General features: G+C 39.1%; 55 protein-coding genes (2 of these 55 only partly in view). 23 read left to right on the top strand and 32 right to left on the bottom strand.

From position 1 onward, the window contains the following. From lpdA to sdhC, 8 genes are all read right to left on the bottom strand, one after another. Positions 1-479, bottom strand: the 5' end (the start) of a protein-coding gene (lpdA, locus tag ACTJJG_RS08165; protein WP_002116053.1) for a dihydrolipoyl dehydrogenase. It extends 955 nt beyond the left edge of the window; the window shows 479 of its 1,434 coding nt (coding positions 1-479); the start codon lies at positions 477-479; its stop codon lies off the left edge, out of view. Between the two features lie 61 nt (positions 480-540). Then, positions 541-1,734, bottom strand: coding sequence for a 2-oxoglutarate dehydrogenase complex dihydrolipoyllysine-residue succinyltransferase (odhB, locus tag ACTJJG_RS08160; RefSeq protein WP_032056625.1), 1,194 nt, complete (start codon positions 1,732-1,734; stop codon positions 541-543). Then, complete coding sequence (locus ACTJJG_RS08155; protein ID WP_032056626.1) at positions 1,734-4,574, bottom strand: 2-oxoglutarate dehydrogenase E1 component; 2,841 nt, start codon at positions 4,572-4,574, stop codon at positions 1,734-1,736. The genes odhB and ACTJJG_RS08155 overlap by 1 nt, the downstream gene beginning before the upstream one ends. 157 nt (positions 4,575-4,731) lie before the next feature. Then, entirely contained in the window at positions 4,732-4,860 is a 129-nt protein-coding gene (locus ACTJJG_RS08150; protein WP_002116082.1) for a hypothetical protein, read from the bottom strand. 283 nt (positions 4,861-5,143) lie between these two features. Next, a complete protein-coding gene (locus ACTJJG_RS08145) occupies positions 5,144-5,854 on the bottom strand; it encodes a succinate dehydrogenase iron-sulfur subunit (RefSeq protein WP_002116292.1) in 711 nt (236 codons plus the stop codon). A gap of 14 nt (positions 5,855-5,868) precedes the next feature. Further along, positions 5,869-7,704, bottom strand: coding sequence for a succinate dehydrogenase flavoprotein subunit (sdhA, locus tag ACTJJG_RS08140; protein ID WP_002116225.1), 1,836 nt, complete (start codon positions 7,702-7,704; stop codon positions 5,869-5,871). 12 nt (positions 7,705-7,716) lie between these two features. Beyond that, a complete protein-coding gene (sdhD, locus tag ACTJJG_RS08135) occupies positions 7,717-8,082 on the bottom strand; it encodes a succinate dehydrogenase, hydrophobic membrane anchor protein (protein WP_000833672.1) in 366 nt (121 codons plus the stop codon). After that, a complete protein-coding gene (gene sdhC / locus ACTJJG_RS08130; RefSeq protein WP_075384165.1) occupies positions 8,082-8,483 on the bottom strand; it encodes a succinate dehydrogenase, cytochrome b556 subunit in 402 nt (133 codons plus the stop codon). Before sdhC ends, sdhD begins: the two co-directional genes overlap by 1 nt. Positions 8,484-8,957: 474 nt before the next feature. On the opposite strand from sdhC, the gene ACTJJG_RS08125 reads away from it, so the two are divergent. Beyond that, on the top strand, positions 8,958-9,083 hold the full coding sequence (locus ACTJJG_RS08125) for a hypothetical protein (protein ID WP_014207478.1): 126 nt from the start codon (positions 8,958-8,960) through the stop codon (positions 9,081-9,083). A 343-nt stretch (positions 9,084-9,426) separates the two neighbouring features. Then, the gene (gene gltA, locus ACTJJG_RS08120; RefSeq protein WP_002116327.1) at positions 9,427-10,701 is read left to right on the top strand and encodes a citrate synthase; all 1,275 of its coding nucleotides are present in this window, start codon (positions 9,427-9,429) and stop codon (positions 10,699-10,701) included. Between the two features lie 74 nt (positions 10,702-10,775). Here gltA and ACTJJG_RS08115 read toward each other — a convergent pair whose 3' ends face one another. Beyond that, positions 10,776-11,261: a DUF1289 domain-containing protein gene (locus tag ACTJJG_RS08115; RefSeq protein WP_005064555.1), complete on the bottom strand. Its 486-nt coding sequence runs from the start codon at positions 11,259-11,261 to the stop codon at positions 10,776-10,778. Positions 11,262-11,372: 111 nt separating this feature from the next. On the opposite strand from ACTJJG_RS08115, the gene trhO reads away from it, so the two are divergent. Next, positions 11,373-12,305, top strand: coding sequence for an oxygen-dependent tRNA uridine(34) hydroxylase TrhO (gene trhO / locus ACTJJG_RS08110; protein ID WP_057062687.1), 933 nt, complete (start codon positions 11,373-11,375; stop codon positions 12,303-12,305). A gap of 123 nt (positions 12,306-12,428) precedes the next feature. On the opposite strand, the gene ACTJJG_RS08105 is transcribed toward trhO, so the two are convergent. Together ACTJJG_RS08105 and ACTJJG_RS08100 are read right to left on the bottom strand one after the other, a co-directional pair. Further along, a complete protein-coding gene (locus ACTJJG_RS08105) occupies positions 12,429-12,953 on the bottom strand; it encodes a YecA/YgfB family protein (protein ID WP_002116105.1) in 525 nt (174 codons plus the stop codon). A gap of 74 nt (positions 12,954-13,027) precedes the next feature. After that, positions 13,028-13,234: a PA3496 family putative envelope integrity protein gene (locus tag ACTJJG_RS08100; RefSeq protein WP_002116495.1), complete on the bottom strand. Its 207-nt coding sequence runs from the start codon at positions 13,232-13,234 to the stop codon at positions 13,028-13,030. 358 nt (positions 13,235-13,592) lie between these two features. On the opposite strand from ACTJJG_RS08100, the gene rpoD reads away from it, so the two are divergent. The 6 genes from rpoD (at position 13,593) to ACTJJG_RS08070 (ending at position 20,173) form a co-directional block, all read left to right on the top strand. Continuing rightward, positions 13,593-15,479: an RNA polymerase sigma factor RpoD gene (gene rpoD, locus ACTJJG_RS08095; RefSeq protein ID WP_002116414.1), complete on the top strand. Its 1,887-nt coding sequence runs from the start codon at positions 13,593-13,595 to the stop codon at positions 15,477-15,479. 97 nt (positions 15,480-15,576) lie between these two features. Further along, positions 15,577-15,864, top strand: a complete 288-nt coding sequence (locus tag ACTJJG_RS08090) for a YbeD family protein (RefSeq protein ID WP_002116017.1) — start codon at positions 15,577-15,579, stop codon at positions 15,862-15,864. Between the two features lie 203 nt (positions 15,865-16,067). Further along, entirely contained in the window at positions 16,068-16,721 is a 654-nt protein-coding gene (gene lipB / locus ACTJJG_RS08085; RefSeq protein WP_005064548.1) for a lipoyl(octanoyl) transferase LipB, read from the top strand. An 81-nt stretch (positions 16,722-16,802) separates the two neighbouring features. Continuing rightward, a complete protein-coding gene (locus tag ACTJJG_RS08080; protein ID WP_005072911.1) occupies positions 16,803-17,336 on the top strand; it encodes a hypothetical protein in 534 nt (177 codons plus the stop codon). A gap of 1 nt (position 17,337) precedes the next feature. Beyond that, on the top strand, positions 17,338-18,522 hold the full coding sequence (locus ACTJJG_RS08075; RefSeq protein WP_069119176.1) for an iron-containing alcohol dehydrogenase: 1,185 nt from the start codon (positions 17,338-17,340) through the stop codon (positions 18,520-18,522). A 265-nt stretch (positions 18,523-18,787) separates the two neighbouring features. Beyond that, positions 18,788-20,173, top strand: a complete 1,386-nt coding sequence (locus ACTJJG_RS08070) for an APC family permease (RefSeq protein ID WP_014207482.1) — start codon at positions 18,788-18,790, stop codon at positions 20,171-20,173. Positions 20,174-20,218: 45 nt separating this feature from the next. Here ACTJJG_RS08070 and ACTJJG_RS08065 read toward each other — a convergent pair whose 3' ends face one another. Continuing rightward, a complete protein-coding gene (locus ACTJJG_RS08065; protein ID WP_032056629.1) occupies positions 20,219-20,779 on the bottom strand; it encodes a flavodoxin family protein in 561 nt (186 codons plus the stop codon). A 117-nt stretch (positions 20,780-20,896) separates the two neighbouring features. On the opposite strand from ACTJJG_RS08065, the gene ACTJJG_RS08060 reads away from it, so the two are divergent. Continuing rightward, positions 20,897-21,277: a winged helix-turn-helix transcriptional regulator gene (locus ACTJJG_RS08060; protein ID WP_002116344.1), complete on the top strand. Its 381-nt coding sequence runs from the start codon at positions 20,897-20,899 to the stop codon at positions 21,275-21,277. Between the two features lie 43 nt (positions 21,278-21,320). Here ACTJJG_RS08060 and ACTJJG_RS08055 read toward each other — a convergent pair whose 3' ends face one another. The 3 genes from ACTJJG_RS08055 to ACTJJG_RS08045 all read right to left on the bottom strand — a co-directional run bounded on the left by ACTJJG_RS08055 (position 21,321) and on the right by ACTJJG_RS08045 (position 24,054). Next, a complete protein-coding gene (locus tag ACTJJG_RS08055; protein ID WP_080777160.1) occupies positions 21,321-21,953 on the bottom strand; it encodes a hypothetical protein in 633 nt (210 codons plus the stop codon). A 16-nt stretch (positions 21,954-21,969) separates the two neighbouring features. Further along, complete coding sequence (locus tag ACTJJG_RS08050) at positions 21,970-22,779, bottom strand: DUF6502 family protein (RefSeq protein WP_032056631.1); 810 nt, start codon at positions 22,777-22,779, stop codon at positions 21,970-21,972. 84 nt (positions 22,780-22,863) lie between these two features. Next, entirely contained in the window at positions 22,864-24,054 is a 1,191-nt protein-coding gene (locus tag ACTJJG_RS08045; RefSeq protein WP_069119178.1) for a cupin-like domain-containing protein, read from the bottom strand. 101 nt (positions 24,055-24,155) lie between these two features. Here ACTJJG_RS08045 and ACTJJG_RS08040 point away from each other — a divergent pair, with 101 nt between their 5' ends. After that, positions 24,156-25,667 (top strand): PT dipeptide repeat lipoprotein, encoded by a 1,512-nt coding sequence (locus ACTJJG_RS08040; RefSeq protein ID WP_394899810.1) that lies wholly within the window; start codon positions 24,156-24,158, stop codon positions 25,665-25,667. A gap of 61 nt (positions 25,668-25,728) precedes the next feature. On the opposite strand, the gene ACTJJG_RS08035 is transcribed toward ACTJJG_RS08040, so the two are convergent. From ACTJJG_RS08035 to rplU, 7 genes are all read right to left on the bottom strand, one after another. After that, on the bottom strand, positions 25,729-26,202 hold the full coding sequence (locus ACTJJG_RS08035; RefSeq protein WP_069119180.1) for a tRNA (cytidine(34)-2'-O)-methyltransferase: 474 nt from the start codon (positions 26,200-26,202) through the stop codon (positions 25,729-25,731). A gap of 43 nt (positions 26,203-26,245) precedes the next feature. Next, positions 26,246-27,619, bottom strand: coding sequence for a siroheme synthase CysG (gene cysG, locus ACTJJG_RS08030; protein ID WP_206224171.1), 1,374 nt, complete (start codon positions 27,617-27,619; stop codon positions 26,246-26,248). 67 nt (positions 27,620-27,686) lie between these two features. Further along, positions 27,687-28,958, bottom strand: a complete 1,272-nt coding sequence (gene serS, locus ACTJJG_RS08025) for a serine--tRNA ligase (RefSeq protein WP_005072887.1) — start codon at positions 28,956-28,958, stop codon at positions 27,687-27,689. A gap of 118 nt (positions 28,959-29,076) precedes the next feature. Further along, the gene (locus ACTJJG_RS08020; RefSeq protein ID WP_032056634.1) at positions 29,077-29,877 is read right to left on the bottom strand and encodes an RsiV family protein; all 801 of its coding nucleotides are present in this window, start codon (positions 29,875-29,877) and stop codon (positions 29,077-29,079) included. A gap of 116 nt (positions 29,878-29,993) precedes the next feature. After that, on the bottom strand, positions 29,994-30,689 hold the full coding sequence (lolA, locus tag ACTJJG_RS08015; RefSeq protein ID WP_004789378.1) for an outer membrane lipoprotein chaperone LolA: 696 nt from the start codon (positions 30,687-30,689) through the stop codon (positions 29,994-29,996). Between the two features lie 239 nt (positions 30,690-30,928). Next, a complete protein-coding gene (gene rpmA, locus ACTJJG_RS08010; RefSeq protein ID WP_002116037.1) occupies positions 30,929-31,186 on the bottom strand; it encodes a 50S ribosomal protein L27 in 258 nt (85 codons plus the stop codon). Between the two features lie 18 nt (positions 31,187-31,204). After that, complete coding sequence (gene rplU, locus ACTJJG_RS08005) at positions 31,205-31,516, bottom strand: 50S ribosomal protein L21 (protein ID WP_000271409.1); 312 nt, start codon at positions 31,514-31,516, stop codon at positions 31,205-31,207. Between the two features lie 441 nt (positions 31,517-31,957). Between rplU and sdsA the strand changes: the two genes are divergently transcribed. From sdsA to ACTJJG_RS07965, 8 genes are all read left to right on the top strand, one after another. After that, positions 31,958-32,935: an All-trans-nonaprenyl-diphosphate synthase gene (gene sdsA, locus ACTJJG_RS08000; protein ID WP_002116233.1), complete on the top strand. Its 978-nt coding sequence runs from the start codon at positions 31,958-31,960 to the stop codon at positions 32,933-32,935. Positions 32,936-32,949: 14 nt separating this feature from the next. Continuing rightward, positions 32,950-35,010 carry a site-specific recombinase gene (locus ACTJJG_RS07995; protein ID WP_069119184.1) on the top strand — a complete coding sequence of 687 codons (2,061 nt, stop codon included), beginning with the start codon at positions 32,950-32,952 and terminating at the stop codon, positions 35,008-35,010. A gap of 183 nt (positions 35,011-35,193) precedes the next feature. Beyond that, positions 35,194-35,820 (top strand): phosphatase PAP2 family protein, encoded by a 627-nt coding sequence (locus tag ACTJJG_RS07990; protein WP_005064516.1) that lies wholly within the window; start codon positions 35,194-35,196, stop codon positions 35,818-35,820. 24 nt (positions 35,821-35,844) lie between these two features. After that, a complete protein-coding gene (gene adeI / locus ACTJJG_RS07985; protein ID WP_002116482.1) occupies positions 35,845-37,092 on the top strand; it encodes a multidrug efflux RND transporter periplasmic adaptor subunit AdeI in 1,248 nt (415 codons plus the stop codon). 12 nt (positions 37,093-37,104) lie between these two features. Then, complete coding sequence (gene adeJ, locus ACTJJG_RS07980; protein WP_032037323.1) at positions 37,105-40,281, top strand: multidrug efflux RND transporter permease subunit AdeJ; 3,177 nt, start codon at positions 37,105-37,107, stop codon at positions 40,279-40,281. Further along, positions 40,281-41,732: a multidrug efflux RND transporter outer membrane channel subunit AdeK gene (adeK, locus tag ACTJJG_RS07975; protein ID WP_032056635.1), complete on the top strand. Its 1,452-nt coding sequence runs from the start codon at positions 40,281-40,283 to the stop codon at positions 41,730-41,732. The genes adeJ and adeK overlap by 1 nt, the downstream gene beginning before the upstream one ends. A 108-nt stretch (positions 41,733-41,840) precedes the next feature. After that, positions 41,841-42,191 (top strand): YbjQ family protein, encoded by a 351-nt coding sequence (locus ACTJJG_RS07970; protein ID WP_002116377.1) that lies wholly within the window; start codon positions 41,841-41,843, stop codon positions 42,189-42,191. A gap of 7 nt (positions 42,192-42,198) precedes the next feature. Next, positions 42,199-42,633, top strand: a complete 435-nt coding sequence (locus ACTJJG_RS07965; RefSeq protein WP_032056636.1) for a YbjQ family protein — start codon at positions 42,199-42,201, stop codon at positions 42,631-42,633. Here ACTJJG_RS07965 and ACTJJG_RS07960 read toward each other — a convergent pair. From ACTJJG_RS07960 to ACTJJG_RS07950, 3 genes are read right to left on the bottom strand one after another with little or no spacing between them, the layout of a single operon-like run. After that, positions 42,630-43,064 (bottom strand): nuclear transport factor 2 family protein, encoded by a 435-nt coding sequence (locus ACTJJG_RS07960; RefSeq protein ID WP_002116099.1) that lies wholly within the window; start codon positions 43,062-43,064, stop codon positions 42,630-42,632. The two genes, ACTJJG_RS07965 and ACTJJG_RS07960, sit on opposite strands and share 4 nt — an antisense overlap. Positions 43,065-43,117: 53 nt before the next feature. Beyond that, positions 43,118-43,924 carry an SDR family NAD(P)-dependent oxidoreductase gene (locus ACTJJG_RS07955; protein WP_032056637.1) on the bottom strand — a complete coding sequence of 269 codons (807 nt, stop codon included), beginning with the start codon at positions 43,922-43,924 and terminating at the stop codon, positions 43,118-43,120. Between the two features lie 25 nt (positions 43,925-43,949). Beyond that, positions 43,950-44,621, bottom strand: coding sequence for a hypothetical protein (locus ACTJJG_RS07950; protein ID WP_002116504.1), 672 nt, complete (start codon positions 44,619-44,621; stop codon positions 43,950-43,952). Positions 44,622-44,817: 196 nt separating this feature from the next. On the opposite strand from ACTJJG_RS07950, the gene ACTJJG_RS07945 reads away from it, so the two are divergent. Beyond that, positions 44,818-47,715, top strand: a complete 2,898-nt coding sequence (locus ACTJJG_RS07945; RefSeq protein ID WP_032056638.1) for a valine--tRNA ligase — start codon at positions 44,818-44,820, stop codon at positions 47,713-47,715. A gap of 47 nt (positions 47,716-47,762) precedes the next feature. Here ACTJJG_RS07945 and ACTJJG_RS07940 read toward each other — a convergent pair whose 3' ends face one another. The 4 genes from ACTJJG_RS07940 to ACTJJG_RS07925 form a co-directional block, all read right to left on the bottom strand. Then, positions 47,763-47,939 (bottom strand): hypothetical protein, encoded by a 177-nt coding sequence (locus ACTJJG_RS07940; RefSeq protein ID WP_153884502.1) that lies wholly within the window; start codon positions 47,937-47,939, stop codon positions 47,763-47,765. A gap of 102 nt (positions 47,940-48,041) precedes the next feature. Continuing rightward, positions 48,042-48,425: a hypothetical protein gene (locus ACTJJG_RS07935; protein ID WP_032056639.1), complete on the bottom strand. Its 384-nt coding sequence runs from the start codon at positions 48,423-48,425 to the stop codon at positions 48,042-48,044. A gap of 201 nt (positions 48,426-48,626) precedes the next feature. Then, the gene (locus ACTJJG_RS07930) at positions 48,627-49,643 is read right to left on the bottom strand and encodes a molecular chaperone DnaJ (protein WP_032056640.1); all 1,017 of its coding nucleotides are present in this window, start codon (positions 49,641-49,643) and stop codon (positions 48,627-48,629) included. Between the two features lie 94 nt (positions 49,644-49,737). Further along, positions 49,738-50,643 carry an AEC family transporter gene (locus tag ACTJJG_RS07925; RefSeq protein WP_032056641.1) on the bottom strand — a complete coding sequence of 302 codons (906 nt, stop codon included), beginning with the start codon at positions 50,641-50,643 and terminating at the stop codon, positions 49,738-49,740. Positions 50,644-50,759: 116 nt separating this feature from the next. Here ACTJJG_RS07925 and ACTJJG_RS07920 point away from each other — a divergent pair, with 116 nt between their 5' ends. From ACTJJG_RS07920 to ACTJJG_RS07910, 3 genes are all read left to right on the top strand, one after another. Next, positions 50,760-51,644 (top strand): LysR family transcriptional regulator, encoded by an 885-nt coding sequence (locus ACTJJG_RS07920; RefSeq protein WP_032056642.1) that lies wholly within the window; start codon positions 50,760-50,762, stop codon positions 51,642-51,644. Positions 51,645-51,947: 303 nt separating this feature from the next. Further along, the gene (locus ACTJJG_RS07915; RefSeq protein WP_032056643.1) at positions 51,948-53,135 is read left to right on the top strand and encodes an ammonium transporter; all 1,188 of its coding nucleotides are present in this window, start codon (positions 51,948-51,950) and stop codon (positions 53,133-53,135) included. Between the two features lie 138 nt (positions 53,136-53,273). Then, complete coding sequence (locus tag ACTJJG_RS07910) at positions 53,274-53,984, top strand: phosphatase PAP2 family protein (RefSeq protein ID WP_080776804.1); 711 nt, start codon at positions 53,274-53,276, stop codon at positions 53,982-53,984. Between the two features lies 1 nt (position 53,985). On the opposite strand, the gene ACTJJG_RS07905 is transcribed toward ACTJJG_RS07910, so the two are convergent. The 3 genes in view from ACTJJG_RS07905 to ACTJJG_RS07895 are tightly spaced (at most 23 nt apart) and all read right to left on the bottom strand, a layout consistent with a single transcriptional unit that may run on beyond the window. Beyond that, positions 53,986-55,320, bottom strand: a complete 1,335-nt coding sequence (locus tag ACTJJG_RS07905) for a two-component system sensor histidine kinase PmrB (protein WP_002116013.1) — start codon at positions 55,318-55,320, stop codon at positions 53,986-53,988. A gap of 23 nt (positions 55,321-55,343) precedes the next feature. Then, complete coding sequence (locus ACTJJG_RS07900; protein ID WP_002116411.1) at positions 55,344-56,018, bottom strand: DNA-binding response regulator PmrA; 675 nt, start codon at positions 56,016-56,018, stop codon at positions 55,344-55,346. Positions 56,019-56,032: 14 nt separating this feature from the next. Then, positions 56,033-57,671 carry the 3' portion of a phosphoethanolamine transferase gene (locus tag ACTJJG_RS07895; RefSeq protein ID WP_057077440.1) on the bottom strand. Its footprint extends 11 nt past the window's final position, so 1,639 of the gene's 1,650 nt are visible here — the last part of the coding sequence; its start codon lies beyond the right edge, outside the window; the stop codon is at positions 56,033-56,035.

Raw genomic sequence — 57,671 nt, 5'->3', positions numbered from 1 at the left:
GCTACTGGAATATTTACAGGCACAGAACCAGACGCAAGAATAACGTATTTAGGTTCTAAAACTTGAGTTTCACCTTCATGAGAAACGAACTCAACTTTTTTACCAGCAAGTAATTTACCAGTACCTTTTAACCATTCAATGCCATTGCCTTTAAGCAATTGATCGATACCACCAGTTAATTGGTCAACAATTTTGTCTTTACGAGCAAGAAGCTTAGCAAGATCAAAATTCACTTCACCTGTAGTGATACCGTGATCAGCTAAGTGATGTACTGTATCTTCGTAACGGTGAGAAGAGTCAAGTAATGCTTTAGAAGGAATACAACCTACGTTTAAGCATGTACCACCCAAAGATGGCTTACCGTTGTGAATACGTTTTTCGATACAAGCGACTTTAAAACCTAGTTGAGCAGCGCGAATTGCAGCTTCATAACCACCAGGACCACCACCAATAACAACAAGATCAAATTGTTGAGACATTGTTTATCTCCATGGTCCGAGATAGAGGATCACTCTACCTCGGTAATATTATTCGAAGAAATTAAAGATCAAGGATGAGTTTAGCTGGCTCTTCTAACAATTCTTTGATTGCTACCAAGAAACCTACAGCTTCTTTACCATCGATCATACGGTGGTCATAAGAAAGTGCTAAATACATCATTGGCAAGATTTCAACTTGACCATTTACAGCCATAGGACGCTCTTGGATTTTGTGCATACCCAAGATACCAGTTTGTGGCTGATTCAAAATTGGAGTTGAAAGTAATGAACCGAAAGTACCACCGTTAGTGATTGTGAAAGTACCACCAGTCATTTCTTCGATAGATAATTTACCATCACGTGCTTTAGCAGCATATGCACCAATACCAGATTCAACTTCTGCATAGCTCATACGATCAGTATCACGTAATACTGGTACAACAAGACCACGATCAGAAGATACTGCAACACCGATGTCGTAGTAACCGTGATAAACGATATCGTCGCCATCAATTGAAGCGTTTACAGCTGGGTAGCGTTTAAGCGCTTCAGTTGCTGCTTTAACGAAGAATGACATGAAGCCTAAACGAGCGCCATGACGTTTTTCAAAAGCATCTTTATATTGCTTACGCAATTCCATGATTGGCTTCATGTTAACTTCGTTGAATGTAGTTAACATTGCAGTTTCTTGAGTTGCAGCAAGAAGACGCTCAGCTACACGTTTACGTAAACGAGTCATTGGAACACGTTTTTCGATACGCTCACCAACAGCTACACTTAACGGAGTAACGTTAGCAGCTGGTTTAGCTTGATGGTTTGCAACATCTTCTTTAGTGATACGACCACCACGACCAGTACCTTGTACGTCAGCAGCAGCAATACCAGATTCAGTTAATGCTTTACGAACTGCAGGAGCTTGATCAGATACAGTTTCTGTACGCTCAACAACAGGCGCTGCACCAGCTTGAGTTTGAGCAACTGCTTGCTCTACTGCAGGAGCAGCCGCTGCTGCACCAGCACCAGCTTCAAACTGAGCAATTACTTCGTCAGAAAGAACTGTATCGCCTTCATCTTTAATGATTGCAACTAAGCTACCATCAGCAGGAGCAACAACTTCTAAAACAACTTTGTCGGTTTCAATATCACAGATTACTTCATCACGTGATACAGGTTCACCCACCTTTTTATGCCAAGTTGCGATGGTGCCATCTGCAACAGACTCTGGGAATACCGGTGCTTTAATTTCGGTTGCCATTATTGAGAATCTCCTGATTGTTCAGCTTCGATTGCCAATGCATCATTAATTAGCTGAGCTTGTTGTTTTGCATGCAAGTACGGTGAGCCACAAGCTGGTGCAGCAGAAGCTTCACGACCTGCAAAACTGATACGGATTTGTTTGCCAGATTTTAAGATATCGTCATATAAACGCGGTGCAATAAATAACCATGCGCCTTGGTTCTTCGGCTCTTCTTGTGCCCAAACAAGTTCTTTGACGTTTGGATATGCAGCCAAGATTTCCGCAAGACGTTGCTCTGGGTATGGATACAACTGTTCAATACGTACGATTGCAACATTAGTTAAGTTTTGTTCACGACGTTTTTCAAGTAAGTCGTAATAAACTTTACCGCCACAAAGTACAAGACGAGTTACATCTGACTTGTTAATTTGATCGATTTCATCAATTACAGTTTGGAATGAACCATTTGCAAGCTCTTCTAAAGTAGAAGTCGCAAGCTTATGACGAAGTAAAGATTTCGGTGACATTACAATCAATGGCTTACGAATTGGGCGTACAGCTTGACGACGTAATGCATGGAAAATCTGTGCAGGTGTCGTTGGAGTGATCACTTGCATGTTGTCTTCAGCACATAACTGTAAGAAACGTTCTAAACGAGCTGATGAGTGTTCTGGGCCTTGACCTTCGAAACCGTGTGGTAACAACATTGTTAAACCACAAACACGTTCCCATTTAGTCTCACCAGAAGCAATAAACTGGTCAATCACAACTTGAGCACAGTTTACGAAGTCACCAAATTGTGCTTCCCAAATAATCAAGCTCTTAGGAATTGTAGTTGCGTAACCATATTCGAATGCAAGAACTGCTTCTTCAGATAAAAGAGAGTCATAAATCGCAAAACGTGGTTGGTTCTCTTTCACATGACAAAGTGGAATGTACGTTGAACCATCAGCTTGGTTATGCAATTTCGCATGACGGTGTGAGAAGGTACCACGACCCACGTCTTCACCAGTAATACGAACTAGATAATCTTCATCTAATAAAGTTGCATAAGCTAAAGTTTCTGCTGCACCCCAGTTTAATGGAGTTTCACCAGTTTGCATTTTTACGCGGTCTTCAATTACTTTTTGAACCTGACGCTGCATTACAAACCCTTCAGGAAGTTTGCTCATGCCCTCGCCTAATTCTTTTAAGCGATTTAAGTCAAATGAAGTATCCCAATCGTCTGTGTAGTCATGGCCCAAATATGGAGTCCAATCAACAAACATTTTGGTATTTGGTTCAAGAATCAATGCATTTGCTACATGATTACCCGCTTCTAGATCAGAACGGTAATCTTCAACCATTTGGTCTGCTTCAGCACGATCAAGTACTTTCTCTTGAACAAGTTGATCAGCATAAAGTGTACGAGTAGTCGCTTTCTTCGCAATTACTTGATACATCAATGGCTGTGTACCAGATGGCTCATCTGCTTCGTTATGGCCACGACGACGATAACAGAACAAATCGATAACAACATCTTTACGGAATTCGTGACGGAAATCATGTGCTAATTGAGTAGCAAAGATAACAGCTTCAGGATCATCGCCATTTACATGGAAAATTGGCGCCTGAATCATTTTAGCAACGTCTGTACAGTATTCTGTAGAACGTGCGTCACGAGGATCAGAAGTTGTGAAACCTACTTGGTTGTTCACAATAATATGAACTGTACCACCAACCGTATAGCCACGAGTTTGTGACATCTGGAAAGTTTCCATGTTCACGCCCTGACCTGCAAATGCCGCATCACCATGAACAATAACTGGTAAAACGTCATCACCGCCAATGTCTCTACGACGTACTTGACGTGCACGTACAGAACCTTCAACTACAGGACCAACAATTTCCAAGTGAGATGGGTTAAATGCCAATGCCAAGTGAACTTCGCCGCCTGGAGTCATTACATTACTTGAGAAACCTTGGTGGTATTTAACGTCGCCAGAACCTTTTTTATGAATTGATTTACCTTCGAACTCACCAAATAAGTCCGCAGGGTTTTTACCCATAATATTCACAAGAAGGTTTAAACGGCCACGGTGTGGCATACCGATAACAACTTCTTTACAACCTACAGCACCAGCACGCTGGATAATCTCGTTTACCATAGGAATAAAAGATTCGCCGCCTTCAACACCAAAGCGTTTAGCACCGACGTATTTATTACCAAGATATTTTTCAAGACCTTCTGCAGCAGTTAAACGCTCTAAGAAGCCTTTCTTTTGGTCATTTGAGTAATTGAATTTACCACGGGCACTTTCAAGACGTTGTTGAATCCAACGTTTTTCTTTTGTGTCCACGATATGCATGTATTCAACACCGATCGAACCACAATAGATTGCTTCCATTGCTTCAATCATTTCAGCAAGCGTTGCTTCGCTTTTGCCGATTTCAAGATTGCCGGTATTGAATACAGTGTCTAAATCTGATTTGGTTAAACCGTGAGCTGAAAGATCTAAATCTGGAATCTCTTCACGCTTAGCAAGACCTAATGGATCTAATTTAGCTTTTTGATGTCCGCGATTACGATAAGCAGCAATAAGTTGTAAAACGCCAATTTGACGACGCTCATGCTCAGTACTTACAGTACTTTGTACAACAGGTTGAACACGATTAGCATTACGTCCTAGTAATAGGAATTGCTCACGCACAGCGCTGTGTGGTTGGTCACCCTTTGGATATTTATCGAAATATTGGCGCCAGTCCTCAGCTACAGAGGTTGGGGAAGTCAGGTACTGCTCGTAAAGTTCTTCAATATACGCTGCACTATCAGCGGAAAGTTCAGTGTCAAGACGCAATGCGTCAGCAACTTCTTGCATTTGTGGACCCATTTCCTATTGCAAAAAATATTACAGGCTGCCTTTTAAGCACACCCATGATGCATAATGCCAAATTGGTAAAAAAGGCATTACTTACCCAACAGGTCTCTAAGACCATGGGGCGTCATACTACCTAGAGAGAAAACTCCATAGGTAATTAATGAATCACAACGCCCTCAATGGCATCATCACTCACCTTATACTCGATTAAAACCGAGCAATTTTTTGCAAATCTTTTTAGAAAAATTAACTTTAAAATTAACTTTTCTAAAATGACTTTAACCATAAAAATTAAGCACAGATCTAAGATCGTGCTACTTAAATTAATTTCACTAGTATACGCTTTTTTCACCTATAACTTTGTGGCAAATCGTATCATGTTCTTAAACAACGATTGATTTTTTTGACACATACCACCTATAAATTGGCGAAATACATAAGCGATTTTATCTTTTAATATATGGTGCAATATATAAAATCCTCGCTCATTTCGACCAAAGTCTAAAGTTTACATTATAAAATTAAAAAAAAACGCACATCAAGGATGCGCGTTTTCTATTTGTGCAGAATTAACCCGCTTGATCTAATAGCATGTTACGGATATGACCGATTGCTTTAGTAGGGTTTAGACCTTTAGGACATACTGACACACAGTTCATAATACCTTTACAACGGAACAAACTGAATGGATCGTCAAGACGAGCCAAACGGTCTGCCGTAGCAGTATCACGAGAGTCGATGATAAAACGGTATGCATTCAACAATGCTGAAGGACCCAAGAATTTATCAGGGTTCCACCAGAATGATGGGCATGAAGTTGAACAACATGCACAAAGAATACATTCATACAAACCATTTAAGTGTTCACGCTCTTCAGGAGACTGTAAACGCTCTTTAGGTGGAGCTGGTTGGTTATTGATCAAGAATGGCTGAATTTTGTCATATTGATCATAGAATTGGTTCATATCAACAACCAAATCTTTAACAACCGGCAAACCTGGTAATGGACGAATTACAATTTTCTCAGGCAGGTCGTTTAAATTCCATAAACAAGCCAAACCATTTTTACCATTAATGTTTACACCATCCGAACCACAAATACCTTCACGGCATGAACGACGGAACGTTAATGATTCATCTTGAACCTTCAAAGCAAGTAATGCATCAAGCAACATACGGTGCTTATCAGTCAATTCAAGCTTGAAAGTTTGCATGTACGGCGCTTTATCCTTATCAGGATCATAGCGGTAGATTTCGAATGTACGAGTACCTCTACTCATCTTTATACTCCCGATTAGAATGTACGTGGTGCTGGTGGAATTGCATCAACAGTCAACGGCTTGAAGCGCACAGGCTTATATTCCAAACGATTGTCTGATGAATACCATAAAGTATGCTTCATCCACTCATCATCACGGCGACCGTATGAATAAGTTGGGTGATCAGCTGGCAATTCATAATCAACTACAGTATGCGCACCACGACACTCTTTACGCGCAGCAGCTGAAATTAATGTAGCTTTTGCAACTTCATATAAGTTTTCAACTTCAAGCGCTTCAACACGTGCAGTGTTAAATACTTTAGATTTATCTTTCAAGTGAATGTTGCGCACACGTGGTTCAAGAGCAAGAATCTCTTTAACACCTTTATCAAGCAAAGCTTGAGTACGGAATACACCAGCGTGGTCTTGAACGATATCACGAATCGCATCAGCAACTTCTTGTGCATTTTCACCAGAAGTTGATTCATCCAACTTACGTACGCGATCTAAAGTTTGCTCTAATACGTTTGTTGGAAGTGGCGCATATTCATCACCATGATGCTTAGTTACGTAGTCGATAATGTGCTCACCAGCAGCTTTACCAAATACAACCAAGTCAAGAAGTGAGTTAGTACCTAAACGGTTTGCACCATGTACTGATACACAAGAACATTCACCAATTGCATAGAAACCTTTTACAGGTTTAGTGTAGTTATCTGTACCTGCTTCAGGTAAGCACACTTGACCATGCATATTTGTAGGAATACCGCCCATTTGATAATGGATTGTTGGTACTACAGGAATTGGTTCTTTAGTAATGTCAACGTTCGCGAATTTTTTACCAATCTCAAATACAGATGGTAAACGCTTCATGATTGTGTCAGCGCCCAAGTGAGTCATATCTAGTAAGATATAATCACCTTTTGGACCACAACCACGACCCTCTTTAATTTCTTGGTCCATAGAACGTGATACGAAGTCACGTGGAGCCAAGTCTTTTAAAGTTGGTGCGTAACGTTCCATGAACGGTTCGCCGTCTTTGTTACGAAGGATTGCACCTTCACCACGACAACCTTCAGTTAACAATACGCCTGCGCCCGCAACACCCGTAGGGTGGAATTGCCAGAATTCCATATCTTGTAATGGAATACCAGCACGAGCAGCCATACCAAGACCGTCACCAGTATTGATATAAGCATTTGTTGATGCACGGTAAACACGACCAGCACCACCGGTCGCAAACAATGTCGCTTTTGCTTGGAATACTGCGATATTACCAGTTTCTTGGTCAATCGCTGTTACACCAAGAACATCACCTGCTTCGTTACGGATCAAATCAAGCGCGATCCATTCAACGAAGAACTGAGTACCCATTTTCACGTTGCTTTGATAAAGCGTGTGCAATAATGCGTGACCAGTACGGTCAGCAGCAGCACAAGCACGTGGAACTGGTTTATCACCATAGTTCGCAGAGTGACCACCGAACGGACGCTGGTAAATTGTACCATCAGCGTTACGGTCAAACGGCATACCCATGTGTTCAAGTTCATACACAACTTTTGGTGCTTCACGACACATAAATTCAATTGCGTCTTGGTCACCTAACCAGTCAGAACCTTTTACCGTATCGTAAAAGTGGAAATGCCAGTTATCTTCTTGCATGTTACCTAACGACGCACCGATACCGCCCTGAGCAGCAACTGTATGTGAACGTGTTGGGAAAACTTTAGTAAGTACTGCAACTTTCAAACCTGCTTGAGCAAGTTGGTAAGAAGCACGCATACCAGAACCACCACCACCAACGATAACTGCATCGAAAGTGAGGTTTTGAATATTTGAATAATCTTCTTTAGGGGTTATCGCGCCCATGATATCTTCCTATCAATTCGCCCAGAAAATCTGGATACCCCAGATTGCGTACACAAACACTGCAATAATGACAGCCGTCGTCAGTACAAGGCGTAAACCTTTCGCTGAAGGACCCATTTGACGAGTAGTGACATAGTCAGTGAAAACTTGCCACATACCAATCCATGCGTGTGCGATAAGCGATAAAATTGCCAATAAAGAAAAAATCTTCATTGGTAATGTCATCATGAAGCCAGCCCACTGTTGATAGTCAAATCCACCTTTGCAGAGAATCCAACCAAAAAGAACAACAGTATAAGCTGCTAATACAACCGCACTTACACGCTGGATAAACCAATCACGAGAACCTGAACCAGTTAAACCTGTAGCACTTTTCATTAGAACATAATCCATACAAAGGCTGCGATAATGGCTACCACAGATAAGATCAATGAAATTGTCGCTGCAATACGACCACTTTGCAGTTCTTCAGCAAAACCTAAATCTGCAAGTAAGTGCTTAACTCCAGCAATAAAGTGGAATATTAAGCCGGCTGCAAATACCCAAACAACAAAACGTACAAGGATATTTCCAAAAACGACATTTTTAACGTAGTCAAATCCTTCTGGTGAAGATAATGATTTATCTAGAATCCATAAGAGAACTGGTACTAATAAGAAAACGATGACACCTGATAAACGGTGTAAAATTGATGCAATAGCCACGGGTGAGCGTAAATTTACCGCTAACACCTGACCCATGGACAAATTGACAGGTCTGTTGCTTTTCACAGCGGGCATCCTGTAGGTAGAAACTCCGACCGGAGTTTGTTGAATTAATTCCAAGGAAAGCTGGCATTGTTAGGCAAGCACAGCTCATGCCTAACCTATAAACGACACTGAATTATAAAACGCGAAGTATCAAAATACAAACAATCCACTTTGCCATTTCAGCAAAAAACCATTAAATAAGAATCATTCAAAACAATATTACATTATTAGGTCAATAAAAAAACTATACCTACATACATCATATCCTTGTTTAAAATAACTTTTTATTTAATTTCATTTTTTCTGAAATTTCTTTTAAATAAGCCGATTTTAGACTAAAGATAAAGTTATAAATTCCTCATATCAATAGAAAAATGATCGCAATACTCTCCTATTTTCAATGTAAGCCACATTTCAAATAAGTGAACAGACTTATATTTCAGATAGATATTAAGCGATCTATACTAATTTTTCGAAAGTGAATTTCATTAAAAAACAGTTCTTATGATTTTAAAGTCGTCTGATGAGCTATTTTTTATACAATTAAACTTAAAAAAAGAACAATATTCTTTGTTACAACTAAATAAAAATACCATTTTTTTTGAGTATAAATTTGAAATTACACCATGAGTTTTATGATTTTTTTAAGCAGATTGGCATTTTCTACCGCCTTATTATTCTAAATTGCAATTTATAAATTTGCTTACAATTGTACTCATCCTTCATTTTTTTTCTGCACGTTCTTGTTGAATTGACTTATTATACCATCCCGATGCAGTGATTTTACTGACTTTTTTGCTCGGGTCTTGATGACTAACTCTCTGTGGGAACGTCATTTTTTATCCATAAGTATAATTGACAAAATTTCAGTACTCACTAATCTTATAGCAAATTTTGACACCGTCTGATTCGCACATGAGAACATTAGGATTTCGAGTCAGATCAACATTCACCAGGACAGGAGATCTATTGAATGTCTGAAGCAAATGGCAAAAAAGCCGTATTACATCTTGATGGCAAAGAAATTGGATTACCAATCTACAGTGGCACTTTAGGTCCAGATGTAATTGATGTCAGCAGCATACTGAAAGAAGGTCATTTTACTTTCGATCCTGGTTTTATGGCGACAGCCGCATGCGAATCTAAAATTACTTTCATTGATGGTGACAAAGGTATTTTATTACACCGCGGCTACCCAATTGATCAGTTAGCAACTCAAGCAGACTACCTTGAAACTTGTTATTTATTATTAAATGGCGAGCTCCCAACTGCTGAACAGAAAGTTGAGTTTGATACGAAAGTACGTGCTCACACTATGGTTCACGATCAAGTTAGCCGTTTCTTCAATGGTTTCCGTCGTGATGCTCACCCAATGGCAATCATGGTTGGTGTTGTAGGTGCATTATCTGCGTTTTATCACAACAACCTAGATATTGAAGACATCAACCACCGTGAAATCACTGCAATTCGCTTAATTGCAAAAATTCCAACGCTTGCTGCTTGGAGTTACAAATACACAGTAGGCCAACCATTCATCTATCCACGTAACGATTTAAGTTATGCGGAAAACTTCTTACACATGATGTTTGCTACTCCTGCTGACCGTGATTACAAAGTTAATCCTGTTCTTGCTCGCGCAATGGATCGTATTTTCACGCTTCATGCTGACCATGAGCAAAATGCTTCTACATCTACAGTACGTCTTGCTGGTTCTACTGGTGCAAACCCGTATGCATGTATCTCTGCTGGTATCTCTGCACTTTGGGGACCTGCTCACGGTGGTGCAAACGAAGCAGTTCTTAAGATGCTTGATGAAATCGGTAGCGTTGAAAACGTTGCAGAGTTCATGGAAAAAGTTAAACGCAAAGAAGTTAAGCTTATGGGCTTCGGTCACCGCGTTTACAAAAACTTCGACCCACGCGCTAAAGTAATGAAGCAAACTTGTGACGAAGTTCTTGAAGCTTTAGGTATCAACGATCCTCAATTAGCACTTGCTATGGAACTTGAGCGTATCGCATTGAACGACCCGTACTTCGTTGAGCGTAAACTTTACCCTAACGTAGACTTCTACTCAGGTATCATCCTTAAAGCGATTGGTATCCCAACAGAAATGTTTACTGTAATCTTCGCTCTTGCTCGTACAGTTGGTTGGATCAGCCACTGGTTAGAAATGCACAGCGGCCCTTACAAAATCGGTCGTCCTCGTCAGCTTTATACTGGTGAAACTCAACGCGACATCAAACGTTAATATTCGAAAGAAAATTAATGAAAAAAAGCTGCCAAAAGGCAGCTTTTTTATTTACGTCTTTTTCTACTCTAGACTTATTCTTCTTCATACATAGTTAACAAGTGATGGCTAATTCCATCTGCTCGCAACCAAGCCAACTCATAGCTCGCTTTAGCCAACGCTAAAACACGTCGTTCAAACTCAACCCATATCGTTTTGACTTGAGACTCCGAAATACCCAAACCACTCTCATGTGCTAGATGTTTATTCTTTTCACATATTTTTAAGGCATGGTAAAGCTTACGGCCCTGGCTCGCCCCTTCCATTAACCGAACACGCTTACTTAAAATAAAGCCCTCAACATGCTGTAAGTCTGCATGAGGCAGCATCGGTACTAAGATTTGATTCAATTGATCATCTAAACGCTTCCATACAGCTAAACGCTGCTCTGCCGTATAAGTGTTCCATTGAATCACCTCGTGGTTAAAACGGCGACAACCACGACAAACCTGATCACCAAAAACTGTTGAACAACGCCCTGCACATGGGGTGAGAGAGAGCGTTCGATGATCATTACTCAAAACAAACTCCTTAAATAAACCATATACTTTTTATGGTTTTCTCGCTTATTACAAATTTTCGCGCTAAAATATGCGCCTTAAATTTCTATCTTAATACATTTGGAGTTTTCCATGAACGCTACTGTAGAACAGCTTGCACCTGTAGAACAGCAAGCGACCGCAGGTTGGGTTGTTGCAGCACTATATCAATTTAAAGAAGTTCAAGATCCTGCCGATCTTCAACAACGTTTATTAGACCTAGTGAAAACAATTAACCTCTGTGGAACTCTGATTGTAGCAGGTGAAGGAATTAATGGTACTGTTGCTGGTGATCGCGTAGCAATTGATACACTACATCAGTTTTTGCTCAATGAAGGCTTTGGTGCTATGGAATACAAAGAATCCCATAGTTCTGATAAACCTTTCCGCAAAATGAAAATTAAACTTAAAGAAGAAATTGTGACTTTAGGTGTTGAGGTTAAACCTCGTGACTTAGTCGGTCACTACCTTGATCCTAAAGAGTGGAATGATTTAATCGCACGTGATGATGTAATTTTAATCGACACACGTAATGATTACGAATATAAAGCGGGTACATTTAAGGGTGCAATTGATCCTAAAACAGAAACATTCCGTGAGTTTCCAGAATACGTTAAGAAAGAATTAGAGCAATATAAAGACAAAAAAATTGCGATGTTCTGTACTGGTGGTATTCGCTGTGAAAAATCAACTTCTTTACTTCTTCAAGAAGGATTTAAAGAGGTTTACCATCTTAAAGGCGGTATCCTTAAGTACCTAGAAGAAACCCCTGCTGATGAAAGCTTATGGGAAGGCGAATGCTTCGTATTTGACGGACGTACTGCCGTAACTCATGGTGTAGAGGAAGGCGTGAATATTAAATGTCATGCTTGCGGTTGGCCTTTAACTCCTGAAGAGTCTGCTCTACCAAGTTACGAACACGGTGTTTCTTGCGTTTATTGCATCGACAAAACCACTGAAAAGCAAAAAGCTGGTTTCCGTATGCGCCAGTCACAAATTGCTGCTGCAAAGCGTAAACGCCTATAAAACTATAATATAGTTTTTAAAGGGCATTTAGATTTCTAACTGCCCTTTTTTATTTATACCACTAATTTTTTTACAATAAAAAACGCCCTAGAAAGGACGTTATTTATTATTTCTTCTAATAAGTTAATTTGGCGTATGATACATCAAGTATAATTCATTCAAATTATCTGGGATTTCTTCTGCCAGTTCATCCATTAACTGTCCATTACGACGGAAAGATTCCATCTGTGGATCTTCTTCATCAATTCCACTAAATACCATCATTGGTAAAGTTAAATCAATTAATTGTTCCTCATATTCAGGTGCAAACCATGCATCTTCATTTAAGAACATCGCATCAACAAATCCAACACTCCAGTCGCCTAAGCTAGACTCAACATCAGCTTCTTCAATTTCAAACGGAAATTCAATTCCATTTTCATTTGCTAAGTCTTGTCGAATTGATTCTAACCACGCTTTGATCTGCTGAATAATTTCGGCAGGAACTTTCTTATGGTTATTATCGAATAATTCATCTAACCAACGATCAAACTGAGGGCCTACTGCAATTGCACACAGAAAACCATGAGTTGCAGCGAAATCCAGACCATACTCATTGTGGTCTCCATCTAGATATTCACTTAATTGGTCTAAATCTAACGCACTCATTGTGTTACCTGACTATAAAAAAGAAATCTACGATAGCATAGCATCTAAGCTGACGATGCCCTATTCAGATTTGATTAGTCTTCATCATCAAGATCATCATCGTCTAAATCGTAATCAAAATCTTTTAACTCACGCTCTAAACGGCGTTGAGCCAATAGATCATCAATTAATCTACGTTTTTCTAATGATTCTTTCGCAGTGATTTTGCCTGATGACTCATCAAAACCGACATCATCATCATCACCGTAGTTATCATCTAATTCAAAATCTGTAGAAGACACTAAAACTACCTCTAATGAAAAAATGTGAATGGGTCTAGCCGCTATTTATCTTGGTTATTAAATCGTGTCAAGTTTTATTTATATTTTTTTCATTAAACCGCATATTTGTACTTTTTTTCGCCCAAAAAATTGTGTATTTATAAAGCTGAACTATTTTTTTGATCAAAAAAAAATTCTATGATTTTTTCGATGATTTAAGCTTGAAAAAAATGATTTTATCCCAATATTCAAAAAACAGACGTGAATTCAAAGATATTTTTTATTTAACGGTTACTGATCAAAGCCAAAACATTTCAAGCAAATTGTGCTATCATGCACGGTTTTTCACTGCCACAGATTCAACAAAGAGTAAGCAAAGATGAGCGATATGCATTCCCCTACTTCTCAAGTAGCGGCTCTGATTAGCCGAGGCAAAGAACAAGGTTACTTAACTTACGCTGAGGTTAACGATCATCTGCCGGACTCGATTACTGAAAGCGAACAGATTGAAGACATTATTCAAATGCTTCAAGACGTTGGTATTCCTGTACACGAGCGTGCACCTGAATCTGACGATACCATGTTCGGTGAGTCGGCTGACGCAACTGATGAGGTTGCTGAAGAAGAAGCTGCTGCCGTACTTGCATCGGTTGAAAATGAACCTGGACGTACGACAGACCCTGTACGTATGTACATGCGTGAAATGGGTACAGTTGAACTGTTAACCCGTGAAGGTGAAATCAGCATTGCCAAACGTATTGAAGAAGGTATCCGTGATGTCCTTAATTCAATTGCTTACTGGCCAAATGCTGTTGAAGTTGTATTAAAAGAATATAATGATTTTTTAACTGGCGAACGCCGTCTTGCCGATATTTTATCAGGCTACCTCGATCCTGAAACTGATGAAGATATTCCAGAAGTTTTAGAAGAAGTTGAAGAGCTTGAAGAAGAAGATGAATCATCTTCAAAATCAACGAAAGAAGTTAAGCTTGATGATGACGATGAAGAAGAAGAGTCTGAAGGTGATGATGACTCTGAAGGCGATTCAGGTCCAGACCCTGAGGTTGCAAAAGTTCGTTTTACTGAACTAGAAGCTGCTTGGGCTAAAACAAAAGCTGTTGTTGAAAAACATGGTCGTAACAGTCCAGAGGCTGAAGAAGCTTTAGAAGCTTTAGCTACTGTGTTCATGATGTTTAAATTTACACCACGTTTATTTGACATCATCTCTGAAATGATTCGTGGTACACATGAGCAAATTCGTGCCAATGAACGTGAAATCATGCGTTATGCAGTACGTCGTGGCCGTATGGACCGTACTCAATTCCGTACATCTTTCCCTAAACAAGAATCTAATCCAGCTTGGTTAGATGAACAAATTGCTAAAGCACCTGCTGAAATCAAGGCGCATTTAGAAAAAGTTCGTCCAGATGTTTTAGCATTCCAACAAAAGATTGCAGATATTGAGAAAGAGCTTAGTTTAAGCGTTGCTGAAATTAAAGATATCTCGAAACGTATGGCGATTGGCGAAGCGAAAGCACGTCGCGCTAAGAAAGAAATGGTGGAAGCCAACCTCCGTTTGGTAATTTCAATTGCGAAAAAATATACCAACCGTGGTTTACAGTTCCTTGACTTGATTCAAGAAGGGAACATTGGTTTGATGAAAGCCGTAGACAAGTTTGAATACCGTCGTGGTTATAAATTCTCGACTTATGCAACTTGGTGGATTCGTCAGGCGATTACTCGTTCGATTGCCGATCAGGCTCGTACAATCCGTATTCCAGTACACATGATTGAAACGATTAACAAGATCAACCGTGTATCTCGTCAATTGTTACAAGAAATGGGCCGTGAACCAACACCTGAAGAATTAGGTGAACGTTTAGAAATGGATGAAGTTAAGGTTCGTAAAGTACTTAAAATTGCTAAAGAACCGATTTCGATGGAAACACCTATTGGTGATGATGAAGATTCACATCTTGGGGATTTCATTGAAGATCAAAACATCACTTCTCCAATTGATGCTGCGACTTCAGAAGGCTTAAAAGAAGCAACTCGTGAAGTATTGGAAAACTTAACTGAACGTGAAGCAAAAGTATTGAAGATGCGTTTTGGTATTGATATGCCAACCGATCACACACTTGAAGAAGTAGGTAAACAATTTGACGTAACACGTGAACGTATCCGTCAGATTGAAGCGAAAGCATTGCGTAAATTACGTCACCCTTCTCGTTCTGAACATTTACGTTCTTTCTTGGAAAATGACTAAGTTTTGAAAGCTTGAAATTTCAAAACCAAGCCCCATTTAATAGAAAGAGCTATAAACGCCTGCGATAATGCAGGCGTTTCAAATCATGAGGTAACTTATGTTAGACCGCACTCCATCTCGCGAACTACAAGAACATCTTTGGGTATTTCCGATGGATTATCCAATTAAGCTTATTGGCGATGCGGGTGAAGAATTACGTGTTGCTGTAGTCGATATTTTGGTAAAACATTTTCCAGACTTCGACCACTCAACATTAAAAGTTCAAGAATCTCGCACCGGCAAGTATCATTCTTTAACAGCACAATTGCGCTTTGAAGAATTAGAACAAGTTCATGCACTCTATGCTGACTTGGCTGCTTGTCCGCAGATTAGAACTGCGCTTTAATTTTAAGTTCTTCAATCAATACCACAGTCAGGCATTCTTACTGTGGTATTTTTTTGGAAATTTTAAAAACCTCCCTACCACGAAAAACCTTACAAATATTTAGAATTCCTTTTATAAAATCCTTTAAAATTACAAGGTTTTCGGCTTTTATCTAGTAGATATTAACTGGGCGCCGCATAAACTAATTATAGGAAGAGATTGTGATGAGCCTTGATAAACCTAACTTAATCATTCGGCAATGGAACGATTTACAAGATTATCAAAGCAAGTTTGAAACCATGAAACTCTTAACAAATGAGCGAGATCAAGATACGCCTGATGAGTTATGGTTACTTCAACATCATAATGTTTTAACTCAAGGTCAAGCTGGTAAACCTGAACACATCCTAATTTCATCAGATATTCCTGTAGTGCAAACTGACCGTGGTGGACAAGTGACTTGGCATGGACCCGGTCAACTTGTGGCTTACTTCATGTTTGATCTTAATCGTCTAAAATGGAACGTACGAACATTGGTCAGTTTTGCTGAACAATTCATGATAGATGTTTTAAAAAAATACGGAATTGAAGCGTATGCTAAGCCTGATGCTCCAGGAGTATATGTCGATGGCCGTAAGATTGGTTCCTTAGGCTTTAAAATTCGTCGTGGCCGTAGCTATCATGGATTAGCATTAAACTTGGACTGTGCTTTAGATGGGTTCCAAACTATTAATCCTTGCGGTTACGCAGGCTTAGAAATGGTGCGTATACAAGATTTGGTGACTCCTTATCCATCATTCACTCAACTTTGCCAAGACTTTATTGAGTATATTAAGAACACGGGGTACTTTAATGACCCAGAAGTCAAAACCGAATAAATCGCTTTGCGATGAAATAAAAATAGATTAGAGTAATTACTCTAAATTTGCTTTTGCATAATTTTAACAAGGGATACGCGAGTGATTTCGACAAAAGCTGTAAAGCCTACTCTGCAACTTGCCTACGTTAAGCTCATGATGGATGTTGTTGGTCGTGGCTTAGTCATGGCAAGTCAAGTGGACACTGAAATACAAGAGGAAGTATCTAAATTTCCTGTTCACTTTGTACTTTCAATGAATGTTTTCCCAAATGGACCAGCATTTTTTGCTCGAGTCACAGAAGACAAACAGTTAGAGCTACTCAAAAGAGCTGAAAGAAAGCCAGACTTAACTATTACATTCAAACATGTAACTCATGCCTTTTTAGTATTTTCTTTTCAAGAAAGTACTGCCCAAGCATTTGCTAATGACCGAATGATTGCTGATGGTGATGTATCTGCTGCCATTCGCTTAGTACGCTGTCTAAATAAAATGGAATCTCTCATTTTACCTAAATTGGTTGCGTCTCTTGCAGTCAAAGAATACCCAACCGAACTCACCCTAAAAGAAAAATTCAACGAAGCTGCAAATATTTACTTAAAAGTAGCTAAGTCCTATTTCAAGCGGAGCGCATAACATGGCTAAACCATATTACGAATTCTTTTGTCCTGTAAAAGTCATTGCCGGTAATGCTGCGTTAGAACATATTCCGTTTGAACTTTCGACTCTAGGTGCAAAACGTCCGCTCATCATTACAGATAAAGGTGTGCGCGCAAATGCCCTACTCAACCCGATTGAAGCTGCGTTCAGTACGACTGATGCTGTCATTGGTCATGTGTTTGATGATGTTCCACCAGACTCAAGTTTAGAAGTCGTTCGTCTTGCCGCAGAAGCTTATCGCAAGAATAAATGCGATGCGATTATTGCTGTAGGTGGTGGTTCAGTTATCGATACTTCTAAAGCAACTAACATTTTAGTATCTGAAGGTGGAGATGACTTACTTCAATATTCTGGTGCACACAACCTACCAAAACCATTAAAACCATTTTTCGTAATTCCGACTACATCAGGTACGGGATCTGAAGTGACTATGGTTGCCGTGGTTTCAGATACGCAAAAGAATGTTAAATTGGCATTTGCCTCTTATTACTTAATGCCACATGCAGCGATTTTAGATCCGCGCATGACACTTACATTGCCACCTCATTTAACTGCAATGACAGGTATGGATGCCTTAACACATTGTGTTGAAGCCTATACATGTATGGCTGCCAATCCACTTAGCGATGCTTATGCAAGTGCTGGAATTAAAAAGATTAGTGAAAACCTATTTAATGTCCTAGAAAACCCAAATGACTCACAAGGTCGTTTAGAACTAGCACAAGCCTCTACAATGGCAGGTATTGCATTCTCAAACTCAATGGTAGGCCTTGTACATTCCTTAGGTCATGCTTTAGGTGCTGTTGCTCACCTGCCCCACGGTTTATGCATGAATTTATTCTTACCGTATGTGCTTGAATATAATAAGCAGGTAAATGGCCAGAAAATTGGTGAATTACTATTGCCGTTAGCTGGTGCTGATATCTATGCACAAACTCCAGCAACTCAACGTGCAGACAGAGCGATTGCAACAATTTTAGCAATGCGTGATCGTTTATTTACTTTAACCAAGTTACCACGTACTTTACGTGAAACTGGCAAAGTAACGGAAGCACAGCTCGATGAAGTTGCAGAAAAAGCACTAAATGACGGCTCAATTATTTACAACCCTAAAGAAGCAAGCCTAAAAGATATCCGAGAGATCTTACAAAAGGCATGGTAATTCGATAGGTTAAACTCGAGACTTAAATATAAAGACCTGATTTTTATATAAAATCAGGTCTTTTTTATCACTGTGAATTTTTATTCATCTTTTTATTTGGAAATATGGCAAAAAATTTGCTAAAAAATCGATGAAAGTACTGACAATTTGCATCAATTTAGGATAGATTGGCGCACTTTATCTTTTTCTGTAGGGGGGATCGTTCGTCTCAAACGATCCTTAACACCAAGCTGATCCTTGATCAACGATTATGAGGATAACGCCGTTGACAAATTTATCTGGGACTAAACCAACAGCTAAACTTCAAAAGAATCTTGTGCTTTGGCACATTATTATTATTGGTTTAGCTTATATTCAGCCATTAACGTTATTCGATACTTTTGGTTTAGTATCAGAGCGAAGTGGCGGTCATGTACCAACTTCCTACATCTTTGCATTAGTCGCAATCTTATTAACATCGATCAGTTATGGACATATGATTAAGCGCTACCCTTCTTCTGGGTCAGCTTATACGTATGCTCAAAAATCAATTCACCCTAATGTTGGTTTTATGGTGGGTTGGTCTTCTTGGTTAGACTATTTACTGTCACCGCTTGTTAATATTATTTTGGCAGATATTTATCTAAGAGCTCTTTTTCCAGAGGTAAATAACTGGTTATGGGTGATTGGTTTAACCACCCTAATGACTGTTATTAACTTATTTGGTGCACGATTTGTCGCACGCTTTAACAGTACAATCGTTATTATTCAGCTTGGCGTAATTTTTTATTTCGTTTATCAGGTATACATTTTACTCACTCAAGGTGTATATGCAGATGGAACTTTAAATCCAGATAAAGCTGCCTTGTGGTCATTAACTCCTTTTTGGAACGACATGACATCCGTAAGTGCTTTAATTGCTGGTGCAACTGTACTCTGCTTCTCTTTCACAGGGTTTGATGCCTTATCTTCTCTTGCTGAAGAAACAAAAGATGCAGAGAAAACGCTTCCAAAAGCTATTTTTACGACAGCATTACTTGCAGGTATTATTTTCATTGTAAGTACTTACTTCATCCAATTATATTTCCCTAGTAACCCAAATACTTATTTTAATCCTCTCGATGAATCACAGCCTGTAATGGTTGCTGCGATTGGTAGTATTGCATTTAAAACTTTGGTTTTATATTTTGCTGTAGTTGCTGTTATGGCATCAGGTATTTCTGCTCATGCAGGTGTATCTCGTTTAATGTATGTAATGGGACGTGACGGCGTAATCAATAAGAAATTATTTGGTCACATTAGTCCAAAATTGCATACTCCAACTTACAACATTCTTATTGTGGGTGTAGTTGCTTTATCTGCTGGTTTCTTAGATCTTGAGCATATTGTCAACTTGATTAGTTTTGGTGCTTTAACCGCTTTTAGTTTTGTTAACTTCTCTGTTATTTCTCGCTATGCATTAAGAGATGGCAAGAATAAAACGTTTAAAGACATCATCAATTATATTGTTATACCAACACTTGGTTTTGCCAGTGTGTTCATGATGTGGCTTGAGATTGATAAGCTTGCCTTACAAATTGGCTTAGCTTGGGCCGTTATTGGTGTAGGTTATTTGGCCTACAAAACCAAAGGCTTTAAATATAATGCTCCGCAGCATAATGAACATGAATAATAAAAAAGGCGCTTAAAGCGCCTTTTTTATGGTCAAATTGTCAAATTAACCAAAAATTTTGTTCACAATCTTTTGTACACGTTGAGCATAAAGCTTCGCTGTTTCAAGGTCGCCAGTAGGAACTTCCTCTACACTCGCATCAGAAGGTGATTGAACCAAAAGCCCAACTGAACCGCCTAAGTTATTTATATCTTCGCGTGTTGCATCTTTTGTATTCGCTGGTAATAAACCAAGGCTCACCCAAATTCCACCATGCTGCGAAGCTAAAGTTTGTAATTGAATAAGAGTAACCTGCTTATCTCCATTTAAGCTCGCGCTGTTTGTAAAACCTGCAAATACTTTATCTTGCCAACCACGTGTAAACCAAACTTTCGAAGTTGCATCAGCAAACTTTTTAAACTGCCATGGTGCTGTGCCCATATAAGTCGGAGCACCAAAAACAATCCCCTTCGCATCATTTAATGTCTGCCAATCTTGATCAGTAATATTACCTTCTTGATCAATTTGGATGAGCTGAGCATTAATTTCGTTTGCAAACGTTTCAGCCACGACTTTAGTGTGGCCATAACCAGAGAAATATACAACCGCGATATTAGAGTTAGACATGGGAGCAAACCTTTGTTTTATTAAATTCTACTTTATGATATATTTTAGAAACTAGGTGTCAATTAGTTACTAACTGGTAACTATGGTAATTTTTTAAGAAATTAGCAGGTAAAAAGTATGAATGAATGTCTAAAATATAATGTTTTTCAACAACATTGCCCTGCTCGTTTATTTTTTGAAAAAATTGCAGATAAATGGGTTTTATTGATTTTAAATGTGCTTGAAGAGGAAACTCAGCACTTCAATTTGCTCAAAAAGAATATACAAGGCATCTCTCCTAAAGTCTTATCACAAAAACTAAAGATGCTAGAAAGAGATGGTTTTATTGAGCGTAAAATTCAGAATACGTCTCCTATTCGTGTTGATTACTCACTCACTTCTCTGGGGCAAAATGTCGCTTCAATGGCGTTCCAATTAAAAGAATGGGCTGAAACCAATATTGAACAGGTTTTAGCAGCCCAAATGACTTATGACGAAAAAGTGCTAGAGCAAGCTTAACTCATACTTCCTCTAAAATTTTATCGCTCATGAATGGTTCAACTTAATTAATTTTAATCGGTTCAGGTGGTGCACTTATTTTAAATTGGATAGTTAAAGGTTCACATTGTTTTAACTCTTGATCACTCTTCAAATAAGTGCTTTCTAGACCATATTTCCAAGTACCATTCATGACGTCAAATGCTGGATAATTGACAATAAAAGTTTTGGTTTCACCTGGCAGATATTCGTAAGTTTGAGTCTCTTTACACTCATTTTCTGGATAAGAGCGCTTCATGTTTCCAAGTAAATAGAGTTCTAAAGGTACATAACATGCAGGTTGTTTTTCTTGTATTTTCTCTAATCCCTTATTAGTTTGAGTAATCTGCAAAGCCAGAGTACCGTTTAGAGTTAACTGCTGTGCATATTTAAAAACAGTTTCTTTTTCTATGGGTTCACGCGTTACATTATTGAGAAACTGTAATTTGCGATGCAAGCCATTACAGTCATCTTCAACGGGTGCAGGCAACCAAATTTCATTATCTTTTGAGTCGCCTTTCTCACCATCGGCCGGTGTTTCAAAATCACCCGGTTTACCAGGTTTAGTCGGATATCCTGATCCCCCTAAACTTGCACCACCTGCGAATAAATCCTCTCCACAAGCGGTTAAAAGACCACTTGTCAAAATGAAGCTCATGGATATTATTAATTTTTTATAAGTTGTTTTCGTCATATTGATAAGCTCCGAAACGGAAAGTTTTAGTTGCACCCTCTTTTCCTTCATCTAGTGCACAACGTTCAATAGCTAATTTAAGTACTTGTAGCGATAAATCTTCCCATAAGCGCAAACTTGCTTCTTTGAGTAAAGTAATCGATTCATCTGTTAGTTCATCAGCAAAAATTGCTTGTTCTAAATAGGGTTCTTTTTCTGGCTGAAATAAATTATGAACTCCTGCAGCCAAATGTGCCTCTAAGTTATTTGCTAATAATTTTCGAACCTCGAATTGCTCAACATCAGGCATAAAACTACGCTGCTGCAACACCACAAGGCCATTTTCTTCTTTCACAATATTTAGGCGTTCGAGTTCATTCAAAATAGATCTTGGATGCTTTTCAGTTGAGACTTTCTTTACTAAATTTTCAAAACAAATTTGATCATTACTTACAAATGGAATTTTTTCTGCCAATCCCTCTGCAAGCCACAAACCAATCACCCGAGCAGGAACACTTACTGGCTCTGCTACTTTTGCTTCTGTTAAAGGCTGCCCAGCCTGCATCGCCTTTTTAAATGCATTCACATCTTTGCGATGTAACCCTGAAAGTAAACTGACCGCTGAATCAGTTGGCTTTTGCTCTATACGCTCTAGCTCAGTTAAAGCTTGTTGATAGAAAACAGGTTTTAAAGCAGTTACAAAGTCGTTATATCCAACTCCCGAACGAATTAACCATTGAGTCAGGTATTCCATTAACATTAATACCTGCTTTTGATTAAGTTCTGCATTGTTCGTTTGGAGTGTGGTCATAGGGTAACAATTTTCCTTCATATTTGAAAACAGTATGGGCCGAGCAATTGTCACACTGAACGGTTTAAGATGCAATTTTCATTCTTAGACCTCTTTGGGAAACCGATCAATATAATGATTTGGTGCATTAAAATGGGTAAAAGAAATACTGATTGAGACATCCAAACTTTCTACGCTATGCCACCAACCAATCGGGATGAATAGAGCTTCCCCTGCATTCAAAATACATTCAACAGGAGTAATTGATTTTGCTAAAGGATATTTTTCAAAATCAATTTTATTTGTATCACTCAACTCACTAAATACCCAATGATCGTTATATAGATGAGGAACTTGCAATGCAGGAATTAAAGTTACTTTTTTGCTTCCATAAATTTGAACTAACATATTATTCGTTAAATCATGATGTAAGGGCGTAAATGTTCCTTTAGGTCCAAACCATAAAAAACTACGGTCATCCTTTAAAGCCAAATCACAGTAACCATCTGCAAAATCCTCTATATCTGAAAATAATTCTTGAAGCATCTGATGACTATTTGATGCATTATTTGCAGTCATATAAAAATCGTTACTAGCATCAACTGACATAACTTTTGATACAAACTCTGACATCTTCATTTTCTGCTTTAATGATGGAGAATGTCTTTCAAACTGTTCATCTAAATTTCTATTCATCTGAACTTCAACTAAATGATGACCAAATTTAGAAGCAAAATATTGCGGAGACCATTTGTGCAAAGCTGGCCAATGTTCTATTCCTTTTTTTAAAATCACAGGGCGATGTTGACTATAGTAATCCTTTATAAAACTAGAGAACCGTGGAGCAGTAATTGAAGGAATTTCTTTACTATAGTCAGAGTTTAGCTGTGCTAATTGATCTACAGTTTCTATTAACCATTCACGTTTTTTAAGTTGATGATGCTTTTTCTTCAAAATTTTATATAACTTATTATTTTCTAAATTATTTAAATATTCTTTTACTTTTAAACCATCATGCCCCTGCTCTATTAATATTTTTATAATTTTCGCAGACGTTATCTCATTTAAAACTTGTTCAATTATCCACTCTTGATCATGATCCAATAAAGTCTGAAATTTCAAATCATTCATTTCAAACTTTGGTTCAAATCCATTTGCTTTTAATACATCGACTAAATGTTCAACTCTACACCCTTTTTCTAAGTTTTCTTCAAGCCAGTTTTTCCACTCTAATGGCAAATGGTCAAACCATTTTTGGCTTTGTTCGAATATTTCAATTTGATTATAAGCTGCCATGTTGAACCTTTTTTCAAATTTGATCTTTACAACTGCATTATAATTGATCTATTTTAAAAATGTTAAATTTTCACATTTTTAATAAAAAAAGGGTTCATGTGATGAATAACATACTAAAAGGAAGCAGCATTGCTTTGATTTTTATAGCTTTAAGTGGTTGCGGCTCTGATGATAACGATTCGGAACCGACACCAACACCAACACCAACACCAACACCAACACCAACACCAACACCAACACCAACAAGTGTAGCGGATCGCTTTGTTGGAAGTTGGTTAGCAGGCAAAGGAGGTTGTATTAACGGCTCTGCTCTAAAAATGAATGTCATTAAGGTTTCTGATAACAGCGTGCGATTTGCCAGTGAAACAGTACGTTATGAGAATGAATCGAACTGTACAGGTAACATTGTTGCAAGTTACCGCCAAGCTGAAGATTTTAGTCTGGTTTCAAATATTGGAGCACCTCAGACAGTACAAACCTCAAGCTATAACAAAGTAGATTGGCAGCTTGTAGTAGCAGGAAAGCTAACGCAGAAACAGCCAGCTATTCTAGGCTTTAAAAATGCAAACCAATTCTGTCTAGTTCCTACAGATGAACCAAATGCGATACATAATTATTTGCAGCAAGCAAACTTTGATCTCACAAATACGTGCTTCACAAAAACAACCCCACCAGCAAGCATGCAAAAGCCAACTCAAGTATTGGCAACAGCAAGTTTTAGACTAGGAGATAATAAGGAATCTTGGGCAGACGTATTAAGTCAACTTAATGATCAAGGACGTCAAGGCTACGCTCTTCTCACGCCATCTGTAAGATTAGATAATCCGGATGGAAGCTTTGCGCTGTATAAAAATTTATATGTTAAAAACAATAAATCCACTGACACATACACCTATAAAACAGTTGATGTTAAAACTAATTCGGTAGCAAACCGTTATTTACTATGGGTGAATGAGTTAAATAAACAAGGTAGCTTAGGCTATATATATAAGCTTTCATTTGGCGAGGTTACATCTGATACAGATAAATATTTATTTGTGAAAAATGATAAGAAACCTGCAACCTATTCGTATTCTAATCGCTTCTTAACCAACACTTCTCGCACAAGTATTCTAAATGCCTTCAATGAACTTGGTGCACAAGGTTGTAAGCTAATTTACGCAAACTCAGAATTCACTAATAATGGCACAACGAATGGAACCTTCTATGTACCTACTTGCGTAAATAGCAGTACCCATAACGGAACCTATGCATATCGTTATTTTGAAGTTCCACAACATATTCCTTTCAACAAGGATGATGCAATTAAACTTGAAAAACTTCTTAAAGAACAGGCAGCTGAAGGTTACAGATTAGTCGACGCGAACAATAACCTAGGCTTCTTTAATATTGATGGTTATCTATTTGAGCGCGACAGTGAAAATACAGGACCTATTGAATATAAAGTATTTATTGAAGATGCTGCATCCGAAACAGATGAGCCTTATATCTTTGAAAATCGGATTCAAGACCAAGGTACATTAGGCTGGTTCTTTGCAGTTCGACTTGGATCGGTCTATACTAACTCACCAACAAATTATGATTTAGCAAGTGGTGTTGTTTTCCCTAAATAAGACATCTAAAAAACAAATAAGGCCACAACTGTGGCCTTATTTTTATTTAAAAATTATTAACTTATCCTAAGTTTTTAAAACCCTGCTGACGCCATGCTTCATAAACAATCACAGCCGTTGCATTAGATAAATTTAAACTTCTTGAGTTTTCCGCCATCGGCAAACGAATCCACTGTTCTTGTGGGAACATCAAGCGAACATGCTCAGGCAAACCGCGTGTTTCTGGTCCCATCAGTAAAACCACAGGTCGATTCAAATCAACTGTATGCGGAGTTGCAGAACCTTTAGTGGTGAGTGGAAAAACATGCTCAACCCCTTTAGCTTTCAGGTCAGCAAGGCAAAGTTCTATGTTGTCCCAAATTTGCATACGTGCCCATTCATGATAATCAAGGCCTGCTCGTTTGAGCTTTTTATCATCTAATTCAAAACCTAAAGGCTTGACCAAATGTAACTGTGCACCAGTATTAGCACATAAACGAATGATATTGCCTGTATTGGCAGGAATTTCAGGCTCGTATAGGACAACATGAATCACAAATTTTCTCGACTTTAATAACCAGCAATAAACTCAAATGAACTTATTGCCATTTTAACTGTTCACGTAAATTCACCACTTCACCAATAATGGTTAAAGTCGGTGCTACGATATGATGTTCAGACACTTTTGTTGCGATATCAGCTAATGTTCCAACTACAACTTTCTGGTCTGGTGTGGTTCCCTTAGAGATTAAAGCTACCGGCATATCAGCACGTTGGCCATGAGCAATAAGTTGCTCACAAATGCGTTCTAAACCAACTAGCCCCATATATAAAACCAAAGTTTGATTTTCATAAACCAACTCATTCCAAGGAAGTTCAGGTGAACCTTCCTTTAAATGCCCAGTCAAGAAACGAACACTTTGTGCATAATCACGATGTGTTAATGGGATGCCCGCATAAGCTGAACAGCCTGATGCTGCTGTTATGCCTGGTACAACTTGGAAAGTGACATTCGCCTCAACGAGCTCTTGAATTTCTTCACCACCACGCCCAAAGATAAACGGATCACCACCTTTTAGACGACAAACACGCTTTCCTTTTTGAGCATATTCAACCAGTAAAGCATTGATGCCATCTTGGGGAACAGAGTGATTCGAACGCGCTTTACCCACATAAATTTTGGTCGCATCACGACGGCAAAGTTCTAAAATGGGTGCAGAAACAAGACGATCATAAATCACAACATCAGCTTGCTGCATAAGACGTAATGCTTTTAGTGTCAGTAACTCTGGATCACCCGGCCCAGCGCCTACCAAATAAACTTCACCTTTAGGTGCAGTCCATTCTGTTAAGGCTTGCTGAATCAAACCATTTGCAACTTCTAAATTGTCATTGAAAACTTGTTCTTTCAATGGGCTAGCATAGAGGTTTTCCCAAAAAATCCGACGCTCATCTGGATTGGGAATTTTTTCTTTTACCTTCTTACGCCACTGACCAGAAAACTCAGCCAACTTACCCATGCCATGCGGAACAATTGTTTCTATTTGAGTACGAAGTTGTCTTGATAAAACTGGTGATGCACCATTTGAAGCGACAGAAATAATTAACGGAGAACGATCAATAATAGCTGGAACCATAAAGCGACAATGTGGAATATCATCAACACTATTGACCAATAAATTACGCGCTTCACATTGTTCAAAAACAGCTTTATTCACTTGCGCATCATTAGTTGCAGCAATCACTAATCGATATGGTGTATTTAATATTTTTTCAGCAAAGGACTCGGCAAAATACTCTCCGCCTGTCGTTTTGACTAACTGTAAAAGCTGCTCTTCAATTGCGGGAGCAATAATATCGATTACTGCTCCCGCCTTGGCTAAAAGGTTTGCTTTGCGCAATGCAATATGCCCACCACCCACAATCAGACAATGTTGCTGTTGCAACTTTAAAGAGATTGGAAAAATATCCACCTTAAACCTCTACATTAATCATCTGATTTGGGTTAAGCAAAAACCGTGCACAATTTAGATGCAAAGCTTAGTCAATAAACGTTGCACCACCCATATATGGGCGTAATACTTCTGGAATCTCGATAGAACCGTCTTCACGTTGGTAATTTTCCATTACAGCAAGCAAAGTACGTCCAACTGCCAGACCTGAACCATTTAGTGTGTGCACCAATTCGGTCTTCTTTTGATCCATTCTGTAGCGCGCCTTCATGCGGCGTGCCTGAAAATCACCCATATTAGAGCAGCTAGAGATTTCACGATAAGTATTTTGGCTTGGAACCCAAACTTCTAAGTCGTAAGTCTTAGTTGCACCAAAGCCCATGTCACCACCACAAAGCAAAATCTTGCGGTATGGCAAACCTAGTGCCTGCAAAATGCCCTCAGCATGTGCAGTAAGCTCTTCAAGTGCTTGCATAGATGTTTCAGGTTTAACGATTTGCACCATCTCAACTTTATCAAATTGATGCTGACGAATTAAACCACGGGTATCACGACCATAAGAACCAGCTTCACTACGGAAACATGGCGTATGCGCTGCATATTTTAAAGGCAAACGTTCGGTATCAATAATCTCATCACGAACGAAGTTAGTAACTGGAACTTCTGCTGTAGGGATGAGGTAATATTCTTTTTCACCTTGAAGTTTGAATAAATCTTCTTCAAATTTTGGCAACTGACCAGTACCACGAAGTGAATCAGCATTGACCAAATAAGGCACGTAAGCTTCTGTATAGCCATTCTTTAAAGTATGGGTATCAAGCATAAACTGCGTTAATGCACGTTGTAGGCGTGCTAAAGAACCTTTCAGTACGCTAAAACGTGAACCAGTCAATTTAGTAGCAGTTTCAAACTCTAAACCACCCATCCACTCACCTAAGTCAGTATGGTCTTTGATTTCAAAATCAAACTGACGAGGCGTACCCCATTTTGAGATTTCAACGTTATCATCTTCATCTTTACCAGCAGGAACAGACTCATCTGGTAAGTTAGGAATACTCAACGCTTTTTGTTCAATCTCGTTTTGTAACTCTGACAAAGCAACTTCAGCAGCTTTAATTTCGTCGCCAATGGCTTGCATACGCGCCATGATTTCAGAAGCATCACCACCGGATTTTTTAATCTGACCCACTTGTTTTGCACCGGCATTACGTTCTGCCTGCAATTTTTCAGTTTTTGATTGCAAATCTTTACGGCGAGTTTCTAAAGAAGCCCATTCTTGAACATCCAATTGAACACCGCGTTTTGCCAAAGCCGCATTAACGGCTTCAATATTATTTCTGAGTAACTTAGGGTCGATCATAATCAATCATAATATGGGTAAAAAACTGGCTATAGTGTAAGGCCTTAACACTAAAAAATATAGTGATCATCTTCATAACGAATAGCTTTCACACAATTCTTAGAATAGATCACTTATTTTAAAAGTTATAGTTTGGCACACTTGGCAAATACTCAGGTTTAATGAACTTACCCGCTTCAAAATATGGCAGCGTTAATTCAGACATTCCCTCTGCATATGAAGCCAGCTCATAAATTGGATAGACAAATACAATGCCATTAGCACCATAGTAGAAATTATCGCTTAGCTGAAGTTTTTCACGGCTAATATTGTGTGCTTGAAGCCAATTTGTATTTGCTTCAAAAAGAGCATCAACCAATTGTTTTTCAACATCTGGCTGAATAAGTTCAGCAACAGTAATGTGCTTTTTATTTAATAAATCAAAATTTACAAATTCTTGATGAGACATGCCGTGTGCGGCACCAGCTGAGTACGAATAAGTCTGTAATGCAAAGGTGGCAAGGTTATAGTTTTGCCCTAAATAGCGAACATAAATTGCACTCTGACTTGAACTTGGTTCACCTTCAGGTACTTCAACTGGTTGATCGGCTAAATTTGCAAAAGCATTCGGATCTGCTTTCTTTATACGATTGGTGAAGTAATCATTAATCCATTTTTGATTGGTCTGTACTGTTTGAAAATCATACTCAGTACAACCATCTTCTAAGCAAACTTTTGATTTTGGCAATTTTACTGGGATTACTTTTGCTTGAATTACAGGAACACCAGCCTCTTTCGTTTCTTTAACTTTTGCAGTCGAAGCAGCCTGCTCTTCTTTGGCTGCCGACTTTGGTTGGCAACCAGTCACCATTGCCATTGCAGCCATTAATGGAAGAATACAAATAATTTTCTTATCGTAAAGTCGCATAATAATCCCCATGAATTTACTTCTAACACTATACAAAGCGTAAGAATAAGACGGGGTTAAAAAATGTATCTGTTTCTCTTATATAAAAAAAGCTACCTTTTACGGTAGCTTTTTTGAAGAGGCTTTAATTATTGGTCAATAACATCCGTACCCTTTGGCGGTGTAAAGTTAAAGACTGATGCCGGAATTGAAGCATTTACTTTAACGTTCTTAAAGCGTACATAGGTGGTTTGACCTAATGAGTCTTGTAATACCATAAGTGTAGGCGCTTTATTTGCTCCAAAGCTAATCGTTAAGCTTTGGAATGCCCCATCTTCTTTCTTAGGGAATAATGTGAAATAAAGTTTAGATTTATCAGGTTGTGTTACACGATAAGACTTCATGATTTGGTTGGTATTACCAGAGAGTAATAATGCTGGTGTATCTGCAACCTGATCATCTAAGCTTTGGCGGACCGCTTGTTGTAAATCTGGATCATAGATCCAAACTGTTTTTCCGCTCGTTACAATAGTTTGTTTAGCAGGACTTACTGTTTCCCAATAAAATTTCCCCGGACGCTCAACTTTCATTGAGCCTTTAAATGTCTGGTTCATATGCTGTGCACTTAAACTCTTTTTCTGTGCCACAGTTTTTGTATTGGCTTTAGTTGTTTGTTCAAAGTCGGCAGTTAAACGCTGTAAACCTGATAACTGATTAACCAGGTTCCCAATTGCCTGTTGCTCCGGTGCTGCTACAGGCGCAGCAAACACTGTAGTACTCATTACAGGAGCAAGCACTGACGCGCTAAGTGTAATAGCACACATAGTTTTACGAAGCATATTCATGTCATCACCTTTTTAGTTGCTGTAAGACAACTTACTCTCTTTCATAGTTATGAAACTGAGTAAGCTCTTAATTCAAGACTCATATTAACCGACAAACTCTGTGCTAATCATTGAGAAAATAAGATATTTTGTTATGTTATTCATGTTGTTTGTAGAATTTCATTCATCATGATGAAGATGAATAAAAATAAATGCCATAAAAAAAGCCCACAAAATGTGGGCTTTTTTCGAGCTAAAACTTATACAGTTTCAACTTTTACGTAGCGACGGCCAAATTGACCTTTCACTTCGAATTTTACTACGCCGTCAGCAGTAGCAAATAAAGTATGGTCACGGCCCATACCAACATTTGCACCAGCATGGAACTCTGTACCACGTTGACGAACGATGATGTTACCAGCAGTTACAGCTTGACCGCCGTAAACTTTAACACCTAACATTTTTGGGTTTGAATCACGACCGTTCTTCGTCGATCCACCGGCTTTTTTAGTTGCCATGTCTCTTACTCCTCGTGATTAGCCTGAAATACCAGTAATTTTCAACTCAGTGAACCATTGACGGTGACCTTGTTGTTTACGGTAGTGTTTACGACGACGCATTTTGATGATGCGGATTTTGTCGTGACGACCATGACCAATCACTTCTGCAGTTACTTTAGCGCCAGCTACAACTGGAGCACCGATTTGAATGTTGTCACCGTTTACAACCATTAATACATCATCAAATGTAATAGTCGCACCAGATTCAGCTTTCAATAATTCAACTTTAAGGGTTTCGCCCTCAACTACACGGTGCTGTTTACCACCGCTTTGGATTACTGCGTACATAATGTACTCCAATCAGCCCGTGTCGTCGTGTCGATAAAGGGATATATCGATCTTAAAACGATCGCCACTGGGGTTATACAAGGCGACAGATTTTAAGTGAAATTTGATCAAACGACAAGTATTTTCTATCTATCAGTAAAGCATGATCCCCTATTCTTACAAAATCAAACAGCTTGGACTGGAATTTAGCAGTTTTCATTGATTCTGAATGAAAATTAAAATACAGTTCCAAACACAAATTGCGTCAAGAACAAGTTGTATTAATGCTGATGTCATTAAATTTATTGTTTTGCCGAAAACATCGTATTTTGCTTAAATAAAGAACAAAAAACGCTTAAAAACAATAGAAATGATTAATATCAGCCACTTGTTAACCTGTGCAACACATCTTTAATTGATACACTAACGCCACTTATCTACCAATACGGGGTTTTTCTTCATATGGTCATCGATTTCAAGCAAGACATTCTTGCGCCTGTTGCTTCAGACTTCGCTGCGATGGATCACTTGATTAATGAAGGAATTAGCTCAAAAGTCGGTTTAGTCATGTCTGTCAGCAAACACGTCGTTGAAGCTGGCGGAAAGCGTATGCGTCCAATCATGTGTTTGCTTGCAGCACGTGCTTGTGGTTTAGATAACATGGCAAATGCACAGCGTTTAGCTGCAATCATTGAAATGTTACATACCGCGACACTGGTCCATGATGATGTGGTAGATGAATCTGGCCTTCGTCGTGGTCGCCCTACAGCAAATGCTACATGGAACAATCAGACAGCTGTTTTAGTCGGTGACTTCCTGATCGCCCGTGCTTTCGATTTACTGGTCGATTTAAACAACATGACTTTATTGAAAGACTTTTCAACAGGTACATGTGAAATTGCTGAAGGTGAAGTATTACAACTTCAATCACAGCATCAACCAGATACAACTGAAGAAACTTATTTAAAAATTATTCATGGTAAAACGTCTCGCCTGTTTGAGCTGGCTACAGAAGGTGCTGCTATTTTGGCGGGGCAAGAAGCGTATCGTGAGCCATTAAGATTGTTTGCCGGTCATTTTGGTAATGCATTCCAAATTATTGATGATATTTTAGACTACACCTCTGATGCTGAAACATTAGGTAAAAATATTGGTGATGATTTAATGGAAGGTAAGCCAACTTTACCGTTAATTTCTGCATTAGCACGCTCAACAGGTGAAGAGCATGCGATTATTCGTCGCAGTATCGCAACCGGTGGAGTAGACCAACTATCTCAGGTCATCGAAATTGTACAGAAGTCTGGTGCTTTAGATTATTGCAACCAACGTGCCCAAGAAGAAACAGAAGCAGCACTGCAAGCTTTATCAAACCTACCCGATACACCGTATCGTCAGGCTTTGATTAACTTAACTCAGCTTGCGTTACATCGAATACAATAGATATTATTTTGCCTATGCATATAAATTTTTCAGATCTTTTTTTAAAAATAGAGAAGCAGCTTGAGGATCCTCAAGCTGTCATTGATGAAAATCTACTGATTGAACTCGTCAATGTCATCCGACCATCCAACCCACAAGATACGGATGAAATTAAGAAAAAAATACAGGCTTTTATTGAAAGTCTTTTGCGCACACCTACAGCGCCCTTCTTACTACAAACTTTTTTATTACGTTTAATTAATCGCTATAAGCAAGTTAGTTTATATGCTGATAGTGGAATTTTGTCTTTAGATGGTTTCTGGAACCAGCTTGGGCAAAGACTCGGAGCACATTTTTTACCTTTAATAGAAGATGCAAGCCAACTCAAAATATTAATTGGAAAAATTTTCTATTTAGAAAGTGACAAAATCTGGCTCAATAATATTGATGATGAAGATTGGGCAAATTTATTTAGCCTTATTGGGCAAAGCCAAAGTAATGTCGATGAGAAGTTAGTCATTCAAAGTGAAATGATTAAAGCCATTACAGTCCTATCTTATCGAATTAGTGGAATTGGTCTTTATCCCGAATTTATTAACGCTCAGCCAGAATTAACAGAATATGAGTCGCCGTTTTTAGTTCAGAACCGTGAAATTATTGAGTTTATTGAAAAGTATAAAAAACAAGAAATTTCTGAACATGAAATTGCAGTTATTTCCCCGCCCGATGCATCACAAGCATTTGTTATGTTGGAACAATGCCGAGATGTGGTTTTAAAGATTCGCCGTGCGACCAAAAGAATTGGTGTCAGCTTAAGTTTGACTTACTTACTGTCACTACTTGAGCAATGTCTTGATCGAATTGAGTTATTACTTTATCTGGTCGTAGATAACACTAAAGGGAAATATGTTTCTTTAGGACATCTTATTTCCGATTTAACCAAGGCACATTACAGCGAAAAAAGTGTTCGCTCATTACTCAGTACGACTAGTGAACTCATTGCCTTTCAGGTAACAGAAAATGCTAGCCGAACAGGTGAACATTACGTAAGTACAGATACCAAAGGCTTTTGGGGAATGTATAAAGCTGCCGCTGGTGCAGGTGTCATTATTGCCTTTATGGCATCTTTAAAAATTCTTGCTGCAAGAATGACAATGGCCCCGCTCATGCAAGCCTTTACGTTCAGTATGAATTATTCTCTGGGTTTCATTCTGATTCATGTTCTGCACTTTACTGTTGCAACTAAACAACCCGCTATGACTGCTGCGGCCCTCGCTGCAACAGTGCAGCAACGTAAAGGCTCTAAAACAGCTCAGATTGCAGAGTTAGCGGCGCTTATTATTAATATTATCCGAACGCAATTTATTGCTATTTTGGGCAATATTTCAATTGCGATCCCTACTGCCGCACTTATTACTTTTGCTTGGCAGTTTTACCTTGATGAACCGTTATTAACCCATACTAAAGCAACTTATCTACTACACAGCCTAAACCCCTTTACGTCATTAGCCGTGCCACATGCCGCAATTGCGGGAGTATGTCTATTTTTGTCCGGCCTGATTGCTGGATATTTTGACAACATGGCTGTTTATCGAAAAGTTGGTCCACGCTTAAGAGCACATCGTCGTTTAGCTAACTGGTTTGGGCAAGATCGCCTTAACCGTTTTGCTGAATATATTCAACGTAATTTAGGTGCATTAGCCGGTAACTTCTTATTCGGTATTATGCTAGGAAGTATGGGGACCATAGGCTTTATCCTAGGTCTACCTTTAGATATTCGCCATATTGCCTTTGCATCCGCTAACTTTATTCAAGGTTTAATGACTATTAACGGCAGCCCAGATATCGGACTGATTATCGTGTCCTTTCTTGGTGTGCTATGCATTGGTCTCACTAACTTATTTGTGAGTTTCACCTTAACGATTATTGTGGCATTACGAGCGCGTCGAGTCCGCTTTGAACAATGGAAACCTTTAGCCAAATTGGTCATGACCCATTTTTTAACTCGTCCAAGCGATTTTTTCTGGCCACCGAAACAACCATTAGAACTTGAAGAAAACACCTCAACAAATAACGGGAAAAAAGCAGACCACTAAGAATTTTGCTTTGTACACAAAATGTGATTTTCGTCAATTTTGTTGTGATTGTTTTTCCAAATGTTAAAAAATTTTCAAAATGAATTTACGATGATCTATCAGGCTTGAAAAAAAGTGTACTGGCAAGTACACTTTTAACGGCTTTCAGTAGTAGACACTGCTTGAACAAGCAAAGGTATATACATGCCCTATTTATTGCTTTTTATTGGTTGTATTTTTTTAGGATTAGGTGTTCTTGGTCTTTTTGTACCAAGACTTCAATCTTTGGATCTTCTCACCGTTCAAATATTGAGTGAAAATCGATCAGATTATCTTAACTCTATTACGACCTTTCTAGCACGTGTAGGTGGTATGCCTTTTGTATGTTTTTTATCCTTATTGGTGTGTATATATCAAGCATGGTATAAAAAATATATTACTGTTATTTTCATTAGCGTGGGTGTTCTTGGCAGTATCATCACGGGTTGGCTGCTCAAGTGGTGTGTTGACCGTCCAAGACCTCCACAGGTATATCATATTGTCGAAAGTTATGGTGCATCGTTCCCAAGTGCACATAGTGTTTATGCATCAACACTGGCTTGTATGGCAATGATAATGTTATGCCATAAGCCCAACACTAACTCTCCTTATATCATTTTGATTTCCTGTCTTTGGTTTATCTGCATGGGGCTTTCAAGAATATATGCTGGAGTTCATTTTCCAACAGATGTACTCGCCGGTTGGGGCATAGGTTTTATTTGGATTGCACTGCTTTGGCTCTGGTTATTACAAACACAAAGTAGGTTAAGTAGAAAACAAATATATTTTTAGATTTTATCTAAACGAGGTGGAACAATGATGTCGGCTAAGCTTTGGGCTCCTGCCCTTACTGCTTGCGCATTAGCAACAAGTATCGCACTTGTTGGTTGTAGCAAAGGCTCCGATGAGAAACAGCAAGCTGCTGCTGCTCAGAAAATGCCGCCTGCAGAAGTAGGTGTTATTGTTGCTCAACCACAAAGTGTTGAACAAAGCGTTGAACTCTCCGGCCGTACTTCAGCATATCAAATTTCTGAAGTTCGCCCTCAAACAAGTGGTGTGATTTTAAAACGCTTGTTTGCTGAAGGAAGTTACGTTCGTGAAGGACAGGCTCTATATGAACTGGATTCTCGAACTAACCGTGCAACGCTTGAAAATGCAAAGGCTACCCTTTTACAACAACAGGCAAATCTAGCTTCACTACGTACTAAGTTAAACCGTTATAAGCAACTTGTTTCAAGTAACGCTGTATCTAAACAAGAATATGACGACTTACTTGGTCAGGTTAATGTTGCCGAAGCACAAGTTTCTGCTGCAAAAGCTCAAGTAACGAATGCAAATGTTGATCTTGGCTACTCTACAATTCGCTCACCAATTTCTGGTCAGTCTGGACGTTCTTCTGTAACAGCAGGTGCTTTAGTCACTGCTAACCAAACTGACCCTTTAGTGACGATTCAACAGTTAGATCCGATCTATGTTGACATTAACCAGTCTAGTGCCGAGTTATTACGTTTACGTCAACAACTTAGCAAAGGCAGTTTGAACAATAGTAACAACACGAAAGTGAAATTGAAGCTCGAAGATGGTTCAACTTACCCAATCGAAGGACAACTTGCTTTCTCTGATGCCTCTGTAAATCAGGATACAGGAACGATTACTTTACGTGCCGTATTCTCAAACCCGAATCATCTGTTACTTCCAGGCATGTATACCACTGCACAGATTGTTCAAGGTGTAGTTCCTAATGCTTACCTGATTCCTCAAGCTGCAATTACACGTTTACCTACAGGTCAAGCTGTAGCAATGCTTGTTAATGCCAAAGGTGCTGTTGAGAGTCGTCCTGTTGAAACCTCTGGTGTTCAAGGACAAAACTGGATTGTGACTAACGGTCTTAAAGCTGGTGATAAAGTGATTGTTGACGGTGTTGCCAAAGTTAAAGAAGGGCAAGAAGTTTCAGCAAAACCTTACCAAGCTCAACCAGCGAATCCACAAGGTGCAGCTCCAAATGCGACAAAACCGGCTCAATCAGGTAAACCTCAAGCAGAACAGAAAGCATCTAATGCATAAGGGGTAGATTGAATGGCACAATTTTTTATTCATCGCCCCATTTTTGCGTGGGTGATTGCATTAGTCATTATGTTGGCAGGTATTCTCACGCTAACAAAAATGCCTATTGCACAGTATCCGACGATTGCACCACCGACAGTTACAATTGCTGCAACTTATCCTGGTGCATCTGCTGAGACTGTTGAAAACACTGTAACCCAGATCATTGAACAACAAATGAATGGTCTAGATGGTTTACGCTACATTTCATCTAACAGTGCTGGTAACGGTCAGGCCTCTATTCAATTAAACTTTGAACAAGGTATTGATCCAGATATTGCACAGGTTCAGGTTCAAAACAAATTGCAATCTGCAACTGCGCTTTTACCTGAAGATGTACAGCGTCAAGGTGTAACAGTAACTAAATCTGGTGCAAGCTTCTTGCAAGTTATTGCATTCTACTCACCAGATAACAGCCTTTCTGACTCGGACATTAAAGACTACGTAAACTCATCAATTAAAGAACCACTTAGCCGTGTTGCTGGTGTGGGTGAGGTACAGGTCTTTGGTGGTTCATACGCAATGCGTATTTGGCTTGATCCAGCTAAGTTAACCAGTTATCAACTAACTCCTAGTGATATTGCGACAGCTTTACAAGCGCAAAACTCACAAGTAGCAGTAGGTCAATTAGGTGGTGCACCAGCTGTACAAGGTCAAGTGCTTAATGCAACAGTGAATGCACAAAGTTTGCTGCAAACACCTGAACAGTTTAAAAATATCTTCTTAAAGAACACAGCATCTGGTGCTGAGGTTCGTTTAAAAGATGTTGCGCGTGTAGAGTTAGGTTCTGATAACTATCAGTTTGACTCGAAGTTTAACGGTAAACCTGCTGGTGGTCTTGCAATTAAAATTGCAACTGGTGCCAACGCACTTGATACCGCAGAAGCTGTTGAACATCGTTTATCTGAATTACGTAAGAACTATCCAACAGGTCTTGCAGATAAACTAGCTTATGACACGACTCCATTTATTCGTCTTTCAATTGAAAGTGTTGTACACACATTAATTGAAGCGGTAGTTTTAGTATTCATTGTGATGTTCTTGTTCTTACAGAACTGGCGCGCAACGATTATTCCAACACTTGCTGTACCTGTTGTTGTGTTAGGTACATTCGCTGTTATTAATATCTTTGGCTTCTCAATTAACACCTTAACCATGTTCGCCATGGTATTGGCAATTGGTCTTCTGGTCGATGACGCCATCGTTGTCGTCGAAAACGTCGAACGTGTTATGAGTGAAGAGCATACCGATCCAGTCACGGCGACGTCACGATCAATGCAACAGATTTCTGGTGCGTTAATTGGTATCACAAGCGTATTAACAGCGGTATTCGTACCAATGGCATTCTTTGGTGGTACAACTGGTGTAATTTACCGTCAGTTCTCGATTACCCTTGTAACAGCAATGGTTCTATCGTTAATTGTAGCGTTAACATTTACACCGGCACTTTGTGCAACCATTTTAAAACAGCATGATCCAAACAAAGCACCAAGTAATAATATTTTTGCTCGTTTCTTTAGAGGCTTTAACAATGGTTTTGACCGCATGTCGCATAGCTACCAAAATGGTGTTAACCGCATGCTTAAGGGCAAAATCTTCTCTGGCGTGCTTTACGCTGTAGTTATTGCTTTATTAGTGTTCTTGTTCCAAAAACTCCCATCTTCATTCTTACCGGAAGAAGATCAGGGTGTGGTAATGACACTTGTTCAATTACCGCCAAATGCAACGCTTGACCGTACAGGTAAAGTGATTGACACCATGACAAACTTCTTTATGAATGAAAAAGATACAGTGGAATCGATTTTCACCGTTTCGGGCTTCTCATTCACAGGTGTTGGTCAAAATGCTGGTATCGGCTTCGTTAAATTGAAAGACTGGAGTGAACGTACTTCACCAGAAACTCAAATTGGCGCATTGATTCAGCGTGGTATGGCATTGAACATGATCGTTAAAGACGCATCTTACATCATGCCTTTACAGCTTCCAGCAATGCCTGAACTCGGTGTAACAGCCGGATTCAACTTGCAACTTAAAGATTCAAGTGGTCAAGGCCATGAGAAACTTATTGCCGCACGTAATACGATCTTAGGTTTGGCTGCACAAGATAAACGTCTTGTGGGTGTTCGCCCTAATGGTCAAGAAGATACACCTCAGTATCAAATTAATGTAGACCAAGCTCAAGCTGGTGCCATGGGTGTGAGTATTGCCGAAATTAACAATACGATGCGTATTGCATGGGGTGGCTCATACATTAACGACTTCGTTGACCGTGGCCGTGTGAAAAAAGTTTATGTTCAAGGTGATGCGGGTAGCCGTATGATGCCTGAAGACTTAAACAAGTGGTATGTACGTAATAACAAAGGCGAAATGGTACCGTTCTCTGCATTTGCTACTGGCGAATGGACATATGGTTCTCCACGTCTTGAACGTTATAACGGCGTATCATCGGTTAACATTCAAGGTACACCTGCACCTGGCGTGAGCTCTGGTGACTCGATGAAAGCGATGGAAGAAATTATTGATAAGTTACCATCTATGGGCTTACAAGGTTTCGACTATGAATGGACAGGTTTATCACTTGAAGAACGTGAGTCTGGTGCTCAAGCTCCATTCTTATATGCGCTTTCATTGTTAATCGTTTTCCTTTGCTTGGCTGCATTGTATGAAAGCTGGTCTATTCCGTTCTCGGTTTTACTTGTGGTACCACTCGGTATTATTGGTGCAATCGTATTAACTTACTTGGGTATGATTATTAAAGGAGATCCAAATCTCTCAAATAACATTTACTTCCAGGTGGCGATGATCGCGGTAATCGGTCTTTCTGCAAAAAATGCGATCTTAATTGTTGAGTTCGCAAAAGAGCTGCAGGAAAAAGGTGAAGACCTGATTGAAGCAACTTTACATGCTGCAAAAATGCGTTTACGTCCAATCATCATGACTACCCTTGCCTTCGGTTTCGGTGTACTTCCGCTTGCCCTTTCAACAGGTGCAGGTGCAGGAAGTCAGCACTCTGTTGGTTACGGTGTACTCGGTGGCGTACTCAGTGCAACGTTCTTAGGTATCTTCTTTATCCCTGTATTCTATGTGTGGATTCGTAGTATCTTTAAGTACAAACCAAAAACCATAAACACTCAGGAGCATAAATCGTGATGCAAAACGTATGGTCTATTTCAGGTCGTAGCATTGCGGTATCTGCACTTGCGCTTGCTTTGGCAGCTTGTCAAAGCATGCGCGGCCCAGAACCAGTCGTGAAAACCGATATTCCACAAAGCTATGCATATAGCGCTTCTGGTACGTCTATTGCTGAACAGGGTTACAAACAGTTCTTTAGCGATCCTCGTTTGCTCGGAGTGATTGATTTGGCACTTGCCAACAACCGCGACTTACGTACAGCAACGCTCAATATCGAACGTGCTCAACAGCAATATCGAATTACACAGAACAATCAGCTTCCAACAATCGGAGCAAGTGGTAGTGCAATTCGTCAGGTTTCTCAAAGCCGTGATCCGAATAACCCCTACTCTACTTATCAAGTAGGTCTGGGTGTAACTGCCTATGAGCTTGATTTTTGGGGCCGCGTACGTAGCTTAAAAGATGCTGCGTTAGATAGTTATCTTTCAACGCAAAGCGCACGTGATTCGACTCAAATCAGTCTAATCAGTCAAGTGGCTCAAGCATGGTTGAACTATTCTTTCGCAACTGCCAACTTAAGACTTGCAGAGCAAACACTTAAAGCACAGCAAGATTCTTACAATCTCAACAAAAAACGTTTTGATGTGGGCATCGACAGTGAAGTTCCACTACGTCAGGCACAGATTTCTGTAGAAACTGCGCGTAATGATGTAGCAAACTACAAAACACAAATCGCTCAAGCGCAAAACTTGTTGAACTTGTTAGTTGGCCAATCAGTTCCACAAAACTTGTTACCAACCCAACCTGTAAAACGCATTACTCAACAAAATGTATTTACAGCGGGTTTACCAAGCGACTTGCTTAACAACCGTCCAGATGTAAAAGCTGCTGAATATAACTTAAGCGCTGCCGGTGCGAATATCGGTGCTGCAAAAGCACGTTTATTCCCAACCATTAGCTTAACGGGTTCTGCAGGTTATGCATCAACTGACTTAAGTGATCTATTTAAGTCAGGTGGTTTTGTATGGTCAATTGGACCAAGCTTAGACTTACCAATCTTTGACTGGGGCACTCGTCGTGCTAATGTAAAAATTTCTGAAACTGATCAGAAAATTGCATTGTCTGATTATGAAAAATCAGTTCAGTCTGCGTTCCGCGAAGTTAATGACGCGCTTGCAACTCGTGCCAACATTGGTGAGCGTTTAACAGCTCAACAACGTCTAGTAGAAGCAACTAACCGTAACTACACACTTTCAAATGCCCGCTTCCGTGCTGGTATTGATAGTTACTTAACAGTTCTTGATGCACAGCGTTCATCTTATTCAGCAGAACAAGGTTTGTTATTGCTTCAACAAGCAAACTTAAACAACCAAATCGAGTTATACAAAACTCTAGGTGGTGGTTTAAAAGCAAATACCTCAGATACAGTGGTTAATCAACCATCTAGTGCTGAACTTAAAAAGCAATAAGTTTTAAATAACTTATTCACAAAAGCTCACTTCGGTGGGCTTTTTTATTGCAACTCATCTGAATATTTTTTATCTTGAAACCTTAAGAATTTAGATTGATAAAAAACAATGTTATTAAGTAATTTAGAAAGTGTTCCAGGCCACCAGATTGTAAAGCAGCTGGATGTTGTTTACGGAAGTACCGTTCGTAGTAAGCATGTTGGCCGTGACTTGATGGCAAGTTTAAAAAATATCGTGGGTGGCGAACTGACGGGTTATACCGAATTATTAGAAGAATCTCGCCAAGAAGCCATGCAGCGTATGATTGTAAAAGCCCAACAACTTGGTGCGAATGCAATTGTGGGTATTCGCTTTTCAACTTCCAATATTGCACAAGGTGCTTCTGAGTTATTTGTGTATGGCACAGCAGTGGTTGTGCAGCCTCAAGCACCTCATCTACCTGATCCATTTAATGCATAGGTAGAAAATGGACAATCTTATTTTTCAGCTTGTTATTTTTCTCATTCTTTTCAGCATTGGTTGGGCTTTTGGCCGCCATATTGAACGAAAACATTTGAATGAACTTCTAGAAAAAGAGCAACAATTTGCCCATATCAGAATTGATACCAATCGCTTTACAACAAGCGATCAGCTAGGCCACTTTATTAGCAGTAATGTTGTGATTTCTCATGATTACTTTAAATATGTATTGGCATCTATAAAAAATGTTTTGGGCGGAAGACTGACCAGTTATGAAAGTATTGTTGAGCGTGCTCGCCGAGAGGCAATTGTACGTTTAAAACAACAAGCTCAAAGTGTCGGTGCTACTCATATTATGGGAGTTCGGTTGAGTACAACCGAACTTGGTATGCAAGGCGGAATGGTCGAAGTTTTTGCTTATGGAACAGCAGTTAAAGATTAATACTGCCCAACCTCAGAAAAATGAATGCGCGGGTTGCCAATATTTTTAGTTAAGTGTTGGCAAATTCGGGTAATTTTCCATTGGTCTTGTTGTTTTGCCAAAGTAAAATAATAACGACCAAAAGAATGAAAATAATCATTTTCTGAAAAACGATAAATTTGATAATTACATTCTAGCCATGCTTGATCTTGTTCAATCCGAATTAAAGGATTGCTCAAATTGTGCTGTAGTCGTAAATGGGATAAAGCTTGTTGCCGAGAACCTTTATATTCATGACAAGACACGACACATAAAGGCTCTCCTCTAAATTGGAAATAGTCCACCTCAAGTTGATCTGCCAACAACTCATCAAAAGCATCCCAATTTTTCTGGTCAAAGACCAATTGAAAACGCGTGACGACTTCTAAAATACGGTGATAATCCTGATCCATGGTGAACCTTCTATGCGGGTTTTTCACCAATTTAGCACGGCGAAATCACTTTTTTATTTTACTTTTGTTTTCCGAATCATTTTATAAAGAAGTTTTGGTGACATCCGAGAAACCATCACCCCTAGTTTTTCTTTGGCCCCACCCACAACAATATATTCTTGCCCCTGTACTAAAGCTTTTACAGCTTGCTCTGCAAAAACATCTGCCTCTAAACCATTTTCAATTGCTTCATCTTGATGGCCTTGAGGTTGCCCTGCGCCATTGAGTGCATTAAAAGAAACATTAGTTTTTACGAAACCAGGGAAAATAACTGAAACTTCAACACCTTGATCTGAAACCTCAGCACGTAAACTATTTGCCCACATGTGAATTGCCGCTTTAGCAGCCGAGTAGCTTGCACGGTACTGTGTACCTAATAAACCCGCTACACTCGACACAAATACAACTCTGCCAGACTTCTGTTTTAGCATAGTTGGTAGGACGGTTTTGGTGAGTGCAACTTGTGAGAAATAATCGACTTCCATGATGGCGCGTTCGGTTGCCATGGTCGTGTCTTGAATTAAAGCACGTTGACTCAAACCTGCATTATTGATGAGCCAATCAATACGACCTTTCGCCTTTAAAATCTGCTTATAAGCCTCTTGAACCTGCTTTTCATCAGTAATATCTGCGACCACAGACAAATGATGGTCGGGATTTAATAAACCAACCCGAACCTCTTCTAATTCTTCAAAACGACGCGAGGTCAAAATCAGCTTTGCGCCTTGTAAAGCGAGCTCTCCTGCTAAGGCCTTACCCAAACCAGAAGATGCGCCCGTAATCCATACCACTTTATTTTGCAAAGTATCAAGTTTGGCCATGTGATGTTCCTATTATCTTTTTAAATTATGCTGCTTGATGCATGAAGGCCAAAAAGTGGTTGATATAATGAGTTGCTGTGGTCTGATCGACCTGTGTCCCTAACTTTTCCAAACGTTTATAGCCCAAATGCGTCGTCATGTTGATGACTCCGTTAAGAGTTTTATCGACAACCAAATTAAATTTTAAACGCTTTTTAGGTTCACGTACTAGGCTTGTTACGCCTAAATCCACAATTTGTATGAGCGTTTCAAATGCAGCCGTAATGCTTTGCATATTACCGTCACGAATTTGCTGGGTAAGGGTTTCGGCTTGTTGTACGAGTTGAAGTGTGACCGGATAGGTAATATAAACTTGCTGCCCTTGCTCTTTCATGAGAGATGTCATGTAGTCAACTAAAGGTAAAAGACGTTCATTTCCAAAGAATGAAACTGACCAAGGCATGTATTTTCGAAAAGTCTCTAAAACTTGCTGAATAACTTTTTCAGACTCAGCTTGTTGTTTTGGAGACATGCTTGCATTTCCTGACTGTAAAAGCACAGAAAAAACCTGCTCAATAATTTCACAAGAAAGGTCAGACAATACATCCCCCAAAACTTTTGCCTGACTTTGGCTTACTCCATCATGTAGTTTTTGCCGAATGGCCTCGAATTGGGTATAAGTCGAATCGGAAATTTTCAAAAAAACTTCATAACTCATCAGCAGCATCCTTTTTCAATTCTTTTGTAATTTTTGTGCCGTGTCGCCACACGATTAAATTGTGATCCATCTTTCATAAATCTACCGTTTTTTGAAAAAAATACAAAACCGTTTATCTGTTTTCAGCACATTAATTTCGAGGCATTTTTTTGCTACAATAGATGCAATTTTTTATGCATATTCGATCTAAGCTACTATGACTGACGCTCAAACCGCTCAAAATATTGCAACCACATACGATCCAACCGAGATCGAAAAGAAGTGGTACAAAACGTGGGAAGAACAAGGTTACTTCAAACCTTCTGGTCACGGTGAATCATTCTGTATCATGATTCCGCCACCAAACGTCACTGGTAGTTTGCACATGGGCCATGGTTTTAACAATGCCATTATGGATGCCCTGACCCGTTATAACCGCATGATGGGTAAAAACACTTTGTGGCAACCGGGTACAGACCATGCTGGTATTGCAACTCAAATGGTTGTTGAGCGTCAACTTGGCCTACAAGGTGTAACTCGTCACGACTTAGGCCGTGAAAAGTTCATTGAAAAAGTTTGGGAATGGAAAGAACAATCTGGCGGCACAATTACGAAACAAATTCGTCGCTTAGGTTCTTCGGTAGACTGGTCACGTGAACGCTTCACGATGGACGAAGGTTTATCAAACGCAGTTAAAGAAGTATTCGTTCGTTTGCACGAAGACGGTTTAATTTACCGTGGTAAGCGCCTTGTAAACTGGGACCCTAAACTTCAAACAGCACTTTCTGACCTTGAAGTAGAAAGCAAAGAAGAAAAAGGCTCACTTTGGCACTTTAAATATTTCTTTGAAGACAAATCAGTTAAAACTCAAGACGGCAAAGACTATTTAGTTGTTGCAACAACTCGTCCTGAAACTTTACTCGGCGATACTGCCGTTGCCGTTCATCCAGAAGATGAGCGTTATGCACACCTTGTTGGTAAAAATATTGTATTGCCAATTACGGGTCGTTTAATTCCGATCGTTGCTGACGACTACGTTGAAAAAGACTTCGGTACTGGCTGTGTAAAAATCACGCCTGCTCACGACTTCAATGACTATGACCTAGGTAAACGTAATAGCTTGCCAATCATTAATATCTTCAACAAAAACGCCGAAGTTTTAGGTGAGTTTGAATATATTGCAAAAGCTGGCGAACAAATTTCTAAAACTATTATTGCACCTGCGGACTATGCTGGTTTAGAGCGTTTTGAAGCACGTAAAAAATTAGTTGCTCAAGCTGAAGCTGAAGGTTGGTTAGATCAAATCCAACCGTATGACTTAAAAGCGCCACGTGGCGACCGTTCAGGCGTGATCATTGAACCGTTACTGACTGACCAATGGTATGTAAAAATTGCGCCTCTTGCTGAGCCTGCAATTGAAGCAGTTCAAGATGGCCGTATTAAGTTTGTTCCAGAGCAGTACAGCAACATGTACATGGCGTGGATGCGTGACATTCAAGACTGGTGTATTTCACGTCAGCTTTGGTGGGGTCACCGTATTCCAGCTTGGTACGATGCGAATGGCAACATCTATGTGGGTCGTAACGAAGAAGAAGTACGCGCGAAAAACAACATCGCTGCTGACGTTGAACTTAAACAAGACGAAGATGTTCTTGATACATGGTTCTCATCTGCACTTTGGACATTCTCAACTTTAGGTTGGACTGGCGACGCACAAAAAGATGCAGCAAATGATTTCTTAAAAACTTTCCACCCTACAGATGTGTTGGTGACTGGTTTTGACATCATTTTCTTCTGGGTTGCCCGCATGATCATGATGACCCTACACTTCATGAAAAATGAAGATGGTTCATCTCAAGTTCCATTTAAGACTGTTTACGTTCACGGCTTGGTACGTGATGGTGAAGGTCAAAAAATGTCGAAGTCTAAAGGTAACGTACTCGACCCATTAGACTTGATTGACGGTATTGATTTAGAAAGCTTAGTTGCGAAACGTACAACTGGTCTCATGAACCCGAAAGATGCAGCGAAGATTGAAAAATCAACGCGTAAAGAGTTCCCAGAAGGCATTAATGCTTATGGTACTGACGCAGTTCGTTTCACGTTCTGTGCACTTGCAAACACTGGTCGTGATATCAAGTTCGACTTAAAACGTGTTGAAGGCTACCGTAACTTCTGTAACAAAATCTGGAACGCAACTCGTTTCGTTCTCATGAATGTTGAAGGCCAAACTGTTGGTCAAGAAGCGCGTCCTGATCTATGGGAACTTCCAGAACAATGGATTATCAGCCGTTTGCAAAAAGCAGAAGCTGCTGTACATCAAGCGTTTGCAACGTATCGTTTAGACCTTGCTGCTCAAGCGATTTACGACTTTATCTGGAATGAATACTGTGACTGGTACGTTGAGTTAACTAAACCAGTTCTGAACGATGCAGAAGTTTCAGAAGAGCGTAAAGCTGAAGTACGCCGTGTATTACTTGCAGTGATGGAAGCTTCTTTACGCTTGGCTCATCCGTTAATGCCGTATTTGACAGAAGAAATCTGGCAGACTCTTGCACCAATGCTTGGTCAAGGTGGCCCAACGATTATGACTGCTCAATACCCTATTCCTGAGCAAGCGAAAATCAATGAACAAGCTGAAGCAGATATGCAATGGCTTCAAGGTTTGATTGGTGCAGTACGTAACATTCGTGGTGAGTTAGGCTTAGGTAATGCGCGCTTGTTGCCAGTATTACTTCAAAACACATCTGACGCTGAACGTGAACAAATCATTCGTATTGAAGCATTGTTCAAAGCATTGGCTAAAGTTGAAAGCATTGAGTTCTTGAATAAAGACCAAGAGCCACCTTTGTCTTGCTCTAGCGTTGTTAGCCATGCATCGGTATTTGTACCAATGAAAGGTTTAATTGACCCTAAAGCTGAGCTTGCTCGTTTGCAGAAAGACTTGGATAAAATCCAAAAGCAACACGACCAAATTGCGGGCAAACTTGCAAACGAAGGCTTTGTATCTAAAGCACCAGCAGCGGTGGTTGAAGGTGAAAAAGCGAAGCTTGCTGAGTTTGCTGCTCAGTTAGAGAAAGTTAAAGCGAATATGGAACAGATTGCTGCGCTTTAATACAGTAATTTGATTCAAAAAATCCCCTCTTAGCGAGGGGATTTTTTTTAATTCCAATATGTTTGGATAATTTCTTTCATCCAATTAAATAAGGGAACTATCAATACCATTAACACCTGCTGCCAATATCGCGAACTTTTTGGTTGCTCTTTAATAATGATGATTGGCTGAGGTTTAGCAATATTAGTTCGCTTTTTAGCTTTTGACTTTTTACGTCTAGCCATGAATTCTTTACCTTATAAATAGAATTTTGGACTACACGTTTGAGTTTTTTAATGATATGTCCCAAACGTGTAAATAAATACAGTTTGGTCATAACTCAGGTCTCAAGCAGAAATAGAGAGATTTTTTTGAATGGAAAAATTACGAGTAGTTATAAAAATAATTGGTAAAAATATTAATAGAAATAATTTAAGAATTAATAAAAGTATGCCTGCATTTAATGCACGTTTTTCTAAATTTTTAAGGCATACCACCAAAGCTGACTTTGCAATCTCTTGTTTAACTTCAGACTCGAAATCAAAATAGGATAAAAGTTCAGTTCGTCTAGAATATTTCGAATAAATTTGGTTACTTAGGTACTCTCGATCTTCAAAAGCCCTAAAACTCTGATCTAAAATATGTGATAAAGCGTCTAAGTAATGTTTTAAAGATAGAACTGGTACACCATCCTTAGCCTGTTTAGGCTGATGGCTTTCTTTCTCTTTCAATCTAGTACTTCTATAAGAAATCCAAGATTGTCTGAAACTTATAGCTCTTTCCAAATTTAATATTCTCCAAGTTTAAAAAATTAAAGTTAAAGTATAAACTCCATATATTGTTATCAGGTTAAATAATAAATACTATATATAGGAAAATCAATCTTCAAAATTATACATTGAATCTCTTCCACTCTACCTGAGTGAGCTAGACTAAAGCACCCCATGCCCCAACAACATCTCTACCCCACTCACCTTTTTCATGTGCTTTAAACGTTCCTTTTCCCACTTCAACTGCTGCTTTAACTCAGCACAATCAGCATCTACAGCTTTATAAACATCACTGATATGTACATGCTCTGCTTTTACATTCTTGGCTAGCTGAAAAGAATCTAAAATCTCAGCTATTTGACTTTCAAGCTGCTGACTTTGTGCATCTAAAGCCAGTTTATAAAACCGCAACTGCTCAGCAGATAAGTCTTTAGCACCTAGCCCTTTATTCTGTTCAAGCTGTAACTGGAGTTTGAGTAAATAAAACAAATCCTGCTTTTCGTAGGCCTGACTGGCCTGTTGAAACAGCTCGGTTTTTTCTAATTTTTTAGTTTCATCTTGCTCACGGTCTGGGTGAATCATCGCGGCAATTTTTAAATAAACTGTTTTGAGTGACTGCGCTGCCATTTGCTCAGCTTGTTCACGTTTCTGTTGCTGTCTTTGCTGCTTGGCTTGTTCTCGTGCTTGTTGTTGCTCTGCAGCATACTGTTCAAAGTCTTCTTCTAACTCTGCACTTTGCTCAGTACTTTCATCATATTCAGATTTTATTGGCTGAATTTTTTTAGTCTTTTTTACCAACTCCCCCACATGTTGCTGATAAAAGGTATCGATCTGCTTTACCAGCTCTAACTGTTCAGCAGATAGCATTTTGGAGCGCTTCAACGTTTGTGCAAGTTGGGCAATTTTTTCATCTAGTTGTTGTATATCCGCTTTGGAAAACTCATGGCTATGTAACATATTCCAAAGTTGAGACAACTGCTGAAATAAGACTTCATGTAAATCACTATACACAGGCATCAGTTTTTGCCGTATGTGCTGTTGAATCTCGGCTTGCGCATTTTGCCAAGTGCTCAGGCTAACTTTTTGCTGTTCTATTTTATCAATCAGGCGATTCAGTTTTTTCTGCTGTACAGACGGTTCAGACCTTTGCTGCAAGCTCACTTTGAGATCAAAGGACATACTCATCCACCTGAAAAAGAAAAAAGTGTAGCAATAATCAGATGAGGAAGGTAGCAAAGCATTCTTTAAATACGACTTATCTAAAATTTATATCTTAAGAAATCCACCAAATCACTAATGGCAAGGTTACTGCGGCACATAGAGTTTGAAAGCTAATCACGGCTGCCATGAGCTGACTATCGCCACCCAAAACTTTGGTTAAAATGTAGGAAGCGGAAGCAGTCGGTAGTGCAAAGAAAATAACTAAAATTTGTGTTTGCAAACTTGGCAAACCAAACCACATGCAGACCGCGTAAGCCAAAGCAGGCACTGCTAAAAGTCGTGCAAAAGTGTCTGCCGCCAACACGACAATATCTTTTTTAATTTGCATAAACTGTAAAGCTGCACCAACACATAACAAACCTAATGGCAAACTCGACACTGAAAAAAGCTTAATAAACTGACTAAAGCCTTCCCAAATCGGGATGTGAAGTGCATTGACTGCTGCCCCTACTACACACGATGCAATTAAAGGATTTTTAAGAAGTGCAATTAAAATAGGTTTAATTGCCATGTGTTCTTTAGAAGTTAATGCAAGTACCGAAATAATGTTCACAAGTGGAATGCAAAGCGCCAATAAAATTGCCAGTATTGCCATTCCTTCACTTTTAAAAAGCGAAGTGACTAAAGCCAAACCAATATAGGTATTAAAGCGAACCATACTTTGTACATGCACACCAAAACGTGCAGGCGGTATGTGCCAAAACATTCGGAGTATGTATAAAAAGATAGTCACAGCTAAAACCACAATCACCATCGCAATAATGGCTGTACTTAAGCTTTGTAAGTCAATTTTTGTGGTCGATAGCGTACTAAAAAGCAAAGCTGGAAATAAAATATAGTAATTTAGCTTCTCTGCCCCAGCCCAAAACTCATCGCTAAAAAAACGATATTTTTTAAATAAGTATCCCGATGCAATTAATGCAACTAAAGGAAAAAGAGATAAAACAATACTATTCATTTCTTTACTCGAGTTTTGTTGGAACTTGCTGGTTTGGCAACTAGCATGGCTTACTCATATATTAAAGATAATGAAAACTCATGATAAAATGAGTTTTTACTCATAACAAATACGACATGACATTTACCCAGCTTGAAATTTTTGCACTCATTGCTGAACTAAAAAGCTTTACTGCTACAGCAGAAAAGTTGGGCATTTCACAGTCGGCAGTTTCCCATGCACTTAAATCATTAGAACAACAATGGGGCATTAACCTAATTTCAAGAACCCAAAGTGATATTGAACTCACCACGACAGGTCAGCAGCTTCTTACTCATGTAAAAGAGTTATTGAGTATTTCCGATACATTAGAAAAAGAAGTGGCGGCCATCCACGGTTTAAATGAAGGAACATTACGTATAGGGTCTTTTGGAGCTTCATCATCCATTTATCTATTACCTGAAATTTTAGAAAGCTTTCGGCAACGCTACCCTAAAATCGAAATTTATATCGATGAAGGTGAAGATAAAGAAGTTGCTCAGTGGTTATTGGAACGGCGCATAGAGGTTGGTTTTTTGATTATGCCAGATGAGCGTTTTGATACATTTCCATTAATTGAAGATCGTTTTGTTGCCTTAATTCCGAGTGGTTACCCGCTCGCGCAGCAGCTCTATATTGATCCAGCACAGCTAGAAAATTGCCCTTTTATTATGACGATGGCTGGCAGTCGACATCAGGTCGAATTAATTTTAAAAAACTTTAATGTGAAACCAGACATCAAATTTTATGTGTCACAAATTCTAAGTATCGTTAGCATGGTTCACAATCAATTAGGGATTTCGATTGTCTCTGATATGGTACTCACTAAAGAGTTACTCTCACTTTATCCCAACGTGGTTAAACGTCCTTTTAAACCAAACCTTAAACGTTCTATTGGTCTCGCAGTCAAAAATAAAAAGCACATGAGTCCCGCTGCGAAAGCTTTTATTGAAGTCGCGCAATCGGTTTGGTCTGATCATTAATTGAATATAGATAATTTTTAAAAAATTTAATAACGATCTCTTTCAGGACAATTTATAAGCGTATTAGATGACTTATAACGTAAAAAGCGCCAAAACTGCCCCTCTTTAACCAAATCAACGCACCATTTATCGCCAAAAAACCCTTATTTAATCCAAATTGGTGCGCTTATTGCATATTCACTTTTATGCAATTGAGTTTGTTTCGACAAGCTTAGGTTTTTAGATTCCTTAAATCTATTTTGGTGCAATTTACAGACCCAGATTTGTTCCAAAATGGAATTTAGCACTTTTTTCGAGCATGCTATGCAAAATGTAGATCTATTTTTCTTATTACTTGGTGCAGTTTTGGTTCTTGCCATGCACGCAGGTTTTGCATTCTTGGAACTTGGTACGGTTCGCCATAAAAATCAGGTGAACGCACTTAGTAAAATTCTGACTGACTTTGCCCTTTCTGCAATCGCATATTTCTTTGTTGGCTACTACATCTCTTATGGCCAGCACTTCTTCCATGATGGTACGGTTTTATCAAGTGATCATGGCTATAACCTTATGCGTTGCTTCTTTTTACTCACTTTTGCTGCGGCAATTCCTGCCATTATTTCTGGTGGTATTGCTGAACGTGCAAAAATGCGTTCACAAGCAATTGCCACACTCGCTTTAGTTGCGTTGGTATATCCATTTTTCGAAGGTATGGTCTGGAATGGCAACTACGGTCTGCAAAAGTGGTTAGAAACAACCTTTGGCGCAACGTTTCACGACTTTGCGGGTTCAGTCGTAGTTCATGCCATGGGCGGTTGGATTGCACTTGCTGCTGTGATTTTATTGGGTGCACGTTCTGGCCGTTATAAGAAAGATGGTCGTGTAAGTGCTCATCCCCCTTCTTCTATTCCATTTTTAGCGCTTGGCTCATGGATTTTAATTGTTGGCTGGTTTGGCTTTAATGTGATGAGTGCGCAGCGTGTTGATGCTATTTCTGGGTTAGTTGCTATTAACTCGCTCATGGCAATGGTTGGCGGTACAATTACAGCCAATGCGATTGGGAAAAATGACCCAGGCTTCTTACACAACGGTCCTCTTGCTGGTTTAGTGGCAATCTGTGCAGGCTCTGACATTGTCCATCCAATCAGTGCACTTGTGATTGGTGGTGCAGCTGGGGCTATGTTTGTGTATCTATTCACCTATACTCAAAACAAACTTAAAGTTGACGATGTGTTAGGTGTCTGGCCTTTACACGGCGTATGCGGAGCATTTGGTGGTATTGCAGTAGGCCTATTTGGTCAACAATGGCTTGGTGGTTTAGGCGGCGTATCGTTTGCCTCACAACTCATCGGAACAGCGCTCGCGATCGCTATTGCACTTGCTGGCGGCTTTATTGTTTATGGCATTCTTAAAGCGACCATTGGCATTCGCTTATCTCAAGAAGACGAGTTTCGTGGTGCAGATTTGTCTATTCATAAAATTTCGGCGAACTCTGAAGAGGGTATGTTTTAATACTTTCTAAAGTGCTCAAGGCGACGATACTTCTCGTCGCTTTTTTATTTTTTAAAGAAGATTGAACTCTTTCTTCAGTATAGTTTAAGAGCAATTTAAGTTTTATTTTATGTAATGCCTTTACTCACAATCTAATTGATGTTGCATGGTATGAATCAACAAAAACAATTTTTCCAAATTAATATCATCTTTCTTTTTCTCAGTTTTTTGCTGCTTTTAATCGTTTTTCCAGTGGGTGGGAAAATTGATATGTACCTCATCCAACCTTGGATTGATTCAACAGGTCATTTTTTCAATCGAGACAATTGGTATCTGGAAAGACTTAATCATGAGATTGTAAAGCAGATCATTACTGGCATTTATGTCATTTTTTTCGGTCTATGGCTTGCGTCATTTAAAGTTGAGAAATTAAAGCTTTATCGCTGGCAATATGGTTATATGTTTTTCGTGAGCATGGTTGGCAGCGCACTGGTTGGTCTCTTAAAATCACAATCTGCTCATGCCTGCCCTTGGAATATGATTCATCCTAACAGCTTAGGTGGCTATATTTGGGACTTTACTGCGAAACATGGGCATTGCTTTCCGGGTGGACATGCAAGCGCTGGCTTTATTTTAATGACAGGTTATTTTGTTTATCGTCTTGAACAACCCAAACGTGCCTATTTTTATCTCATTTCAGGCATTTTATTAGGCTTTATGATGGGATGTGCACAAATGATGCGTGGAGCACATTTCCTAAGTCATAATTTATGGACAGGTTGGGTCATTTGGGCGGTAAATATCTTATTTTATGCCGTTTGTATTCACCGCTTTGAGTTTGAAAAACGAGTCAAACAAGAACTTGTCTAACTCAAGTTCTTGTTTCGTGAACATGTAAAATCTTTGGAAGTTTAACCAAAACCGAAAGTCCACCAAGCTCTAAACTTCTGTCTAGTGTCAAAGTCCCACCTAAACGTTGAGTTGCTCGGTCAACAATGGATAGACCTAAACCACTCCCCACTTCAAGATGATGATGTACACGATAAAAACGCTTTAGAACTTTATCATAATGTTCTGGGTCGATCCCCGCGCCGCTATCTTCAATTTGTATACACGCATCGCCATCTGTAGCAGTGAAAACAGAAATATTAATCATCCCCTCATGAGGGGTATATTTGATGGCATTATCAATTAAGTTAAAAATAATTGAATGAACAGTTGGCTCAACACTATGCATTTCAATTGGCTCGTTACGAACAAAGCCCAAGTCGATTTCTTTTTGCATAGCCAGATTAACAAGCTGTTCAACACAATTTAAAGCGACATCATTAAGCTGAAAAGCTCTCGTCGGTTCAATCACACTTAAAGATACATCCTGCTTAGCCAGCGCTAAAAGCTGTGTCACCAAGTGCTGAATACGCGCTAATCCTTTACTCAAATTTTGCAGCGATTCCTGCTCAGGAAATTGACTAATTAAAATTTTAGTTTGTAAATTTAAAGCAGTCACAGGGGTTCGAAGTTCATGGGCTGCATCTGCAATGAACTGTTTCTGCTCGTTTTGTGCCTTAGAAATGCGCTCGAAAAGTCGATTCATTTCATCAATTGTGGGTAACAATTCTTGAGGATAATCTACAACTTCAATAGGCGTCAGCTCTTCTGAGTCACGATGGGTCAGTTCATTTTTAAAGTCATCAATCGGCTTTAGCCCACGACGAATAATTGCAGCTAAAGCAAAAATCGCAAATGGTAAGATAATCAAATATGGAATGAACATGCTACCTGCAAGTTCCCAAGCAAAAGCCTCACGAACCTTTTCTTGCTGGCTAATCTGAATCTGGTAATCCTTTAACGGTAAAACATAGGTACGGATTAAGCCGTTACTGGTTTTATGTGAGTAAAAGCCAGCTTGTGCAACAGGTGGAACCAATAAATGGAGATGGTGTGATAAATGGGCTTGATCTTTATAAGCCCAAATATCTACAAATAGATCTTCTTCATGATAAGTTTTATGAAAATCAAACTCACTGCTTACCGTTTTCAATGGATATTCAGCTGTTCGTTCAGCTAAATAACGCATTTGCGTATCTAAAATTTCATCAACTTCTTGCAGTGCAACTTTATACGCACTAAAAATTAATATACAACCTAAGATGACACTGAAAATTGAGGTGCCCCAAATCAGTCGTTTTTTTAATGAATAATGCACTGTTATGAAGTTCCAAAATTAAGTTACGATTGCCCTAAACGGTAACCCAATCCTCGAATCGTTCGGATAAAGTCTTTCCCGAGTTTAGCTCTCAGGTGATGTACATATACTTCAATCGTATTACTGGTCACATCACTATCGAAATCATATAACTTATCTTCAAGATTTGCTTTAGAAAAGATTTTATTTGGGTGACTCATTAAAGGAATCAGAATTGCCCATTCACGATTAGACAAATCAATACGCTGTCCTTTAAACGTTGCAATATGTTGCTCAACATTTAAAACCAGATCACCACTTTGTAATAGTTGCTCATGATTCGCAAGCTGAGCCTCTACGCCACTACGGCGTAATAGCGCATGAATACGGGCAAGTAACTCATCAAACTCGTATGGTTTGATCAAGTAATCATCTGCACCATGATTTAAGCCATCAACACGGTTTTGTAACTGATCTCGCGCTGAAATAATTAAGACGGGAGTTGCTGCTCTTTGGCGAATTTGCTTTAAGACCTGCATGCCATCCATCATAGGTAGCCCTAAGTCCAAAAGAATTAAATCGAATTTATTTTTAGCCAACTGAGCCAGACCGTCTAAGCCATTATTGACCCACTCCACTTCAAATTGATGATATTGCAGCAACGTTATTGTTGACTCTGCAATCATAAAATCATCTTCAATCATCAAGATTTTTGTCATGTTCTAGGCTCGCTCTAATTCACATGGGCACAAGAGTGCAGCATATCCAGTTGAGGGTTGATGACCTGAGTTTTTACACCTAACAAACTCAGTAAGCTTGGGAATAAATTATCCTGACTTAACTTTTCTTTAGTTTGTTGGCCTAAACAACTCACTTGTGCAAGGTTGTGTTGTTTCCAGCTATCAGAAAACCACATTATCATTGGTACATGCGTTTGTTGGGTCGGTGCAATTGCATATGGTGAACCATGTAAATATAAACCATGTTCACCCGTCGATTCACCATGATCAGATAAATACCATAAACCTGTTTGATATTTCGATAATTCTTTTAGGTTATTAATGATCTGACTTAACACATGGTCTGTATATACAATAGTGTCATCATAACTATTTAATAACTCTGTTTGAGAACAGCCCTGTATCGCATTAGTATCACAAGTCGGTTTAAACGGTTGATATTGGGCAGGTGCACGCTTGTAATAGGCTGGACCATGACTTCCGACTTGGTGTAAAACAATGAGTCGCGGACGAGTGTCTTCTTTAGGAATAGTCGCTAAATACTCATTTAAGCTATCAATTAAAATATCATCATAGCATTCGCCATCTTTACACCATTTTTGCTTTAACTTTTCTGGTATTTTGTACTGTTCAACACGATCACAAGTACCCTTACAGCCAGAGTTATTATCAATCCAAGTTACTTGGTAACCCGCACGTTTAGCAATGTCCAATAGACCTTCACGATGGCTTGCTAGTTGTTCATCATAGTCAACGCGAGGCATTCCAGAGAACATACATGGAACCGACACAGCAGTTGCTGTACCACATGAGCTGACTTGGGAAAAATTCAAAATATCTTGTTTAGAAAGTTCCGGATTCGTATTTTTCGAATAACCATTTAATGCAAAACTTTCTGCACGGGCAGTCTCACCAACAACGAGTACCATTAATTTAGGCAAGTTGCTTTGTACTTGCTGAACTTGATGAGCATCTTCTCCATAATGTATAAGTGGCAAGTTCTTCTTAGGCGCCATTTTATGGTAATAAGACATTAAGGAAGAAATGCTATTTTGTGGTGAGATCATACCTTTCAAATCACGATGCTCACGAAAAATAGATGCAAAATCAACATAATAAACAAATAGTAAAATACCCACGATTGCACATGAGGCTACAATCGAACCAAGCTTTTTCATTAATAAGTAAGATACTTTTTCTTGTTTAAGCTTTACCTGAGTAATTAGAATAATAGGCAAAACAACAAAGAAAACTGTCCAAAGCCCGAAACGTAATGAAATTAAATCAGAAACTTCAGAGACATCAGTTTGTATCATATTTTGAATCTGATCAGGTGAGATAATTACACCTAAGGTATTGACGAAATAAGAGCTAAAACCACCAATCACGATGAGTAAAATTGCAAAAATTTTAGCGGTCCATTTCCAGTTTAAAATCTGTAAAAGCGCATAATAAGCAGCAACCACAATAACTACTGTAGCAGCTAAAAATAGAATAGCCTTTATTCCAAAATATGGAGTTAAAAGGTGCACTTGGTGATAAAAACCAATATTTAGAATTGCCCCTAACCAAATGGCTATAATCAAATTAAACATAAACAGCGAAATCTGCTTATGTTTTAAAGTAGAAAAA

Source organism: Acinetobacter sp. 22512 (assembly GCF_052044755.1).
GTDB lineage: Bacteria > Pseudomonadota > Gammaproteobacteria > Pseudomonadales > Moraxellaceae > Acinetobacter > Acinetobacter pittii.
Note: the sequence above shows the minus strand (reverse complement) of the source record. Positions and strands in the feature narration are given on the sequence as shown.

Bases quoted from the DNA above. Each gene is read 5' to 3' on its own strand.
- ACTJJG_RS08075 (WP_069119176.1), top strand. From the start codon at position 17,338: ATGGCTAAACCATATTACGAATTCTTTTGTCCTGTAAAAGTCATTGCC.
- ACTJJG_RS08045 (WP_069119178.1), bottom strand. From the start codon at position 24,054: ATGGCAGCTTATAATCAAATTGAAATATTCGAACAAAGCCAAAAATGG.
- adeK (WP_032056635.1), top strand. From the start codon at position 40,281: ATGCAAAACGTATGGTCTATTTCAGGTCGTAGCATTGCGGTATCTGCA.
- ACTJJG_RS07900 (WP_002116411.1), bottom strand. From the start codon at position 56,018: ATGACAAAAATCTTGATGATTGAAGATGATTTTATGATTGCAGAGTCA.
- ACTJJG_RS07955 (WP_032056637.1), bottom strand. From the start codon at position 43,924: ATGGCCAAACTTGATACTTTGCAAAATAAAGTGGTATGGATTACGGGC.
- ACTJJG_RS07995 (WP_069119184.1), top strand. From the start codon at position 32,950: ATGCATATAAATTTTTCAGATCTTTTTTTAAAAATAGAGAAGCAGCTT.
- ACTJJG_RS07990 (WP_005064516.1), top strand. From the start codon at position 35,194: ATGCCCTATTTATTGCTTTTTATTGGTTGTATTTTTTTAGGATTAGGT.
- rplU (WP_000271409.1), bottom strand. From the start codon at position 31,516: ATGTACGCAGTAATCCAAAGCGGTGGTAAACAGCACCGTGTAGTTGAG.
- lipB (WP_005064548.1), top strand. From the start codon at position 16,068: ATGAGCCTTGATAAACCTAACTTAATCATTCGGCAATGGAACGATTTA.
- ACTJJG_RS08105 (WP_002116105.1), bottom strand. From the start codon at position 12,953: ATGAGTGCGTTAGATTTAGACCAATTAAGTGAATATCTAGATGGAGAC.
- ACTJJG_RS08090 (WP_002116017.1), top strand. From the start codon at position 15,577: ATGTTAGACCGCACTCCATCTCGCGAACTACAAGAACATCTTTGGGTA.
- ACTJJG_RS07950 (WP_002116504.1), bottom strand. From the start codon at position 44,621: ATGAGTTATGAAGTTTTTTTGAAAATTTCCGATTCGACTTATACCCAA.
- ACTJJG_RS07960 (WP_002116099.1), bottom strand. From the start codon at position 43,064: ATGGATCAGGATTATCACCGTATTTTAGAAGTCGTCACGCGTTTTCAA.
- ACTJJG_RS07915 (WP_032056643.1), top strand. From the start codon at position 51,948: ATGCAAAATGTAGATCTATTTTTCTTATTACTTGGTGCAGTTTTGGTT.
- ACTJJG_RS08055 (WP_080777160.1), bottom strand. From the start codon at position 21,953: ATGAGCTTCATTTTGACAAGTGGTCTTTTAACCGCTTGTGGAGAGGAT.
- ACTJJG_RS08065 (WP_032056629.1), bottom strand. From the start codon at position 20,779: ATGTCTAACTCTAATATCGCGGTTGTATATTTCTCTGGTTATGGCCAC.
- ACTJJG_RS08155 (WP_032056626.1), bottom strand. From the start codon at position 4,574: ATGCAAGAAGTTGCTGACGCATTGCGTCTTGACACTGAACTTTCCGCT.
- ACTJJG_RS07920 (WP_032056642.1), top strand. From the start codon at position 50,760: ATGACATTTACCCAGCTTGAAATTTTTGCACTCATTGCTGAACTAAAA.
- ACTJJG_RS07945 (WP_032056638.1), top strand. From the start codon at position 44,818: ATGACTGACGCTCAAACCGCTCAAAATATTGCAACCACATACGATCCA.
- ACTJJG_RS08150 (WP_002116082.1), bottom strand. From the start codon at position 4,860: ATGGTTAAAGTCATTTTAGAAAAGTTAATTTTAAAGTTAATTTTTCTA.
- serS (WP_005072887.1), bottom strand. From the start codon at position 28,958: ATGATCGACCCTAAGTTACTCAGAAATAATATTGAAGCCGTTAATGCG.
- adeJ (WP_032037323.1), top strand. From the start codon at position 37,105: ATGGCACAATTTTTTATTCATCGCCCCATTTTTGCGTGGGTGATTGCA.
- ACTJJG_RS07925 (WP_032056641.1), bottom strand. From the start codon at position 50,643: ATGAATAGTATTGTTTTATCTCTTTTTCCTTTAGTTGCATTAATTGCA.
- lolA (WP_004789378.1), bottom strand. From the start codon at position 30,689: ATGAATATGCTTCGTAAAACTATGTGTGCTATTACACTTAGCGCGTCA.
- ACTJJG_RS08060 (WP_002116344.1), top strand. From the start codon at position 20,897: ATGAATGAATGTCTAAAATATAATGTTTTTCAACAACATTGCCCTGCT.
- adeI (WP_002116482.1), top strand. From the start codon at position 35,845: ATGATGTCGGCTAAGCTTTGGGCTCCTGCCCTTACTGCTTGCGCATTA.
- ACTJJG_RS08125 (WP_014207478.1), top strand. From the start codon at position 8,958: ATGATTTTAAAGTCGTCTGATGAGCTATTTTTTATACAATTAAACTTA.
- sdhD (WP_000833672.1), bottom strand. From the start codon at position 8,082: ATGAAAAGTGCTACAGGTTTAACTGGTTCAGGTTCTCGTGATTGGTTT.
- ACTJJG_RS08040 (WP_394899810.1), top strand. From the start codon at position 24,156: ATGAATAACATACTAAAAGGAAGCAGCATTGCTTTGATTTTTATAGCT.
- sdhA (WP_002116225.1), bottom strand. From the start codon at position 7,704: ATGGGCGCGATAACCCCTAAAGAAGATTATTCAAATATTCAAAACCTC.
- ACTJJG_RS08145 (WP_002116292.1), bottom strand. From the start codon at position 5,854: ATGAGTAGAGGTACTCGTACATTCGAAATCTACCGCTATGATCCTGAT.
- trhO (WP_057062687.1), top strand. From the start codon at position 11,373: ATGAACGCTACTGTAGAACAGCTTGCACCTGTAGAACAGCAAGCGACC.
- ACTJJG_RS07965 (WP_032056636.1), top strand. From the start codon at position 42,199: ATGGACAATCTTATTTTTCAGCTTGTTATTTTTCTCATTCTTTTCAGC.
- odhB (WP_032056625.1), bottom strand. From the start codon at position 1,734: ATGGCAACCGAAATTAAAGCACCGGTATTCCCAGAGTCTGTTGCAGAT.
- ACTJJG_RS07910 (WP_080776804.1), top strand. From the start codon at position 53,274: ATGTTGCATGGTATGAATCAACAAAAACAATTTTTCCAAATTAATATC.
- ACTJJG_RS08020 (WP_032056634.1), bottom strand. From the start codon at position 29,877: ATGGGGATTATTATGCGACTTTACGATAAGAAAATTATTTGTATTCTT.
- rpoD (WP_002116414.1), top strand. From the start codon at position 13,593: ATGAGCGATATGCATTCCCCTACTTCTCAAGTAGCGGCTCTGATTAGC.
- ACTJJG_RS07940 (WP_153884502.1), bottom strand. From the start codon at position 47,939: ATGGCTAGACGTAAAAAGTCAAAAGCTAAAAAGCGAACTAATATTGCT.
- sdsA (WP_002116233.1), top strand. From the start codon at position 31,958: ATGGTCATCGATTTCAAGCAAGACATTCTTGCGCCTGTTGCTTCAGAC.
- ACTJJG_RS07970 (WP_002116377.1), top strand. From the start codon at position 41,841: ATGTTATTAAGTAATTTAGAAAGTGTTCCAGGCCACCAGATTGTAAAG.
- ACTJJG_RS08050 (WP_032056631.1), bottom strand. From the start codon at position 22,779: ATGACCACACTCCAAACGAACAATGCAGAACTTAATCAAAAGCAGGTA.
- gltA (WP_002116327.1), top strand. From the start codon at position 9,427: ATGTCTGAAGCAAATGGCAAAAAAGCCGTATTACATCTTGATGGCAAA.
- sdhC (WP_075384165.1), bottom strand. From the start codon at position 8,483: ATGCCCGCTGTGAAAAGCAACAGACCTGTCAATTTGTCCATGGGTCAG.
- rpmA (WP_002116037.1), bottom strand. From the start codon at position 31,186: ATGGCAACTAAAAAAGCCGGTGGATCGACGAAGAACGGTCGTGATTCA.
- ACTJJG_RS07930 (WP_032056640.1), bottom strand. From the start codon at position 49,643: ATGTCCTTTGATCTCAAAGTGAGCTTGCAGCAAAGGTCTGAACCGTCT.